This window comes from Nocardia heshunensis, from assembly GCF_054782115.1.
On record NZ_BAAGTC010000025.1, the window covers coordinates 111438 to 169108 of the forward strand.

Here is a 57671-nt window from a genome sequence, read left to right on the forward strand (position 1 = left end):
CTCGGGCGATTACGTGCGCCGCATCGGCGATGACGTGCAGCCCGGCGATCTGGCCGTGCGCGCGGGCACCATCATCGGCCCGGCCCAGGTGGGGCTGCTGGCCGCGGTCGGCAAGGACAAGGTGCTGGTGCATCCGCGCCCGCGGCTGTCGGTGCTGTCGGTGGGCGGCGAGTTGGTCGACATCGATCGCACGCCCGGTCCGGGCCAGGTCTACGACGTGAACTCCTACGCCCTGGCCGCCGCCGCGCGCGACGCGGGCGCGGACGTGAACCGGGTCGGCATCGTGAGCGCCGACCCCAAGCGGCTGCGAGATGTGGTGGAGGGCCAGCTGGTTCGCTCCGAGGTCGTGGTGATCGCGGGCGCGGTCGGCGGCTGGGCCTCGGAGCAGGTGCGCGAGGCCCTGGAGGGCCTGGGCGAGCTGGAGATCACCCGCGTCGCCATGCATCCCGGTTCGGTGCAGGGCTTCGGTCTGCTCGGCCGCGACGAGGTGCCGACCTTCCTGCTGCCCTCGAATCCGGTTGGCGCGCTGGTGGTTTTCGAGGTCATGGTGCGACCGCTCATCCGGATCGCGCTGGGCCGCCGCCATCCCATGCGCCGCGTGGTGCGGGCGCGCACCATCCTGCCGATCGCCTCGATTCCGGGTCGCCGCGGCTATCTGCGCGCGCAGCTCATGCGTGACGAGCAGACCGGTGACTATCTGGTGCAGCCGCTGGGGGGTCCGAACGGCGCGTCCTCGCATCTGCTGGCGACCATGGCCGAGGCCAACAGCCTCATCGTCATCGATCCGGATGTCACGGAGGTGCGTACGGGGGACGAGGTGCGGGTCGCGTTCCTGGCACAGCGAGGGTAGGGCGTGGACATGAACGTCTTCCGGACCGCCCAGCATCCGGGCTGGCCGGCGCATCTGGGTCCGGTGCGATGTGCGGCCGGTGTGGTCACGCTGCGTCCGATCCGCCTGCGCGACGCCTCGGTCTGGAGCCGAATCCGGGTGCGGGACCGGGATTATCTGGAGAAGTGGGAGCCCACCGGCCGTGGCCCGTGGGAGGCGCGCAACCATTCCAGCAATTGGCCCGCGCTGTGGTCGGCGCTCAAGGCGGAAGCCCGGCGCGGTGCCATGATTCCGCTGGTCATCGAGGTCGACGGTCAGTTCAGCGGGCAGCTCACGGTGGGCAATATCGTCCGTGGCGCACTGCGTTCCGCGTGGATCGGGTACTGGGTGTCGAGCGAGCTGGCCGGTCAAGGGGTGGCGACCGCGGCGCTCGCGCTGGGCCTCGACCACTGCTTCGGCGAGGTGGGCCTGCACCGGGTGGAGGCCACCGTACGGCCGGAAAACCTTGCCAGCCAGGCGGTTCTGCGCAATGTCGGCTTCCGCGAGGAAGGACTGCTGCAGCGCTACCTGGACGTCGACGGGGCTTGGCGCGACCATCTGCTGGTCGGCATGACCGTCGAGGAGGTCTCGGGCACGGTGGTGGACAGGCTGATTCGCGCCGGGCGCGCCACCAAAGCCTGATAAGTCGCTGTGCAGTGCGGCCGTGAGATTTTCGTACCCCACTCCTGTGACTAGTGTTGCGGGTGTGATCGGCGCGCCTGTGGGGAATTCCGGTTTGGTGGAATTAACCTACGGACGTCGGTGGTGCGTCCGCCTACCAACCGGTAGGTGCAGCGGGGCACGTCGAAGGGACAACGATCTGGGCGGGACGGAGGTGTGACGGCAATGCCGAATTCGATCTTGTGGATCGGTTTGGTGGTGCTCTGGGTCTTCGTTCTGTTTCCCATGCTGGCCAACCGTCATCCACGAATCCGTCAGCACACCGACGCCGCCCTGTCCACACGGGTGTTGCATCGTGGTGGGGCCGAGCGAAGCGCTAAGAAAGGTCCGGCGACCGGACATGACACCGACCCGGACTACGTGCCGGTTCGCAGGAAGCTTCAGCACCCGAGCGAGGATCCGGAGGATCGGATGACCAGATCGGACGACAGCGTGGCTGCATCGGACGAGAAGGAAGTCGACACCGAGGTTTTGGCGGGCGAGGCCCAGGCGACCACCGAAGCGGCCGCCCCCGAGGCGGAAGCGGTGGCCGTGGCCGCGGAGCCGGAGGCGAGCCCCGAATCCGATTCCGAGACAGCCGAATCCGAGCCGGAGGCGGCACAGCCCGCCGCCGCGGCGGCCGACCCCGAGCCCGCCGCACCACAGCGGGTCCGGATGCCCGCACTCCTCGAACCCGAACCGGAGCTCGCCCCGGAGCCCGAATCGGATTCCGACGACGAGGATTTCGTGCCCTCCCGGCGCGGTCGTGGCGGCTTCGACCCCGAGGCTGACGCCGCGGCCCGCGCGGCCCGCTACACCTTCCGCCAGCGCGCCGTCCTGGGCCTGGTGCTCTCCACCCTGATCCTGGCCGCCGCCGGTTTCGCCATCACCTCGCTGCTGTGGGTGCTGTGCGGCCTGTCCGCGGCGGGCCTGGTGGGCTATCTCGGCTACCTACGCAGACAGGTGCGCATCGAGGCGGACATCCGCCGCCGCCGCGCCGCCCGCACGGTCCGCAAGCGCCTCGACGCCGAGGACGAGGCCCCCGCCCGCGACCGCCCCCGCCCCGACCGCGAACAGACCCGCACCCAACTCCGCCGCGCGGTCCTGGTCGAACCGGACGACGAAGACCCCCTCTTCGAGCACCTCGAACTCTTCGACGCCGCCGAGGCCCGCGCCACCCGCCAGCGCGCCACCGGCGGCCGCGAACGTCGCGCAGTAGGCGAATAACAGCGTCGACCAGTGAGAGGGCTCCCGGGCAACCGGGAGCCCTCTCACTGTCTTTCCCCCTGTGTCGACTCGCCAAGTTGTGAATAGCCTTTTGCTATCGCAGGATTCGGGTTCTCGCCGAGTTCCGATCGAATCAATTCCGAAGCTGCGCATAAAGAAAGGGCCCGGCACGGTGCCGGGCCCCTTCTTGACGGTCCGATATCAGCCGACCGGAATCTGCCGTTCGATCAGTTCGGCGAGGGTCCGCAGTTTGGCGGCGAATTCACGAGCCGCGACCGGATGGTCGGTGGAGCCGCGCACCACCTTCTGGGTGAGGGCGGTGAGCCGTGATTCGACCGAACTGAATACATCGGGTGTCTGCGACTGCTCCTCGATCACTTCGCCGCGCATCCACGCCTGCAGCCGCTGCACGACTTCGCTCTCGTCGTAATCATCGGGCAGCACCGCGACGGCCTCGCGGAGCTTGCCCGCGGTGACCTTCACATCGGCGGCCAGCGTGGTGTAGACGGTGACCGCCGCCTCCTCGCCGTAGGCCGCGGCCACCGGCAGCAGCTCTCGGATCTGTCCCTCGTTGAGCGACGGCGCGACGGGATGCAGTCGCGCCGCCAGCGGCCAGGCCCGGATCAGCTTGTGCGCGTAGGACCGCTGCATGTCCCACCGCTTCTCCACGTACTCGTCGAAGGTGGCGTGATCGGCGCGGTAGAGCCGGGCGTCGCGGACGATCTGCAGCGCCCGCCCGGCGGTCCAGAAGGCGACCCGCAGGGCGTCGATGGAGGATTCGCAGACCTCGAGCTGGTCGCTCTCAGAGCGGCTCAGCGGTCCCGCGCCCGCCATGGTGGGCAGCGGCATCTCCAGCACCGTGCCCGAGGGATCGGACTCTGGCGGTGCGGGCGGTGCCGAGGGTCGCTCGGCCGGACCGGACTCTGCCGGAGCGGGCTTCGATGGAACCGGGGGAGCGGGAACGACTTTCGCGACAGTCGGCGACGGCGCTGCCGCCGGTTCGCTCTCGGCGACCGGCTGCACCGCCACCGCGGGTGTGGGCGGCGGCGACATCAGCACCGCCGTCGCCGCCTTCGACAGCTGTGGTGTGCGTGGCCATTTGGCGTCACGCAGCGGGGAGACCGGGGGAGTGTGTTCGGCTTCGTCGGCGAGCGGATTGCGGCCCAGCCCCCCGCCGCCGCCGATGGAGCCTTTACGGCGTTGCGGTGGCATCAGGCCGGCACCTCCAGGGGAATGCGGGTCGCGGCGACGGCATCCAGATAGGGCCGCACCAATTCGTCACCGACGGCGCGATATTCACCGAGATCCTCGATCGGATTCTCGGCGCCGTCACCGACTTCACCGTCGGCGGCTTCGCGATACCACTTCCACGCGCTGACATAGGAGTCGAAGACGTCATATCCGGCGTCCTCCAGATTGCCGCGCTGGGTGCGGTATTCGGTGGAGACATTGACGCCGTTCTTCATGGTGACCGGCACCTTGGTCATGAGCACCCGCACGCGAATGGCGCGATCGTGTTCGGCGGCGGCTTCCTCCGCGGCCCGATAGGTACTGGGCACGCGTTTCACCTCCGACGGGCTCACGCTGGTGACCAGCACCAGTTCGTCGCTCACCGGCACGGCGGCCTTGAAGATCTCGGCGGATTCGCCACCGGCGTCGACGATGATCACGTCGAAATTGCGGGAGTTGTCGGTGATGCAGTCGTGCACGTGCCGAGACGGGAAGGCGAGCAGTTCGAAGGGGACTTCGACCTCGGCCTTCTGTAATCGCCGATACCAGGAGTACCCGGTCTGGCTGAGCGGGTCGGCGTCGATGACGAGCACTCGAAGTTTGTGCACGCTCGTGAAATACGAGGCTAGGAAGAAGGCGGAGGTCGTTTTGCCCACGCCGCCTTTGAGATTCCCGAGGGTGACCACGAGTGGTTCGGGAAGATTCGGTAGCGCACCGGATTCGGTCATTGTTCATCCTCCTGGTGATGGGGAGGGCAGGTTTTCCGTGTGTCAGTCTCACACGGGCGCGTGTCCATATCGGTCACCGCGCGCGTGATGTCGCGGATTCCGACCGAAATCGGTGGTGTGCGGGCCGAAATCGGCTGTGTCCGAGGGGGAAATCGGCTGTGTCCAATTGGACACAGCCGTCAATGGTTACCTTTTCGTTATGAATAACACGCCTGTCATTCGTTGCGCCGCCTGATCTTCCGGCGAAATATGCAATTTCGGATCTGCTGGCAGTACCGAACATTCGCGAGTGTTGGACGGAAACCGGATAGCCCACGGCTTAGACGGAGGACGACCGCTCATGGAACAGATCGGTGATAGACAGAAGGTTCTGAAGCTTCCGCGGCTGAGCCTGCGGACTCTGGTCACAGGAGTCCTCGGTGCGGCGGCCGTCGGTGCGGCCCTGCTGTTCACGGCGGGCCAGGCGCATGCCGCGCCGGTCGATATCCCCGGCATCGGGGCGATCGACATCCCGAACGAGATCGCGGCCCAGCTGGGCATCGCCGCTCCCGGGATCGTCGTTCCGGCACAGGAATCCACGGGCGGGGAAGCCGGTGATTTCCGTCCCGTGACGAATCCCGATGCCGACGACCGGATCCCGGGTGTCGGTGCGGCGGACGGCTCCCGGATGGTCGGGATTCCCGGGCGGGTCGCCATCACTCCGGCCGACCCCGCGCAGGATCCCGTTCCGGTGCAGGCACTCTCGCCCGAACCCCTGCGCCCGGCCACCCCGGCCGCGCCGGAGGTCCGCTCGGTGGTGATCGCCGGACTCGGCACCTTCCAGCTCCCCAGCAGCCTGCCCCCGCTGACCGGCATCCCCGGCGTCACCGACGCCGCGGCCGCGCCCGCCCCGATGCCCGCGGCCATGCCACGGGTGACGGCCGGACAGCGCGCCATCGAAGCGGCCCGCAGCAAGCTCGGCGCGTATTACCGCTCGGGCGGCAACGGTCCCGACTCCTTCGACTGCTCGGGCTTCGTGCAGTGGTCCTATCGCGAGGCCGGAGTCGAATTGCCGCGCACCAGCTATTCGCAACTGGCCTCCGGTACCCCGGTGCCGCTGGACGAATTGCAACCCGGCGATCTGGTGTCGTATTACGGCGGCGGTCACTCCGCGCTGTATCTCGGTGACGGCAAGATCATCCATGCCAGTGACAACAGTTCCGGCGTGAAGATCTCGCCCCTGAACAATATGCCGATCACCGGCGCCCGCCGCTTCTGATCGAACCCGTCAAGTCCCGAAAACGTTTTACGATGCAGGGATTCATCGGCCGAATGGGCGAGGTACGAGATGGGCAAGAAGCTACGACTCGGTGGCAGGCGTTCGGCGGCAATCGCATTCGCCGCGCTCACCGCAGCCGGACTGTCGACCGTCACCGCCGCTCCGGCATCCGCCGCCCCGGTCTGCGCGGGGGCGGGGCAACCGACCTTCACGGTCGCCACGGTGCCGGGCGCCGCACTCGAGGGCATCACCGTCGATCAGGCGGGCCGGGCCTTCGTCACGGATCTGGTGAGCGGTCAGGTCTTCCGCATCGACGCACCCGGCGCGCCCGCGGTGCCGATCGCCCGGGTCCCCAGCGGTGGGGCGGGCGCACTGGCCTGGCTGCCGGACGGCCGCATGCTGGTCGGCTACGGCGCGGACGCGCGCGCGGCGATCGGCGACAGCATTCGTCATGCCGGGATCGTGACCGTCGATCCGGACACCGGGGCCATGGCCCCCTTCGCGGCCGGGCTCTCGGCGGCCGACGGCATGGATGTGGCGCACGACGGAACCGTCTATGCCACAAACGATTTCGGCTCTCTGGTGGGCCGGGTCTATCCGAACGGCGTGGTGCAGGCGGACTGGGCGAACTTCCCCAGCGCCAATGGCGCGGTACTCGACCCGGGCGACGGATTCCTCTATGTGTCGCGGACCTTCGTCAATCCCGGGGTGAGCCGGATCCCGACGAACGCGCCCTGGGCCCCGCAGTCACTGCTGGACCTGTCCGGCGGCGACTTCTTCGACGCTCCCGACGGACTGACCCTCGACGCCTTGCAGCGCCCGGTGGTGCCGTTCAACCCGTCGGGGCAGGTGGTCCGCATCGACGCCCCGGGGCAGTACTGCGTCCTCGGTTTCGGACCGCAGTTGACCAGCGAGGTGCAGTACGGGCGCGGTGATCGGGGCTTCTCGGCCGGGCGGCTGTTCGGCATCACCTTCACCGGTCAGGTCTACGAGATCCCGGGCGGCTTCGACCCCGAGGCGCGCACGGCCGCGCCCTGACGGTCGACGGGTTCGGTGAGCAGGCCGACGATCATGGCGATGATGTTGTCCTGCACGTCGTTTCGCTCGCCCGCGGTGGGCAGGTCCTGGCTCTCGTAGTCGGCGAGCAGGGCGAAGATGACGGTGCTCATGGCGCGCAATCGGTAGGTGCGTTGCGCGCGGCCCAGGTCGGGTAGCGCCCGGTAGAGCCGGGTCACGATCTCTCGCGTTGCGTGCCAGCGCTTTTCGCTGAGGTCGGGTCCGGTCAGCGCCGGGTGCGCACGGGCCTGTTCCAGGAATCGCGCGTAGTGGGTGGACCCCTCGGCCGGGGGTACGTCGAACATGGGCCGCACCAGGATGTCGACCAGCGCGGCCACACTGTCGGGTGCGTCCGCGGCCCGGTGGGCGGCCAGCAGTTCGGTGCGCCGCGCCTCCAGTGCGGGCTGGTGGCGTTCGATGATGGCGGTGATGAGTCCGTCGCGGGAGCCGAAGTGGTAGTGCACCGCGGAGTTGTTGCGCTGTCCAGCCGCCACCGCGATATCGCGCAGGGCCACATCGGGCCCCCGTTCGGCGATGGTGCGCTCACCGGCGAGCAGAATGAGCTCACGCGCGTCAGGACTGTTCACCGGGTCACTATATGACCGTGTCGCTCGGTCCGGTTTCGGTGTATCCGGCCCCGCCGGACGTGTCGCGGTGGCCGCGGCGGTTTCGGCCGGGGACGAGCCAGGCGGTTCGACCGGAGGCGAACGCTACGTTGCGTTCACAATGCGGGCAATGAACGAATGCCGGTGGGATCGGGATAACGCCTGCCGCACAGGCGAATTCGCGACCTCGCAGCGCCGGAGCCTAATGCAATCGCGCAGGTCGTGTGTTGCAATAGGTTGGAGCCCCGCCGCCTGTGCGGCACTCTGATGAAGGAGCCGCTCCGATGCCCGGAGGAAGACTCAGCCAGGAGGATCGTCGTCTCATCGCCGCGGGTCTGGCCGGCGGGCTCGGCTACGCCGATATCGCCCGGCAGTTGCATCGCCCCACCTCCACCGTGAGCCGCGAGGTGACCCGCAACGGCGGGCCCGGGCGTTATCGCGCCGACCTGGCCCAGGCCGCCACCGCGGTGCGCTCGCGGCGTCGCACACCCCGGCCCAAACGCACCGAAAATCCTTGTGGCGCAGACGAACACGGTCGCGGCGAGGCGCTGCTGGCCGAATTCAGCACCGAGTTCGCTGCGCTGTTCGCCCGGACCGGTATGCCCAAGATGGCCGCCGCGGTGCTGGCCCGGCTCTATGCCGCGGACTCCGGCAGCCTCACCGCCGCGGAACTGGTGGCGCATCTGCGGGTGAGTCCGGCGACGGTGTCGGCGGCCGTCGGTCAGCTCGAGCAGCAGGCGCTGATCCGCCGCGATCGCGACCCGGGCAGCCGCCGCGATCGCTACTTCATCGACGAATCCGCCTGGTATCGAGCGACTCTCGCGAACGCGCGGGCCAACGAGCTGCTGGCGGCCAAGGCGCGCGACGGCGCGGACGCGCTCGGGGCGGCGACCCCCGCCGGGCTGCGGCTGCTGGGCATGAGCGAGTACCTGGAGCGGGTGGGCCTGGACATGGTCCGCTCCGCGGAACGCTGGCGCGCGCAATTGGCCGACCGTTGATCGCGGTGCCGGTGCGGAAATCGCTGTGCCGGTGGGGAATCAGAGCGCGGGAGCACCCGGTGGTGAGCCGCGGAAAGGATTCGCGACGGCAATTCCCGGGAACCTGCGGTGAATTCGATCGACATAGCGGCGCACGGTGGAGAGTTCGGCACTGATCGATTGCCTGGCCTCGGCGGTGGGCGCGGTCTGTAATCGCCTGGTCAGTTTGACTACATGCTTTTCCAATTCATCCAGGAAGATGCGAGCCTGAGCTAACTCGGGATCCTCGCCGGTGTCGGGATTGTCGAATCCCCTGTACTGCATATCGCGGAAGTATTCCACGCAGGCCGCCTCCGTGCCGCGCAATTCGATTGCGTACGGGCAGAATTCGCCCTTCGCAAGCCTGCGTGCGCCGGATTGAAACCCGCGCCGGGGTCACCGGCCGCCGCCGGTGCCCGATGTGCGGAGATCGACCGGACCGGGCGGGGCGAGCGGCCCGCGCGCGGCCGACCGTGTGCACATACCGCGGCCCGATCAAGTAGCCTCGCCAAGCGAGCAGCCCCGGCGGTTTCGGGGTGTTCGGTTCCCGCACTCCCTCCGACAGGAATTCGAATGGCCATCAGTTACCTGGAATCGATCGTCGTCGGCGCACTGCAAGGGGTGAGTGAACTCTTCCCCGTCTCCAGCCTGGGTCACAGCATTCTGCTGCCCGCCCTGGTGGGTGGGAAGTGGGCCGACGATCTGAGCATGTCCGCCAAGGATTCCCCGTATCTGGCGCTGCTGGTGGCCATGCACGTCGCCACCGCGCTGGCCCTGGTGATCTTCTTCTGGCGCGATTGGGTGCGCATCTTCCGCGGCCTGTGGGATGTGGCGCTGACCCGTCAGATCCGCACGCCCGAGGCGAGGCTGGGCGTGCTGCTGGTGATCGCCACCATCCCGGTGGGACTCGCGGGTCTGCTCCTGGAGAAGGCGGTCCGCAACTATCTCGGCAATCCGATTCCGACGTCGATCTTCCTGGCGATCAACGGTTTCGTGCTGTTGTCGGCGGAGATCATGCGCAAGCGCGACCACGAGCCCGACTTCCAGTTCAGCAGCCCCACCGGCCGCACCACGGACCTCTCCATGGAGGACACCATCGTGCTGCCGATGACCGACCCGGACCGCGCCTCGGATGTTCGCCTGTCGCGCCTGAGCATTCGTGACGCCACCCTGATCGGCGCGGCCCAGATCGCCGCGCTCTTCCCCGGTATCAGCCGCTCGGGCAGCACCATCGTGGCGGGCCTGTTCAAGGGCATGCGCCACGAGGACGCCGCCCGCTTCGCCTTCCTGCTGGCCACCCCGGTCATCCTGGCGGCCGGTGTGCTCAAGATGCCGGAGCTGTTCAAGCACGAAAACCACGCCATTCTCGGCCCGGCCCTGGCGGGCAGCGTGGTGGCGGGCGTGCTGTCCTACATCTCCGTCAAGTTCCTCACCGCGTACTTCGAGACCAAGACGCTGACCCCGTTCGCCATCTACTGCCTGGTCGCCGGTCTGGGCAGCCTGGTCTGGTTCACCATTCGCTGAACCGAGTCACGGCAAACGAAAACCCCGTCGTTCCAGCGTGTTTTTGGCTGGAATCCAACACCCAAGGGTGTGGATCCCGGCCAAAAGCATGCCGGGATGACGGGGTTCTGCTGTCAGTGCGTGGGTGTCGTGGTGGGCGGCACGGTCGTGGTCGTCGGCGGCACCGTGGTGGTGGTCGGCGCGACGGTCGTGGTGGTGACCGGCGGGGTGGTGGTCGTGACCGGCGGGGTCGTGGTGCCCGCGTCCGGCGTGACCGTCGTGGTCGGCGGCACCGTGGTGGTGGTCGGCGGCACGGTGGTGCTACCCGGGGTGGTGGTGGCCGGAGTCGTGGAACCGCTTGTGGGCGTGCTGGTTCCGGAGGCGCTGGCCCGGGCCGCCGCGAGCGCGTTCGGCGTCGTGGTCGGCGTCGGCGAGGAGGTCAGCGTGTGCGGGTCGAGCTGCTTGGCCTGTGCCTCCTTGGCCAGCTCGGTCAGCCAGGCCGCGGCGTAGTCCGCGGAACTGACCTGCTTGCCGTTGTCCGGGTTCTGGTCGTGCCAGTAGTCGAAGTGGTGGCCGGTGCCGTTGGGGCCCAGGGTCAGGTTGTACGGGTCGTTCAGGATCACCGGAATGGTGTTCTGGTTGGTGGTGATCAGCCCGATGACCTCGTTGAACACCTTCTGCGGCAGGTAGGCCAGCGGCGACATGTTCTGGGCGTCGATATTGCTCGCTTCGACCGGCGTCGGGTTGTCCTGATTCGGCTTGTAGTCCGGCGCCGACACCTTCAGCAGCACATCGAGGAAGGTCTCCTTGCTGGTCCACCAGCCCGGGTCGTGCGCGATGTCGGCGAAGGCGTTGCCCGCGATCTTGCCCAGCACCACGGCCACGTTCATGCCGCTCTCCGGGGTGAGGGTGTTGTCGTTCTGGATCTGGTCGACATTGATCTGGCGGCCGACGTTCACCGCGAGCTGCAGCAACGAGATGTTCTTCGGTGCGGCACAGGTGAGGTCGCCGTCGGAGCAGAAGGAGGCGATGCGGCCGTTGAGCGACCCGAAGTCACCGGCATGGTCCTGCAGCGCGCCCTGCCCGCCCGCGACGTCCTTGTTGGTCTGATAGCTCTGATCGAAATTGTCGGGGTGGCTGGGATCCTTGGCCCCGATGAACGGACCGTCGCCCGCCGAACGCCCCGAGTCGGCGAGGATCACGACACCGGCCACATTGCCCGGGTCGACGATCCCGTACTTGCCGTCGGCCCCGGTATTCTGGTGCCCGATCTCCTGCGCCACCCGGCGCGTGACGTCCGCTCCCTCGCTGTAGCCGACGATTGCGAACTTGGTGTTCGGGCAGGCCGCGGAGATATCCCGCATGACCTGCTCGGTATTGGCGACACCGGTGTTCACGGCGTCCTCGTAGGTGCTCAGGTTGGCCGGGTAGGAGACGTACACGGCCCAGTACGAATTGGAGTCGACCTGCCCGCTGGGCGCATTGACGATCGGGTCTTCCCAGTGGCTCTGGTAATCGTCGCTCAGCGCGGCGGGCAGTTCGTTGCCATTGGCGTCGACCAGCATCTTCGTGGTGCCGGCCTGCGGTGAGTCATTACGCCCGGCCACCGAGATGGTCACCATGTCGTGGCATTCGGTCACCGACGCCTTCAGCGCCGGATCGGCCTGCTTCGAATCCGGTGACGACGTGTACGCGAACGTCACCGCGACCACCGCGGCCAATCCCAGTGTGGCGGGTGCCGCCACCGCCGACACAATGCGATGTCGTTTCAAGAAGCCGCGAATATCCATGCCCGAATCCCCATTTCACCCCGACAGTGAACCGTCAAGCCCTGTCTGTAGTCGGGCCATCTACCACCGGAGACGTCGTTGCGGGTGACGCAGGCGTTACTTTCGCGAATGAGTCGCTATCGCAGCGTGACTCGAGTACGCCAGTGACGCAGGCCCCCGATGAGACCTGCGTCACATCGGTTTACGCCCCGATCGGCTTGCCGAAGAACGACGCCAGCGTCTCGCCGATGGTGTCGCCCAGGGTCTGCAGTTCACCCGGGGTGCCGAGCATGGAGGGCATGTCCGTGGTCGAGCAACCCGGTTGCGCCGCAACACCATCGAGTCGATCGAAGAGCCACATCAGGGCGGCGGGTCCGCCGGTGACCTCGGCCAGGATGTGCTCGCTGGCCCAGTCGCGGGTGTAGGTCAGCTGGGCGGCCGGGTTCTGACAATAGGTGTTGACGAGCTGGTCGGTCGAGGCGAGCGGCAGGATCTCGTCCCACCTCGAATGCCACATGAACACCGGCATATCCGGCAGGCTCTTGCCGAGCCGGGTGTCCTCGAGCATGGCCTGCACGGCCGGCTCCTGCAGCGGATCGGGGGAGTTGATCATCCCGGTGATGTTCAGGAACGGCAGCAGCGCGGACTGATACTGCACGCAGAACGGCGCTTTCACGGTGCGCAGCAGTTGGCCGAGCGGGTTGAGCTTCTGGTCCAGCAGCGCATTGAAGTCCGGGTACTCGCGGGCCAGGCCGAGCACTGCGCCGAGCACCAGGCCGGCGGTCGCCTGATTGTTGGCCATGAGCAGCGTCGCACCCAGGTCGGCCCCGGTGCCGCCGGAGGCCGCACCGACGATATTCAGTTCCGGCGCATAGGTTTTGCGCAGTTCGGCGGCGTGCATGGTGGGCATCGATCCGCCCGAATAGCCGTACATGGCCACCGGTGCGCCCGCCCCGACGCCGAGCGGTGCGAAGGAGGTGGCGGCGCGAATGCCGTCGAGGGTGATCCGCCCACCCAGCGGGCCCGCCGCATAGGCCGAATTCGGGCCCTGGTGATCGGGGATCACCACCGCGTCACCCTTCTGCAGCGCCGACTGCGCGAACAGGAATTCGGCGGGCGCGACGATCTGCCCGAGGAAGGTCGCGGCCGAGAACTGTTGCAGCGCATAGGAGGGACTGCAATAGCCGGCGGTCGAGTCCTCGGCGATCTGCACCGAGAGCAGCTTGCGCGGCGTGGGGGAGACCCCGCGCGGCTTGAGCAGCGTGGCGACCGCCGGGATGGCCTCGTCGCGACTGTTGTTGGAGCGGTAGGAGACCTGCCAGGCGTCCACGTTCAGCGGGATCAGCCCGAAGTTGGCGACGTTCACCTGCCGGGCCGCGATGATCTCGCCGGGTGCGGCGGCCGCCACCACGTCGGCGGGCGGGTTGTAGAAGCCGGGGTCGAGTTCCGGCGGCAGCGGCAGGATCTGCGCGGGCGCGATCGACGGCAGCGCCGGGGCCTGTGCCGGATCGGCCTGGGCCGGTCCCGCGGTCAAGCCCGCCACCACCAGCGCACTGATGGATATGGTCCCGAGCCGCAGCGTCCGGCCGCTCAGTCGTCTGGTCCTCATCGACCCACTTCCTCACCCTGATCCCACTTGTGAGACTACGTAGTCTCAATATTGCGCCCCACTATGTCACGGATGTGATCGGGCTCGCAATATCCATCACTGGCGGAAACGGTCAATACCAGCGGAAACGGCAACAACTCTTGCTTGGAGTGCACTCCAGCTGATTACTGTCGATGCATGAGCAAAGTCTGGTTCATCACCGGTGTCTCAAGGGGTTTCGGGCGCGAATGGGCGCTCGCCGCACTGGAACGCGGCGACCGCGTCGCGGGCACCGCACGCGATCTGAGCACCGTCGACGACATCGTCGCCAAGTACTCCGATACCTTCCTCCCGCTGCAGCTCGACGTCACCGACCGTGCCGCCGACTTCGCCGCCGTCGAGCAGGCCGCCGCCCACTTCGGCCGCCTCGACATCGTCATCAACAACGCGGGCTACGGCCAGTTCGGCGCGGTCGAGGAACTTTCCGAGCAGGAATTCCGAGATCAGTTGGAAACCAACGTCTTCGGCGCGATGTGGGTCACCCAGGCCGCCCTCCCCATCCTGCGCGCCCAGGGCAGTGGCCACATCCTGCAGGTCTCCAGCATCGGCGGCATCTCCGCCTTCCCGAACCTCGGCGCCTACCACGCCTCCAAGTGGGCCCTGGAGGGCTTCTCCCAGGCCCTCGCCCAGGAGGTCGCCCCCTTCGGCATCCACGTAACCCTCATCGAGCCGGGCGGTTTCGGCACCGACTGGGCGGGCCCCTCGGCCCGCCACGCCACCCCCAACCCCGCCTACGAACCCATCCGCGCCGCCCGCGAGGCCGCCCGCAACTCCTTCCGCCGCGGCGAGCCCACAGCCACCCGCACCGCCATCCTCACCGTGGTCGATGCGGATCAGCCGCCGCTGCGCCTGTTCCTCGGCGAACTCCCCCTCACCATCGCCACCGCCGACTACGAATCCCGCCTCGCCGCCTGGCGTGAATGGCAGCCCGTTTCCCTTGCCGCCCAGGGCAACTGATCGATCGAACCGCGACAAGGCGCGAACCTGCTAGGTCCGCGCCCGCGCGTTCATTTTGGCGATCACGCGGTGGCCGAGGTCGTGGAAGGGCTTTTCGAGCGCGTAGTAGGTCGCGGTGGCGATGAGTAGGGTGCCGCCGACCCAGGTGCACCAGGTGAGCCAGGTTGCGGGGATACCGGCGAACGACCTGGTCCACCTGGGCAGCCCGCTCAGCACCAGCAGGTGAACGAGGTAGAGCGAGTAGCTGATTCGGCCCAAGAAGAGCAGTGGGCGGGGGAAGGAGCGGCGGCGCAGCAGCAACGCGGCCCCGACGAAGACGTAGGCGCCGACCATGGCATCGACATCCTTGAACCACCCGATGAAGTATCCGGTGTTCGGATCGGTGTGTTCGTCGGCAATGGCGAACCATACCGCGGTAATCAGCACCGCGGCGAGACCGAAGACTCCCCACCCGATGCGGGTTGTGGTCTCGCCCTTGGTCATCCGGTAGAGCACCGTGCCCACGAACATGGTGGCGAAAATCGCGGCCGAATAGCTGGAGGGCCCAGGCTGATTGAGCACCAAGGGAACAGCGATCACGGCCAGCGCGACCGCGGTGAGCTGGGCCCGCCGGTTCGCCGCCCGAAACGCGAATATCGCCGCGACCAGCGTTGTCAGTATCGCGACCGCCAGCCGGGTGATCCCGTTCGCGTGCGGTCCGTTGAGCATTCCGGTCGGAATCAAGACTCCGATGGGAGCGATCGCGCCGATTGCGAGCACCGCGACGGGCACCGAACGGCGGTTGAGTCGGCCGAGGAACAGCAGCGACACGAACATGTAGAACACTAGCTCATAGGCGAGCGTCCAGGCGATGACGATCACCAAATCTTCCCGTGGGCTGGAGAACAGGAAGAGATGCACCATCGTCGCGTTGGTGGCCAGGTGCCAAACCGGTGCGCTCAGAAAGTTCGGTGACAGCGTGTATCGGCCTGCGGCAGACAGGATCATCGCCACGATCAGGCAGGCCCAGAACGGCGGCAGCAACCGGAAGAACCGCCCCACCCAGAAGGCGCCCAGCGACCGCCCGCGCTCCAACGATGCGGGGATGATGAAACCGCTGACGAGAAAGAACGCGAAGACCCCGAACTGCCCGAGTTCGAAGTACTCCGCGGAGATTCGTGCGAACCCCGGCCACAGCTCGATCGAGCAGTGCTGGATCACCACCGCCAACGCCGCGACACCCCGAAGTGCGTCCAGGAACTCGTACCGCCCACCGGGGCCCCGCGCCGTTTCGTCGCTCACCGCCGTCGAGTTCTCGGTAACGACGCTGTTCGTCACAGCGCAATACCCAGGCAGCGAACGGTTTTTCTCACACGACTACGACGACAACTCCCCACACCCATGGTCGGCGAGCTTGCCAGGCCGACCGGGCCCCCTACAATCTGCGGCCGCAGCATTGTGAGCTACGTCATCAGTCGATCCGTGACATGGAGCGGAGTCGGTCCATGACCTCCGCGTCCGGGTGGAATTCGACGCGGTAGCGGTCCGGGTAGATGCCCTCCTCCGGTTTCAGGTCGAGGGCATCGGTCAGCACCTCCCACGGGACCGGGAAGACCGTCTCGGTCTCGATGTTGGTCATGCTGACATTGTGGGCGCGCGGGAGCAGGGTGGGGACGCCGTCGGTCCAGGTTGCCAGGGTGGATTCGATGCCGTCCTTCCGCCGGAAGTGCACGATCTCGGCGGCGAATTCCTCGATCAGTCCCGCGTCCGAATCGGCGCGCAGGTTTTCGCACTGCCCGCCGTACGCGTGGGCGGTGAGGGTCGCCTCTGCGGACCGGATCTCCTTCCACGCCAGGTGATCTCGCGGAACCCGATACGGCACCAGGCGGCCCGCGTCGTCCACGGTGTACGGCACCGGCGAGACCTCCCGGACCGCGTTGTCGAACAGCTCGCGGGCGGTGTTCACCAGGTGCAGCACATGCCGTTCGGAGATCTCTGCACCGGCGAGCACGCCCACGTTCTGGGCGATGAACACGATCGGCCGCGCCCCGGCCTTCTTGCCGATCCCGGCCAGCCACCCGTCGACCAGCGGCAGCGCACCCGCGTACAGATTGCCGTCCGTGTCGGGGATGTGCAGCATCCCACCCTTGGCGCGGGCGTTGTAGCGGGCGACGGTATCGAGCGCGAGACCGGTGAGATTGGCTCGGGCAGTGGCGAATACGGTCTCCGCGTCGACACCCCACTCCGCGAGCAGGGACGGATGAACCCGCTGCATCGAGGTCGGATGATCCAGCACCAGGGTTTCCATCAGGCAGGGCAGCACCGGCCGCCACAGGATGTGGTCGGCGACCTGCATGCCCTCCATCCGGGTGCTGAGTTCCCCGGCCTGCCTGATGAGCGGCCGCAGCGTCGGCGCGGCCTCCTCCCACGCGCTCGGAGTCTCGAGCCCACCCAGCCCCGGACTCACATTGACGAAGTCGAACAGCATGCGATTGCCCTCGCGTGACGTCACCGACCGGGTCCGCTTGAAGACGGTCTGCAGGTTGATCACCCCCCGCTCCCCGCTCTTGGCCGTGTACCGGATCGAGAAGTCCGCGAGGTCGAACTCCGCCTCCGTCACCCCGTGCGCCCGCACCATGGCCAGCGCCTGCTCCCCGAACTGCTGTTTCGTGCGTTTCGAACCGAAAACCCCACCCAGAAAACTCATGCGCGGCAATCTAACCCAGCCCGGTGACACTCGCGCGCCGACGCTGCGACCAGGGCCTGCCCGCATCCGCACTGGCGGAACATACAAAGGCTTCGATAGTTATGCGAGAGCTTTTCGTAGCTATTAACAAGAGCGCGCTTATTGTGCGATAAACCGATTCATTCACTTCTCGCCCGAGACCTGGTCAGAGGTTCCCTCAAACTGTTCCGGACCACCCCACATCAGCTTGACCTATCGGTCCGGCGGCACGTAGCGTCGGTCACACCGATACGTGAGCTGCTTGGAAGGAGGCGTTGTCGGATGTCCATCTCCATCTCCGATCTCCGCCACCTGGCTCACCGGACCGCCTGGGTTCCGGGTCGTGTAGCTCACGGCTTCTGACCAGCCCGTTCCCGGCGTGCCCCGTTTGCGGCCCCGGCATCTCGCTCTGTGTCATCGATTGCGGCATGTCATTTGCCCGCTGTTTCGCGCTCCGGGTACTCGGGCTGCGCCACCGTAAATAGAAAGCTCCTGAAATGGCGACTAGGATTATCGAGAAGACCGCGCACCGAAATGAGGTCGTGCCATGGTAGACGCGCGGATTACGGTCAACGGGAAAGTCACCCCGATTTCCCCTGCGGCACCGCACACCACGGTCCTGGATTTCCTGCGGGACCGCGGTTTCACCGGGAGCAAGGAAGGCTGCGCCGAAGGCGAATGCGGCGCTTGTTCGATCATGGTGGCGCGCCCCGGTGTGGAGTCGCCCACCGACTGGATCGCCATCAACGCCTGCCTGGTGCCGGTCGCCTCGCTCGACGGCCAGGAGATCGTGACCGCTGAGGGCCTGGGCGAACTCGATGGTTCCGGCACCCCCACCGAACTGCACCCCGTGCAGAAGGAGATGGCGGTTCGCGGTGGCTCGCAGTGTGGTTACTGCACCCCCGGCTTCATCTGCTCGATGGCTTCGGAGTACTACCGGCCCACCCGTTGCGCCTCCGCGCACGCGGCCGAGGACACCGTCACCGAGGCCGAGTCGCACGATCACGAGCACGGCCCCAATGGTTTCGACCTGCACTCGCTGAGTGGAAACCTGTGCCGCTGCACCGGTTACCGCCCGATCCGCGATGCCGCGTACGCGCTCGGCGAGCCCGAGGCCGACGACAAGTTCGCGCTGCGCCGTGAGCAGGACGCGCCGGAGCCGGTTGCCACCGAGTACTCGCAGGACGGCCGCACCTTCCGCCGCCCGGAGACCCTGGCCGAGGCCGTGCAGTTGCTGCGCGAGCGTCCGGACGCGGTGCTGGTTGCCGGTTCCACGGACTGGGGCGTCGAGGTCAATATTCGTTCGCGCCGTGCGGATTACGCCATCGCGATCGATCGTCTCCCCGAATTGCGCGGCCTGACGGTTGAATCCGATCACATCGAGATCGGCGCGGCCATGCCGTTGACCGAGATCGAGCGTCGCCTGGACGGCAGCGTGCCGCTGCTGGCGCAGCTGTTCCCGCAGTTCGCGTCGCGGCTGATCCGTAACAACGCCACCTTCGGCGGCAACCTCGGTACCGGTTCCCCGATCGGTGACTCCCCGCCGGCGCTGCTCGCGCTGGGTGCGTCGGTGGTGCTGGCCTCCGCCGACGGTGAGCGCACGGTCGAGCTGGCCGATTACTTCACCGGCTACCGGCAGAGCGTGCGTCGTGCGGACGAGCTGATCAAGTCCGTGCGTATCCCGCTGCCGCTGGCGCCGGTGACCGCGTTCCACAAGATCGCCAAGCGGCGTTTCGACGACATCTCCAGTGTCGCGGTCGCTTTCGCGCTCGAGCTGGAGGACGGCATCGTGAGCCGGATCCGCATCGGTCTGGGCGGTGTGGCCGCCACCCCGATCCGGGCCCGCGACACCGAGGCCGCGCTGATCGGCAAGCCCTGGTCCACCGACACGGTCGAGGCCGCCGCCGCGATCCTGCAGGGTGAGGGCACCCCGATGAACGATCACCGGGCAAGCTCCGAGTACCGCGCCGCGATGCTCGGCCAGAGCCTGAAGAAGCTGTACGCGCAGACCACCGAGGCGGTGCTGTCATGAGCCATCTGTCCGAGCGTCCCGAAAAGCCGGTAGTCGGCGTACCGATGCCGCACGAGAGCGCGTCGCTGCACGTCACCGGCACCGCGCTCTACACCGACGACCTGGTGTACCGCACCAAGGACTGCCTGCACGCCTACCCGGTGCAGGTGTTCAAGGCGCACGGCGCGATCAAGTCGCTGAACACCGACGCCGCGTACGCGGTGCCCGGTGTGGTGCGGGTACTCACCATCGCCGATGTGCCGGGCGTCAATGACGCCGGCATGAAGCACGATGAGCCGCTGTTCCCCGAAGAGGTCATGTTCAACGGCCACGCGGTCGCGTGGGTGCTGGGCGACACCCTGGAGGCGGCCCGGCTCGGTGCCGCGGCCGTCGTGGTGGAACTCGAGGAACTGCCGTCGCTGATCACGGTGCGCGAGGCCATCGCCGCCGAGAGCTTCCACGGCGCGCGTCCGACCATGATTCGTGGCGATATCGACGAGGGTTTCGCCAACTCGGTGCATGTGTTCGAGGGCGAGTTCGAGTTCAAGGGCCAGGAGCACTTCTACCTCGAAACCCATTGCGCCCTGGCGCAGGTCGACGAGGCCGGGCAGATCTTCATCCAGTCCAGCACGCAGCACCCGTCCGAGACGCAGGAGATCGTCGCGCACGTGCTCGGGCTGCACAGCCACGAGGTCACCGTGCAGTGCCTGCGCATGGGCGGCGGCTTCGGCGGCAAGGAGATGCAGCCGCACGGTTTCGCGGCCATCGCGGCGCTGGGCGCCAAGCTCACCGGTCGCCCGGTTCGCCTGCGGCTCAACCGGACCCAGGACCTGACCATGTCGGGCAAGCGGCACGGCTTCCACTCCTCGTGGAAGATCGGCTTCGACGCCGAGGGCCGCATCCAGGCCCTGGACGCGACGCTGACCGCCGACGGCGGCTGGAGCCTCGACCTGTCGGAGCCGGTGCTCGCTCGCGCGCTGTGCCACATCGACAACACCTACTGGATCCCGAACGCGCACGTCGCGGGCCGGATCGCGAAGTGCAATACGGTCTCCAACACCGCTTTCCGCGGTTTCGGCGGCCCGCAGGGCATGATCGTGATCGAGGACATCATGGGCCGTTGCGCGCCCCTGCTGGGCCTGGATCCGGCGGAGCTGCGGGAGCGTAACTTCTACGCGCCCAACCAGACCACGCCCTACGGCCAGCCGGTCGGGCAGACCGATCGCATCGGCAAGATCTGGCACGAGACCCAGGACAACGCGAACTGGGCCGAGCGTCAGCGCGATATCGCCGCGTTCAACGCCTCGCACCCGAACACCAAGCGCGCCTTGGCGATCACCAACATCAAGTTCGGTATCTCGTTCAACCTCACCGCCTTCAACCAGGGCGGGTCGCTGGTGCTGATCTACAAGGACGGTTCCGTCCTGATCAACCACGGCGGCACCGAGATGGGCCAGGGCCTGCACACCAAGATGATGCAGGTCGCCGCGACCACGCTGGGCATCCCGCTGCACAAGGTGCGGCTGGCTCCCACGCGAACCGACAAGGTGCCCAACACCTCCGCGACCGCAGCCTCCTCGGGCGCGGACCTCAACGGTGGCGCGATCAAGAACGCGTGCGAGCAGCTGCGCGGTCGACTGGTTCAGGTCGCCGCGACGCAGATGGGCGGCAACGCCTCCGACATCCGCATCATCGACGGTGTCGCGACCCTGCTGGGCAGCGACAAGACCCTCGACTGGGATGCGCTGGTGCACACCGCGTACTTCCAGCGGGTGCAGCTGTCGGCGTCGGGCTTCTACCGCACCGAGGGCCTGCACTGGGACGCCAAGATCTTCCAGGGCTCGCCGTTCAAGTACTTCGCCTACGGCGCGGCCGCGACCGAGGTCGAGGTCGACGGGTTCACCGGCGGCTACAAGATCCGCCGCGTCGACATCGTGCACGATGTGGGCGACAGCCTTTCGCCGCTGATCGACATCGGTCAGGTCGAGGGCGGCTTCGTGCAGGGCGCGGGCTGGCTGACCCTGGAGGACCTGCGCTGGGACACCAGCGACGGCCCCAACCGCGGTCGCTTCCTGACCCAGGCCGCGAGCACCTACAAGCTGCCGTCCTTCTCGGAGATGCCCGAGGAGTTCCATGTGACGCTGCTCGAGGACGCCACCGAAGAGGGCGCGGTCTACGGCTCCAAGGCCGTCGGCGAGCCGCCGCTCATGCTGGCCTTCGCGGTCCGTGAGGCGCTGCGGCAGGCCGCCGCCGCGTTCGGGCCGGAGGGCACCAGTGTCGATCTGGCGTCGCCCGCGACGCCGGAGGCGATGTTCTGGGCCATCCAGGGTGCGCGCCGGGGTGACGTGGCCGCCAAGGCGCTCACCAACGGGCACGCCGCCAACGGCCACGCCGTGAACGGCAACGGCCACAACGGCAATGGCAGCAACGGTCACACCAATGGCAACGGCAGCAACGGCAACGGTGTCGCCGTCGGTACCACCGCGTTGAGCGGAGTCTGACATGACCTGGGTGGCCGCGGTCGAACGGTTACGAGCCCGCCGGGAACCCGGCGTGCTGGTGACCGTCGCGACCGTGCGCGGTCACGCGCCCCGCAAGCCGGGCGCGAAACTGGTTGTCGGACAGACGGAGTCCTGGGGTTCGATCGGCGGCGGCAATATCGAGGCCGTCGCCATCGACCGGGCGCGCGAGCTGATCGCGGCGTCCGATCCGGAAACGGAGATCATGGACTTCGCCCTCAACGACAAGGTCACCAACCGGCACGGCGTGCAGTGCTGCGGCGGCGCGGTCAGCATTCTGCTGGAGCCGCTGCCGGTGGTGCCCGCGGTGGCATTGTTCGGGGTCGGGCACGTGGGCTACGAGCTGGCCCGCATCCTGGCCCGCCAGGACCTCGATCTGCATTTGATCGACACCCGGCCGGAACAGCTTGCCGAAGAACGCCTTACGGTCCTCGAGGACAGCGTGGCGCAGGTGCATGTGCATCGCCCGCTCATGCTGCCCGAGGAGATCATCGGGGAGTTGCCGCCCGGCACCCACGTGCTGATCATGACCCATGATCACGCCGAGGACGCCGCGCTGTGCGATACCGCTTTGCGCACACCGGAACTCGGCTCGGTCGGGCTGATCGGGTCGGCCGCCAAATGGGCGCGGTTCCAGAAGAAGCTGGCCACCGAGGGCGGTTTCGACGCCGCCACCATCGCGCGGATCAAGACCCCGATCGGACTGACCGAGATCACCGGCAAGGAACCCGCGATCATCGCGGTGAGCGTGGCGGCGGATCTGATCATGACGTTCGAGGCCGAACGGCACGCGAAAAACAGTGTGGCCCCGGTCCATTCGATCGCGGACAGCGCATAAGACATACAGAAAGGCCCCGGTTCTCGTGGAGAACCGGGGCCTTTCGCTGCAGCGGGTTCAGCGTAGATGCGCGGTGTCGTTGAGCGAGCGCACCGACGCGGTCCCGTCTTCGTAGTACGCCACCTCGGACAGGGAGGCAGCCGCCATCTCCATCCGGAACAGCGATGCGGGCGGCGCTCCCAATGCCAGGCGGACCAGCGTCCGCAGTGGCGCGACATGGGAGACCACCAGCACCGTCTGGCCGGGGAATCGGGCGAGGATCTTGTCCCGCGACCACTCGACGCGGCCGGTCACCGACTCCAATGATTCGCCCGTGCCGCCCGGCACGGCCGTTGGTGAGGCCAGCCACGCCGCCATTTCGTCCGGGTAGCGCTCCCGGACCTCGGCGAAGGTAAGTCCTTCCCACGCACCGAAATCCGCCTCGCGCAGCCCCGATGCGAGTCGGACGTCGAGGCCCAGTTTCCCGGCCGTCGCCGCGGCGGTCTCCTGGCATCGGCGCAGCGGTGAGGACACCACCGCGTGCACCGGGCCGAACTCCGCCAGCCGGCCGGCGACGGCATCGGCCTGCCGCCGCCCGTTCTCCGACAGCATCGGATCGTCGCCGCCGCTGCCGGAGAATCGCCCCTCCGGCGTCAGCGCCGTCTCACCGTGGCGCAGCAGTATCAGTGTGGTGGGTTCGCCCGGTGCGAAAGTCATGCGGACACTTCGGCTTTCGTGACGAGATGGTTGCCCAGCACCAGATAGTCGATCTCGGTGCCGAGGAAACAGTTCAGCGCATCGGCCGGGGTGCAGACGATCGGCTCACCGGCCACATTGAACGAGGTGTTGATCAGGCACGGCACATCGGTCAAGGCGGTGAACCGGCGCAGCAGCGCCGCCAGCCGCGGAGTGTCGCGATCGGTGAGGGTCTGCACCCGCGAGGTGCCGTCCACATGGGTCGCGCCGGGAATCGCGTCCCGGAACTCCGGCCGCACCGGGAACACGAAAGTCATGTACGGGGAACGGGTTTTGCGGCCCATCTCGAACACCTTCGGCGCATCCGCCTCGAGCACCAGCGGCGCGAACGGCCGGAACGGCTCGCGATGCTTGACCCGGGTATTGATGATGTCCTTGATATCGGTGAAGCTCGGATTGGCCAGGATGCTGCGATGTCCCAGTGCCCGCGGGCCGTGCTCGATGCGCCCCTCGTACCAGCCGATCACCACCTTCTCGGTGAGCAGTTTCGAGACCTGGTCGATGATTTCGTCATCGCTGAGCCAAGTCCAGCCCACCCGATCGTCGACATCCCGCAGTGCCGCCTCGATGGCGAGGTCGTCGTATTCCGGTCCCAGGTAAGGGGTTACGTGCCGCGACGACCTGTCCACCCCATCGTTGGCGGGATGGTTCAGCCACGCGTGTGCGGCCGCGCCGATGGTGATGCCGGTGTCGCTGGCACCGAAACTCACCTCCATCTCGTCGAACCGCGAACCCTCGAACAGCGGAGTGTTGTTGAGGCAGTTCAACGCGACGCCACCCTCGAACAACAGGTGATCCAGGTCCGACTTGGATTCCAGCGCCCGCAGTTGATGATTGGTGACAACGCCCAGCATCTCCTGGGCTGCCGCCGCCACCCGTGCTTGGTATTCGAGAGTGTCCTCGAAGGGGCCGAAGTACTGCTCGAACAGCGGGTCGAGTCCGCGCGGATTCTCGGCCGCGAGAGGAACGCGGAAGCTGTAGCGACCGTCGTCGTGCAGTTCGATCAGGTCCTCGACGAATGGATTCGGCACCGGCGGCTGCGCGTAGCCGGACAGGCCCATCACCTTGTATTCGTCATTGTTGGGCACGAATCCGAGGAAGCGGGTGATGGCGGCGAACAGCAGGCCGATCGAGTGTTCCGCGCCGATGGTGGATTCGTCGAAGATCCGCACGCGACCGCCGCGAATCTCGCCGAGCACCGCCGAATACCGTTCCGCCCGACCGTCACTGACCAGGAACGCGCTGTCCTTCATGCCCGCCAGGTAGTACCCGGTCATGGCGTGTGCGACGTGATGCGGAACGAACACCACCTTGGCCGGATCGGGTGTGCAGCCGGTGCGCGCGGCGAAGTCGGCGAGAATCGCTTCGGGACTGACGATTTCGGTCAGGATCTCGACCCCGGTCAAGGCATCGCCGGACCAATTCCACGGAATGGCAAGGACATCCACGTCGGCGAAGTCGATCCCGGCCTGATCCAGGCACCACCGCACCGCATTGACCGGGAAGTCGGTGGTCTTCTTCTCCCGGTTGAGCCGCTCCTCCTCCACGGCCGCGACGATCTCGCCGTCGATCAGCAGGGTGGCGGCCGCGTCGTGGCCCATCAGGTAGTGCTTGTCGATGCCGACCGCGCCGAAATTGGCGGCGAAGAACTCAGAGACTCGGCTGAAACCGTTGCACGCCAAGACGATCATCGTAATTTCCTTCCTTGCCGAGAACGAGATCGCGGATGACTTCCCCGGCCGCCGGGGCCTGGCACAGCCCCTGACCGGAGAATCCCGCCGCGTACAGGAAGGGGCGGGCGGGATCGCGGCCGATGACGGCCATGCCGTCCGGGCTCACATCGAGATCCCCGCTCCACCCGTGCTCGACGCGCTGCCCCGCGAACGCCGGGTAGGTGGAGCCGAGCTGCTGCGACACCCGCTGCCGCCAATCCTGCTGGGACTCATCGGGACCCGGGCGGCCCATGCCGACCAGGATGAGGTCGCCCCAGGAGCGAATGCGCAGGCTCGACGGATGCAGGGTCATGGGCAGGGCGTGCGGTGCGCTCGCGGGCGCGTCGGTCAGCAGCAGGTCGACCGGATAGGTGGTGACCGGCAGTTCCACCCCGGCCAGGGCGGCCACGGTGTCGGCCCACGGCCCGGCCGCGCACACGATGGTGTCGGCGAGGATGCTGCCCGTGGGCGTGTGCACCCGCCCGTCCGGATCGATGGCGGTGACCGGGGTGTGCGTGCGCAGCACCGCCCCGGCCCGCTCGGCCGCGGTGGCATAGGCGCGCACGATCGCGGCCGGATCGCAGGCGTAGGCGTCGGGCGACCAGGCGGCCCCGACGATCGTGGTTTCATCCAGCAGCGGATTGCGCAACGCCGCCTCGGCCGCGGTCACCAGTTCGACCTCGACGCCCGCCTCGCGCTGGGCCTCCAGCTCCTGCTGGAAATCCTCCACCTGCTGCTGTTCGGTGAAGAGCACCAGGAACCCGACCCGTTGCAGCAGCAGATCGGTGCCGCTGCGCTCGGCCAGCTCGTGATACGCGGCCAGACTGCGCACCGCGAGCGAACTGGTCAGGGCACTGCCGGGGAAGTAGGTACGGATGACACCCGCGGTGTTCCCCGAAGCGCCCGAACCGAGATCGCCGCGCTCGAGCAGGACGGTGCCGACCCCGGCCTCGGCCAGCTGACACGCGATCGACGTGCCGATGACGCCACCGCCGATGACCAGGACCTCGGTGCGTTCGACTACCTCGCCGCTCACGACTGCGAACCCACTTCCGCCGGGCGGTGCTGCCGCAGGTGGTCACCGCTGTCCCACGGGTACAGGTGCAGATTCCACGCGCCGAGCGTGTTGACGTAGAGCGCCAGCTGGCTCACCACGGCCAGGAAGTCGTCGCGGTCGAGCTGATCCAGGCAGGCCAGGAACCGCTGGGTGAAGGCCCACAGCGGTTCCAGACCGCAGTAGCCCAGGAACTCGGCGGGCACGCCGACCAGCAGCCGGGTCATGTGCCGCAGCGAATCCATCGGCATGTCCTGCACGGCCGCGCGGACCAGGCCGCCGTAGGAGGCGTAGCCCAGCGGCCGGGTCTCGCCGTTGACGAACAGCAGAGTCGGCAGCACCGTCTCGAAACTGCCTGCCCCCGAAGGAATCACGCCCCGGTGCAGCTCGGCCAGCTCGACCGGCTCGGTCAGCCAGATGCGCTCGGTCTCGGCGTGCACATCGTGGATGAGCCGGTTGGCGTCCGCGTCGGCGGCGGTCAGATGCGGAATGCGATGGCCGCTCTCGCTGCCCGCCTTGCGGACCTCGACCAGGATCGGCTGCTTGGTGGAATACACCGAATCCCACACCGCCCGACCGGCTTCCAGCAGCGCCGGAATGTCCTGCTCCCGAATCCGGCCCACCGGCGCGGCGGGCATCGGCTCGGTCAACGTGCCGTACTTGATGCCCAAATGCTGGAGCGCGGAAAGGAATACCGTCCCGTCGGGCGCGTCCCGGCGGTCCGGGATCTTGGTCTCCGCGGGCACGTGCAGCAGCGAGGGGATCGGCGCGACGTGGTAAAGGTGCTCGCCCGCGACCAGGGCGTGGCCTTGCAGGCTGCGGTAGGGGAGCGCCTCCCACAACGCGTCGGCGAGTTCTTCGTTGCGACCGTCGAGCTCGGCGGTCACGGTGATGCCGATTTCGGGCCAGACGATCTCGATATGTCGTCCGGTCGATGACTCTGACAAGGGATTCTCCTTATAAGGCGAGGTCGGCGCTACTGCTGTGCGAAGTAGTCGCGCACCGCGTCGACCTGCTTGGCCATCATGTCGATGATGGTTTCGACGACCTCGGTCTCGGCGTCCTCGGCGATGGTGAGCTCGCGGGTCCAATCGAAGAAGCTGCGATTGGGGTCATTGGTGATGGACCGGACGCGAATCGTCGCCACATAGCGCTCCACGCCCATGGTCGGTTCGATCGAGCGGTAGGTCTGCAGCCGCTTCAACTCGTCGCGCCCGGCGATCTCCTGCTGCACCAGCCCGTCGCTGAACACCAGCGTGAAGTTGTAGAGCGCCGGAACCCGCTCCGGCCCGGCGTCGCCGACCCAGTGCACGTCCTTGGCGGAAGGACCGGAGACAATCGACACCAACTTCAGGGCGTCCCGCACGACCGCCCAGACAGCCGCCGGATCAGCGTCGATGACGCTCGAGTGATACATCGTGTGCTTGCGTTGAACAGCCACGTAAAATCCTTGTCCGGCAAGGTAATTGCCTCGAGATTGCAAACTTCGTCATGAAGTACACAGGCGGCCGAGGCGGAACTGCCAGGGATGGAAGCCACGAACAGTGGCCCGGGTCACAGCGGGTATTTCGTAGAGTCACACCAACGCAATTCTTGCGAAAAGCGTTGTGCCGCAACGTGAATGATTATCAAGACGGTATTTTCAGGGTCGCGCCGCACGGAAATTCCGGAAATTGCCGATCCGTACCAGAATTGCAACCCTCTGACCAGGGCAAAAGCACCCGTTTCGTCCTTCTCTACGAAAGAGGGGTCCTAGGTAAGGACCCTTTTCATGGATTCCGCCCTAGCTGATAGGCCCCGCCGCGCTGTGTACTCCTAATCACACAGTTGCAGCAACGTAAGGGATCAGTGCCGTGGACTTCTTCCCCGGAGTCCCTGCCCTATCCATAGAGGAGTGACCATGACCGCGACCGAAGTGACGCTGCAGGAGCTCGAGCGCGCCTGGCTCGACGAGGCGATCAAGCTGGCCACCACGAGTGTTCACAAGGGCGGCGGCCCGTTCGGTGCCCTGATCGCCAAGGGCAGCGAGATCGTCGCGGTCGGCCACAACCAGGTCACCGCCACCCTCGACCCCACCGCGCACGGCGAGGTCAGCGCGATGCGCGCCGCCTGTAAGGAACTGGGCACCTTCTCCCTGCAGGGCTGCGTGCTCGTCACCTCGTGCGAGCCGTGCCCGATGTGCCTGTCCTCGGCCCTGTGGGCGCGAGTAGACCGGATCATCTTCGCCGCCGACCGGCACGATGCCGCCGTCGCCGGCTTCGACGATCGCAAGTTCTACGAGCTGTTCGAGACCAAGCCCGCGGGCGAGGACTGGCCGACCACCATCGAGCGCCTCGAGCTGCCGAACGCCAACGCCCCCTTCGAGGCGTGGCTGGCCAAGACCGACCGGATCGACTACTAACTCGATACGCGCAGCTCAGCGGCGGTACGACCTTCGGGTCGTGCCGCCGTTTGCGGTATCAGGGGGCATGTCAGGCCGGTGTCAGGTCCGTATCAGGGCGGCTGGCCAAAGTAAGCGGCATGAACAACACAGCAATCGCCGCCTCCGGGTTGCGGAAGTCCTACGGGGACAAGAAAGTTCTCGACGGCATCGACCTGAACATCGCGGCCGGATCCATTTTCGCCCTGCTCGGCCCGAACGGCGCGGGCAAGACCACCACCGTCAACGTGCTGACCACGCTGGCCCAGGCCGACGGCGGCACCGCCTCGGTCGCCGGATACGACCTGGCCACCCAGGCCCGCTCGGTGCGCGCCTCGATCGGCGTCACCGGCCAGTTCGCGGCGGTCGACGATCTGCTCACCGGCGAGGAGAACCTGCGCCTGATGGCCGATCTGCACCGGTTGAAGGGTGCCGACGCCAAGCGGGTCGTGGCCGGACTGCTCGAGCGTTTCGAGCTCACCGGCTCGGCCGGTAAGCAGGCTTCCACCTACTCCGGCGGTATGCGCCGCAAGCTGGATCTGGCCATGACGCTGGTGACCCGGCCGAACATCGTCTTCTTGGACGAACCCACCACCGGCCTGGATCCGCGCAGCCGCCGGACCATGTGGGACATCGTGCGGGAGTTGACCGCCGACGGCGTCACCATCTTCCTGACCACCCAGTACCTCGAAGAGGCCGATCAGCTGGCCGACCACATCGCGGTGCTCGATCAGGGCCGCATCGTCGCCGAGGGCACCGCCGAGGAGCTCAAGCGCCGGGTGCCCGGAACCCATGTCCGCCTGAGCTTCACCCAGCTCGCCGACCTGGACGCCGCGGCCGCCATCCTGCCGACCGCGACCCGCGACGAGGACGCCCTGGCCCTGCGGGTGCCGGGCAGCACCGGCTCGAAAGCCCTACGGGCCCTGCTGGATCGGCTCGCCGACCACAACCTGGAGGCGGACGACGTCTCCATCCACACCCCCGATCTCGACGATGTCTTTCTTGCCCTGACCGGGCACGCCACCACGGAGGCCGAAGCATAATGAGCACCCTCGCCACCCCCACCACCGTCGCCCCCGCCACCGTCTCCGGCGCACTGTCCGACTCGATCGTCATGCTGCGCCGCAACTTCAAGCACATCGCCCGCAATCCGGTCACCATCTTCAACGCGGCGCTGATGCCGGTCGTGATGATGCTGATCTTCGTCTACGTGTTCGGCAGCGCCTTCAGCGTCGGCGGCCACTACGTCGACTACGCCACCCCCGGCATGATCCTGCTGGCCATCAGCTACGGGCTCTCCGGCACCGCGGTGTCGGTCAGCTCCGACATGGCCAAGGGCGTCATCAACCGGTTCAAGGTCATGAGCGTCTCCCGGGGCGCGGTGCTGACCGGCCACGTGGCCGCCACCATCGTCACCAATGTGATCGCCATTGCCGCCGTCATCGGTGTGGCATTCGCCCTCGGGTTCCGTTCGCCCGCCTCGGCGGCGGAGTGGCTGGGCGCGATCGGCGTCATGCTGGCCACCTCGTTCGCGGCCTCCTGGCTGACCGTCGCGCTCGGCATGGCGGCCAAGACCCCGGAATCCGCGGGCATGGCCGTGGTGCCGCTGATCATGCTGCCCTTCCTGAGCAGCGCGGTCGTGCCCGCCGACAAGATGGGCCAGGGCGTGCGGCAGTTCGCCCAGTACCAGCCCTTCACGCCGATCATCGAATCCCTGCGCGGGTTTCTCACCGGACACCCGTCGGGCGGCTACACCGCCGCCGCGCTGGCCTGGTGCGTCGGGTTCACGGTCGTCGGCTACTTCTGGTCGCGTGCCACGTTCAACAAGCGGACGTAATCAGTCCGCGAAGGCGGCCTCCGCCAGCTCCTGCCAATTCGATTCCGCACCAACCTTGGTCGCCTCGGTGAAATCCACTTCACCGAGGCGACTTCGTGTTTCCCGCTCGATGCGCTCCACCTCCGGCTGGGAGCGGTCGGGCATGCCGCGCACCGCGGCACTGGCGGCCAGCAGCCGCGCCGCGAGTTCGTTCCGGTCGTCGCGCAGGGCCAGATCAGCAATGCCGACGAGGACCTTGGCCAGCAGGGGAGCGGCCGCCTGTTCGGAGACCGCGCCCAGCGCGGTCTTGCGGTGTTTCCGGGCCTCGGCCGGGCTCTCGGCGAGATACCCGAGCAGATCGTGGATGCCCGCGTTGAAGTACGCCTGCTCGACACCGGTGCCGACATGCGTTCTGGCGACAGCGATCTGGCGGTGCGCCTCGGCGGCATCACCGCCCCAGTAGGCGAGTTCGGCTCGCGCCAAGGCCAATTGGGCCAGGGAACTGGGCCAGGAGGTGCGGTCGACCCAGCGCTGCGCCTCGGCCAGTGCCGCCGCGCTGCCCGCCGAATCGCCCAGCAGCCAGAGCAGTTGGGCCTGCCGCGACCGCATCCGGGCGATGTCCTCGCTGGCGCCGATCTCGGTGACCACCTCGATGCCCTGGTCGAAATACTCGACCGCACGGGCGAATTCACCCCGCATGGCCAGCCGCTCCGCGAGTTCGGTGAGCGCGAACGAGATGCCCCAGCGTTCACCGATGGCCCGGAACTCGGCCAGCGATCGTTCCAGCTGCTCGTCCACCTCCGGGCCGTCCTGGCCCAGCACCACCCGCATCTTGCCCAGTTGCAGCCGCGCCAGCGCCCGCACCCAGGGATCCGCGTCGGTGAGCAGCGCCTCGAAGGCGGGCAGGATCTCCTCGGGGCCGTGCAGCGTGCGCTCGAGGGCGACGACGAAGGCCAGGGCCGGATGGCGGTCGCCGTCGTGGCTGCTCTGCCCGTGCCGACTGGCCTTGGTGATCCACTCCTCCACCGCGAACTGGTCGGTCAGACCGGTGGTGCCGAAATGCACGACCAGCCCGTAAACCGTTGCCAGCGTGTGGTCATCGACCTCGCCGGGCAGCTCGGCGGCGGCGGTGACCAGCTCCATCCCCTCGGACTTGTGCCCGCCCAGCCACCAGTACCACCCGGCCGCGGCGGCCAGGCGGGCCGCCCCGTCGGCGTCCTGCACGGCCAGCGCGCCGCGCATGGCGGCGGCGATATTGTCGTGATCGGCGTCGAGGGTGAGCAGCCACTCCAACTGGGCGCCCCGGCGCAGCAGCGGATCCGCGGTCGCGGCGAGGGCGGTGAAGTACGCGAGATGCGCCCGGCGCGCCGAATCCGCTTCGCCCGCTTCGTCGAGCCGCTCCCGGGCGTACTGATGGATGGTGCCGAGCATCCGGTAGCGGTCCTCGGTGGCGACCAGCAGCGATTTCTCGGTGAGGGCGGTCAGCAACTCCAGCACCTCCCACTGCTCGACCGTGTCCCCGGTCTCTACCAGGTCGGCGCAAACCTGTTCGGCCGCTTCCAGACTCGCGCCGCCCGCGAAGATCGACAGCCGGCGCAGCACCGTGCGCTCGGCCGCGCCGAGCAGCTCCCAACTCCAGTCGATCACCGCGCGCAGGGTGCGATGCTGCGGGATCGCGGTGCGGCTGCCGCCGGTGAGCAGGCGGAACCGGTCGTCGAGCCGGTGCGCGAGCTGTTCGAGGGACATGGTGCGCAGTCGCGCGGCCGCCAGCTCGATCGCGAGCGGAATCCCGTCCAGCGCACGGCAGATGCGGGCCATGGTGGCGAGGGTGGCGGCGTCGGAGCCGAGGTCCTTGCGCACCGCGCCAGCCCGGTCGCGCAGCAGTTCCACGGCGGGGGAGGAGGCGATCGCGGCCGGGTCGTCGGTGGCGGGCAGGCTCAGCGGTTCGACCTGCCACAGCGCCTCGCCGGTGATGCCGAGCGGTTCCCGGCTGGTGGCGATGATGCGCAGGCGACGGCATTCGCCGAGCAGCCGGTGCGCGAAGGCGGCCGCGGCCTCGATGATGTGCTCGCAATTGTCCAGCACCAGCAGGGTTTCGCGGTCCCGCAGGGCCGCGACGAGGCGGTCCATGGGTTCGGCGTTGGGGCCGCCGCCGAGCAGGGCATCGCGCAATCCCAGTGCGGTGAGCGCGGATTGGGCCACATCGTCGCCGATCCCGAGCGAGGCCAGTTCCACCAGCCACGCCCCGTCCGGCAGATCTTCGAGCAGGGTCTGCGCGGTTTCCAGCGCCAGCCGGGTCTTACCCGAGCCGCCCGGACCGGTGACCGTGGTGAGCCGATGGTGCGAGATGAGATCGCGCACGGCGGCGACATCGGCGTATTTGCCGACATAGCTGGTCAATTCGGCCCGCAGATTGGTGCGGCGGTCCTCCTCGGCCTGCGCGCCCACCTCGCCGCGCAGCAGCGCGACGTGCAGCGCGGACAGGTCCGCCGAGGGGTCGACGCCCAGCTCGTCGGCCAGCGTCTCGCGGGTCTGCTGGTACACCGCCAGCGCCTCGGTGACCCGGCCCGCGGCGGCCAGGGCCCGCATCAGGGCGGCGGCGAGCCGCTCCCGCAGCGGATTACGGGCCACCAGTTCGGTCAGTTCGGCAATCAGCCCGGGGCCGCGGCCGAGACCGATCTCCACCTCGTACAGGTCGTCCTGGGCGGCCGCACGCAGCCCCTCGAGGCGGGTGATGGCGGCCTCGAAGGCCTCGTTGTCGCGCATGTCGATGTCCTGCATCGGCGTGCCGCGCCACAATTCGAGGGCCTCGCGCAGGGCGTCGGCGCGGCGGGCGTCGTCACCGCCGCGGGCCTGATCCAGCAGCTGCTCGAACCGCACGGCATCGACGTCGGTGGGTTTCACTGTCAGCCGGTAGCCGCCCGCCTCCACCCCGATCGCGCCGTCCGGCAGCGCCCGGCGCAGCCGGGACACCAGCGCCTGCAAGGCATTCGCGGCGTCGGCGGGTGGCTGCTCACCCCAGATCCAGTCGACCAGCGTCGATTTCTGCACCGCGCGTCCGGGCTCCATGGCCAGCGCGACCAGCAGCGCGCGCAACCGGGCGCCCGGCACCTCGAGCAATCCGCCGTCGGTCTTCCGGATTTCGAGTGGTCCAAGCATCCCGATCTGCACCCGGACATTCTGCCGTGATGAGAGCGGGCGTGTCAGATCGGTGTCAGGTCGGTATCAGCGCCGGCGGCGACAGTGGTTCTCACAACGACCGCAACACCATCCCCGAGGAGCCAGTCATGCCCGCCTTCCAGACCTCCGCGCCGATCGCCGTCACCGTCGAGATCCTGTCCGGCCACGTCACCGTCGACGCCTCCGACCGCACCGAGACCGTGGTCGAGGTGCGCCCGGCCGACCCGGCCAAGAAGGGCGACGTGCGCGCCGCCGAGCTCACCCGGGTCGACTTCGCCGACGGCGTGCTGACGGTGAAGACGCCCAAGCAGTGGCGCACCTACACGCCCTTCGGCGGCAACCCCTCGATCGAGGTGACCATCGCGGTGCCCACCGGTTCGCGGCTGACCGGCAGCGCGGGCGTCGGCAGCATCCACGGCACCGGCGAACTCGGCGAGACCGCACTGGAAATCGCCGTCGGCGAGATCGTCGTCGACCGCCCGGGCGGTTCGGTGACCGCGAAGGCCGCCAAGGGCGACATCCGCATCGGCGCGGCCGTGCGCGGGGTCATGCGGCTGGAGACGTCCATGGGCGAACTCGAGGTCGGCATCGACCCGGGCAGCGCGGCGCGGCTGGAAACCAACGGGCAGGTCGTGCACAACCAGCTGTCCCCGGTCGTGGCGAGCGTCGACACGGTTCAGGTGATCGCACGAAACACCATGGGCAACATCATCATCCGGCATGCGGCGTGAGGCGCCGGGTGAGCCGGTCCCGGACCTCCGGCCATTCCTCCGCGATGATCGAGAACAGCACGCTGTCGCGCAGCGTGCCGTCCTCGCGCCGGAACTGACGGCGCAGCGTCCCTTCGTATTTCGCGCCCAGGCGCGCGATCGCCTGCTGCGAGCGCTGGTTTCGGACATCGGTCTTCAACTGGACCCGGCCCACCCCGAGCGTGTCGAAGGCGTACCCGAGCAGCAGCAGCTTGGCTTCCGGATTCACCGTGGTACCCCACACGGCCGGGGTGTACACGGTGAATCCGATCTCCAGCCCGGCATCACGCGCCCGGACATCCAGGTAGGCGGTGACGCCCACGATCGCCCCGGCGGGCACGCCGGCCACCTCTCGCCGGGTCCGCACCGTCCACAGCTGCCAGTCCGTCAGCGAATTCAGTTGCCGCAGCAGGTCTTCGAACTCTCGCTCGTCCGCGTACCGCTTCGGCACATGCGACCAGGCCGCGTCGTGGTCGAGCGCCCGGAACAGTTCCGCCGCGTCCGCCGCCGGATCGACGGGGGTCAGCTCCACCGTCTCCCCGCGCAGCTCCGTTCCTTCCGGCACCGGCCACGTCATCTCCGGCCACACCTCGTCCTCGGGCCGGGGATCGGGAACCGGCTGAAAACGCGGCGGTTCCAAGGTCTCTCGCAGGTCTGACGACGTATCGGGCGACATGCGGTCAGACTAGTGACCGTTCGGGTGCCAGGCCGCGGGCGACAGGTCGTACGGGGTCGCCATCCAGCGGTTGGACGGTGGCGAGAACAGCAATCCGAGCACGATCAGGGCAAGCAATCCCAGGGGGTACCCGAGTGCGGGGTGACCTCTCATGATGGTCAGCCAGGCCAGACCGAGCAGCAGAATCTGCGTGATCGTGGCGACCGTGCGCGGCCACCAGCGTCCCCTGATCAATTCGATCCCGGAGAACAGCACCGCGGCGGCCAATCCGATGAGCAGGGCCGCGCCGGTGAGATTCCCGGCGTGCGGGGAGCCGGACCGGGTCACCAGCTGCCAGGCCACCCGAATCGTCGCCGCCACCCCGACCGCGCCCTCGGCGGCGACCAGTGCCCCGGCCGTCCGTACCACCGCTGGAGTCCCGCCCCGAGGGACGGGCATCTGCTGGCCCATCGCCCCAGCCTAGGTCAGGCGGGTCATCACAAGGTCACCGTTGACCGACGAAACGCTGTCGGCCCGGCGCAGTCACGGCAGCTCGGGATGGTGCCGCCAGGACGGGGTCCAGTGCTCGGTGCCGGGGGAGTCCGACCGCCGGGCCGCCAGGTAGGCGCGGAGTGCGGGCAGGGCGGGATGCGGATTGCCGGTGCGCCAGATGATCGACAGCGGGTAGATCAGCGCCGGGCGGTGGATCGGTATGCGCCGCAGGTCGTAGCTGTCCGGCCACAGGAAGCGGGTGTCCGCGCCGACCAGGGTGGCCAGCTCGGGTGATTCCGAGATCTCCTGCAGCAGTGCTTCTTTGGAGAAGAGTGGGCGCAGCACGTCGATGGTCAGCCCGAAGGCGGCGGCGAGTTCGGCGAAGTAGTCGGCTACCTCGCCGCCGGTGGGCAGCCCGGGCATCCATACCCGGTGTCCGGCGAGTTGGGCCGGTGTCACGGCCGCCGCGTCGGCGAGCGGGTGGCGGGGGCCGACCAGCAGTTCGTGGGGTTCCTGGATCACCGGTGTGGACTCGATCGCCGAGGGCAGCCGCCGCTGCGGGGTGACGGCGTGGAAGGTGGCATCGATCGTGCCGTTCTCGACGGCGGCGATCGCCGCGTCGGCATCCCCGTCGAGGGTCACCACCTCCAACCCGATGTCCGGATGGGCGCGGTGAAAGTCCTGCAGCAAAACGGAAGTGACGATGCGCCGGTTGACGACGTCCACGCGCAGCGCCCGCCGCCCCGGCCGCACCGCCGCCGCCGCGCGCTCGGCGACCCGCAGCAATTCCCGCGCGTGCGGCAGCAGCGCCCGCCCGTCGGCGGTGAGGTCGGCGCCGCGCGCAGTCCGCGCGAACAACCGCACACCCAGGTCCCGCTCCAGGGCCGCAATGCGCTTGGACACGGCCTGCTGGGTGATCGACAGCGTGAACGCGGCCTCCTGGAACTGTCCGGCCTCCACCACCGCGACGAAGGTGCGCACGCCGTTGATTTCCACCCGGTAACCCTATCGACGGAAGATGATCTTTCCGTGCGAGAACCGGTTACAGTCACGCCCGTGAAATATCTACTGGGCTGCGCCCTGGCCCTGTCGTTCGCCGTGACGGGTTCACCGGCGGCGCAAGCGGATTCCGCACCTACCTGTACCGATACGCCGAACGCCTACACGCCCGGCTGGCAAACCGGGTGGGCTTCCTATCAGGCGGCGCAGAAGAGCCCGTCCTCCGGACAGTCGTCGCGGACCGTCGATCTGCCGGTCACCATCAATGCGCCGCTGGCCAAGGTGTGGTCGGTGTACTCGAATCTGCGCAACGACATCGGGCGGCATCCGTTCCTGCAGGACATCATCATGCACAAGACCTGCACCGACGGTGTCACCACGACCAACGACTTCACGGCGTTGGAGAACGTGCCGATGGGGTCGGTCGACTATCCCGCGAAGACGCAGGGTGAGCAGACGCTGCATCCGGCCGACCGCTACTACACCACCAACAGCTACGACGATCCCGGCGTCATCACGCAGCAGAAGATCTCGTTCACCGACAACGGCAACGGGAGCACGACGGTGGTCGAGCACATCACCTTCACCGCGAACGCGCTGCTGCTGTCCTACACCGCGGACAACGGCATCTCGTCGCATCAGGCGTACCAGGCGGCGCTGAAGCGCGACATCGAGAACGGCACGCTCTGACGCTCGCGTCGGGGTCGATGTCGACGCTCGCGGTGGAATAGGCGCAGGTGGGCCGGGGTGATGAGCTCCGGCCCCTGGGGGTGGCGAGGGGAACCGGGCGTTCGCTTGCCTTCAAAGTGAAATAAGGATATTTTCCTTTACCTGTCTGGTGCTGTGTCCCGCGTCACGATCGCTGCCGGATGTGACCTGGCCGTCGCACGATGAGGATTGTTTCAGCAATGACGCTCACCTTTACCTCGGAACCCGAATCACACACCGCACCAGTGGTTTTCGCGTGGCGTGGCGTCCTGCTGATCTCCGGCCTGATCACGCTGGTCTGGTCGGTCTCCGCGGCCCGGTTCCAACTCGCCGGTGACGAGCTGTACTACCTCGCGTGCGGTCGGCGGCTGGCGGTCGACTACGTCGACAACGGTCCCGCGATCCCGCTGATCGCCCGGCTGTGCGACCTGATCGCCCCCGGGTCGGTGCTCGCGCTGCGGATTCCCGGATTGCTGCTGCTGATCGCGGTATCGGTGCTGGCGGCCGCCGTGGCCTTCGAATGCGGGGCCCGGCCGCGCTACCAATTCCTCGCCGCGGCCGGCTATGCCGCCTCACCGTTCGTGGTGGCCTTCACCGTCCTGGACAGCGTCGCCCTCGACGTCGCCCTGCAGGCCACCATCGTCTGGCTGTTCGTGCGCTGGGTGCGCACCCGCCGCGATCGGCTGCTGATCGGCGTCGGCGTGGTCGCGGCCATCGATGTCCAGGACAAATGGCTGGTGCTCATGCTGGCCGCCTGTCTCGGCTTTGGCATGCTCGTGGCCGGACCCCGCGAGATCTTGCGTAGGCCCGCACTCTGGCTGGGGCTGCTGATCTTCGGGCTGGCCATGACCCCCTCCCTGCTCTGGCAGGCCCACCACCATTGGCCGCAGTTGGCGACCAATGCCGCCATCGCCAAGGAGACGGCGGGCAGCGACGGCGGGCAGTGGGGGACCGTGGCCGCGATCATGATCACCACCGGATTCCTGGGCGGCGGACTGGGTGTGCTGGGCCTCTACGGCCTGGCCCGGTCGCCGAAGCTGCGGCCGTACCGGTTCGTGCTGGTCGCGGGTCTGCTGATGATCGTGCTGGTGGTCGCCGAGCACGGCCGGTCCTACTATGTCGCCGGAATCGTTCCGGCGATCTTCGGTGCGGGCGCGGCGACCCTGTCCGGCCTCCTCGAAACCGACGGCGCCCGAGCGGGATTGCGGCGACTGTTCACCGGCCTCATCGTCGCCTCCGCCGTGCTGACCGCGGCGCTGGCGACGCTGCCCTACCCGCGCAGCTGGATCACCGTGCCGAACAACGGCTATGGGGGTTTCCTGCAGCACTACGGCAATGACGACTGGGCCGATCTGGCCGACGCGGTGCACGGGGTGGCGATCGGTCTGCCGCCCGCCGACCAGGCCGACGCCGTGGTCGTCACGGAGGCCTACAACGAGGCCGGGGCGCTCGACCATTACCGGCGGTCCCAATGGATTCCGCCCGTCTACAGCCCCAATCGCGGCTTCGGCGAATTCGGTCCGCCGCCGGACTCGGCCCGCACCTTCCTGTACGTCGGCTACAACGACGCCCCGGAACAGCGGGCCTTCCTGGCCGCATTCGCCCATGCCACACCGGTTCTGCAGATGGACAATCCGCTCGGCATCGCCGGGCAGAACCACCACGTGACCGTGTGGATCTGCCGTGATCCGCTGGTTCCGATGTCCATCGCCTGGCCGAAACTGACCTACATGATCGTCCCGCCGGCTTCGTGAGCGAGGGTGTGATCCGCACGCTATTTTCTGTCGTGGAGGAATTGCCTTGATCAAGAACAAATTCGGAGCGGTGCTGCCGCTTCGGCTGGCGGCCATCGTCGCCGTACTCGCGGCGGCCGGTGCGCCCGGCGTCGCCGCGGCCGACGAACCGACTCCGGCCGCGGGTCGCACGCTCGTGGTCATGGGCGACTCGTTCGCCGCGAACCCGCCCTGCGACGGCGTGCTGGTGAAATGCGACGGCAACGGTGACGCCGCCGCCCACGAATGCCTGCACCGCGACACCTCCTGGCCCGTGCAGCTGAGCACCCTGATGGGTGTCGAGGCCGCGGACTTCGAGAACGCCACCTGCACCAACGCTTCCATCGACAGCGGGCCGGTGACCGCTAGCGGCCAGCAGGTGCCGGGCCGCGACGGCTACACCCTGGCCCAATTGGCCATCAAGGCCGCCAAGGACGGGGCATTCGGGCCGCGCACCAAGGTGGTGGCGATCCAGCTGGGCGCCAACGACGAATGGCCGCACGACTCGGCCACCACCGCCGACGCGCCCGCCCAGTTGACCTGCGCGTTCAATCTCGCCCAGGGCTGTGACGCCGACGCGGTGACGCAGGGCCGGTGGCCCGACCTCAACGCGGTCAACGGCGCGGCCTACGCCGACCGGGTCCGCAAGGTCGTCGACTACGTGAAGTACTACGCGCCGAACGCGAAGATCGAGCTGGTCGGCTATCCCGAACTGGCGCCGGCCGGTTCGAGCGACTGGTGCCTCGACGTGCTGGGCGTGTTCCGCTACGTGCAGGCGCGCGGCAGCGCCATCAACGAATTCTGGAACAAGGTCGACGACGCCGAACGCGATGCGGCCCAGCTGCTTTCGATCGACTTCGTCGATGCCCGGACGACCACGGCCGGACACGGGCTGTGCTCGGCGGATCCGTGGGTGCTCGGCGCGCTGGATCCGAAGGTGAACCTGGTCGGCCTGCCGTTCCATCCCTCACCGCGGGGCGATGCCGCCGTGGCGGGTGCGGTGTACAGCCGTATCGGCTAATAGCACGACCCGCTGGCCAAGCGCCTGAATACCTCGTCCCAATCATCCGGGGTCAGGTAGAACGGCCGTGCGATGTGATCTCGCATGCCCTGGATGCCGCCCGGGAACGTATCGACCTGCTGCAGAAAACCCTTGCAGCTTCCTCGAATGGCGGCTTCGTGGACATCCGTCGTCGGAACTTCCTCCGAAGGACTCGGCTGCGTGGGCGCAACCGGCTGCGTCGGGGCCGGAACGGTCCGTGTGGTCGTGGTCGTGGGCGGCGGCTCGGTGGTGGTGGACGCAGGGGTCGGCGGTGTGGATGACGCTGCCGGATCAGGGGTTCCGGCGGTGGAGGTGAGAAGCGGGGCGGCGGTCGGTGACGTGGTGGCCGGGCGCGTTGCCGTAGATCGGGTTGTGGTGGTGTCGGTCGCGGCGGTGGTGTGGTCATCGTGGTCCGTCAGGATGACGGCCGTTGCTCCGCCGATCATGACGACAATCGTGGTTATGGCGGCTGCCCAGATCCAGGCCGTTCGGGATGCGGGCGGACGTGGGCGCGCCGGTGCGGAATTCCACTGTGGAATCGCTTGTTGTGGAGCCTGATACGAGGGAGCCGGGCCGACTACCGCGAGCAGCGCGCCGCGGGCAGCCGGATCGGCAGCACCTGTCCCGCAGCGATTTCCAGCCCCGCCGCGGCGGTCGCCGTCGTCCCGAACGCGAGGCCCAGCAGCCAATCGCCCCCCACCACATACCTCCTGGACGGTCGTCAAACCGCCGATCAGTATATGCAGCAGTTCATCCCATCCCCTGGGACGAATGTGTCAAACATTTGTTATAAACATTCGTATGAACGCGAATCTCGACGCGATCGCCGCTGAGCTGATCGCTGAAACCGTTGCACTCTAGCTGATTTCAATCATCAGCAAGGGGAACACTCGTGCGTGTGGGCGGGTTGCCCAAGGCATGACTCTCGGAATTGCGCTTGCCGCAACGAATGCGGAGAACTATGTCGACGCGGTGGTGGCCCAGGCTCGGGCGGTGCACGAATCCGGTGTCGGCTCGGTGTGGTTCGGGCAGCGGATGGACTACGACTCGCCCGCGTTGGCCGCCATCGTCGGGCGTGAGGTGCCCGGATTGCAGGTCGGCACGTCGGCCATTCCGGTGGTCGGACGACATCCGCTGATCGTCGCCGCGCAGGCGCAGACCGCGCAGGCTGCGACGCACGGGCGCTATCACCTGGGCTTGGCCGTCGGCTCGGCCTTCGTCGCCGGTGCGTTCGGTACCCCGTTCGATCGACCGATCGCCCGCCTGCGCGAATTCCTCACCGCGATAACGCAATTGCTCGAGACCGGCACCGCCGACTTCCACGGCGAACTGTTGACCGCCACCCCGCCCTGGCCGACCGCGCTGCCGGGAGCGCAGCCGCGCCCACCGGTCCTGGTGGCGGCGATGGGACCGCAGGCATTGCGGGTCACCGGCGAACTCGCGGACGGCATTCTGCCGTTCCTGGCGGGTCCGAAGGGCCTGTCCGGGCACATCGTCCCGGCGCTCACCCGGGCGTCGACTCGTCCCCAGCGTGTGGTCGCCTTCGTCCCCGCCGTGGTCACCGCGGATGTCGAGGCCGCCCGCGCGCAAGCGCTCGAGCGGCTCTCGTTCTACGAGCAGGTGCCGTCCTACCGCCGGACCATCGAACTGGAGGGCGCGTCCCGGGCAGGGGAACTCGCGCTCATCGGTGACGAGGAAACCGTCGCCGACGGGATCCGCCGCTACTACGCGGCCGGAGCCACCGAAGTCGTCCTGACCAGCACCGACCTCGGCAGCCCCGCCGACGAGCGCCGAACCTGGGCCCTGGCAGGCGAACTCGGCGGCCTGGGTTAGACGCGGTCGAGAACGCTGCCGAGCGGGTCGATCACCAGGCGTGAATCGGTGGCTTCGACCTTCACCTCGTAAATCTGCTGACCGTTGAGGGTGGAGTCGATGAACTGGCCGAGTTCGGCGTTGTCGGGGTTGCGGGGGTCGGCGGGGCGCAGGTCGAGTGCGCCTTCGAGGCCGCGCGGGTTCTGGTCGAGTCCTTCGCCGCGGGGGAGCAGGCGCAGTTGATCGGTGGTGTAGAGGGCGATCGGGTAGGCGTGGCCGGTGGGGGAGGTGAGGGTGACGGCGTGTTTGGTTTGGGCCCAATCGAAATGGTCGACGGCCAGGGTCCAGCCTGCCGGGAGCGCGCCACGGAAGGACAGCTCGCTCTCCGGTGCCAGCGTGAGCGAGGACTGATCGACGGCCGGGTTCGCGGCCAGAATGGACTGCCGCAGTGGCTGATTCGTCGCCGTGAACTGCCAGTCCGGGGCGGCGAGATCCTTGAACCAGTAGCCGGTGACGCCGTCGCGGCGGCCCTCGACGCGCAATTCCCGGTTCTCCACGGCGGGTCCGCTGTCGTGCACGGAGATGCGGCCGGTGATCTCGCCGGGGATCTTCGGTTGCGCGATCCAGTCCTGGGCGGGCAGGGCGATGGCGGCGTACTGCGGGTCGAACCGTTCCACCAGCTGGTTGGGCGCGGACGGCTTGTTGCCCTGCTCCTGCCAGGTGTAGCGGCCCGGAATGTGGTTGGCCCCGGCCATATCCAGGTCGTACTTGCGGGTGTACATGTCGCCGTAGCGGTTCATGACGAAGGTGACCGAGCCCGAGACCGACAGCGACTGCGAGATGAAGCGCCCGCCCAGCGGTCCGCCGATCTCGTAGCTGCGGTCCGGGGGTAGCCACGGGTCCTGATAGACGATGCGTGATCCGTCGCCGGTGAGGCTGACCAATTCGACCAGCCCGGCGGTCGTCGGATGCCGATTCCCTTCCGCGTCATCGAAACTCGTCGACATGCGATGGCTGATCGCCCAGGTTTGCGAGGGCAGGTCCGCTGCCGCGACCCGGTCGCCCGGCCACAGCCAGATGGGTGCGCCGTAGGAGTAAGTCCAGTTCCACAGCAGCGGACCCGACAGCAGATTGTCGAGCGAGTAGATCCACCCGTTCGCGTCCGCGGCCACAAGCATGTTGTTGTTCAACGACATTGCGACGATCTGCCCGCTCAGGCAGCCCGGCGTGGCAACCGCCCGCCACGGACCGCCCTGACCCCGTGGACGCGCATACAGCGCACCCCCACGGAGCGCTACCTCGACGACGTTGTTGAAACCCTGTGTGGTGTCCCGCAATTCCACTGCCGGAGGGAAATCCAGCCCCGCCGGTGCGAGCGGCAGATCATCGAACTCCGACGGGCCCTTGATACTCGGCAGCGGCAGGAACAGCCCCGGCAGCGGCGGAATGATCTGCAGCGTCCCGATCTCGGGCACACAGCCCAGCGGCCGCGACTGCGCATCGGGATCGGCGCCCGCCGTCGGCATCCCGGCCACCGCCAGCACGCAGCCGACCACGAACACGACCCGCACTCCGCCCGCCCAGCGTCCCATCCGCACACCGCTCCTCTACCCGGGAATCTCCATCCCTACGGCGCGTACCGTAGCCCGCCGCACGCCCCGAACGGTGAACCCCACGCGGAACGAAAACGCCCGTGACCTCTACCGAGGTCACGGGCGCTGGCGACCCGCAGGGTCAGTTGTCGTCGTTGTGGAACAGCAGTCGACCGATCATGTCCCCGAGCGCATGCCCGGACCCGGCGGCACTACCCGACCCATACCCGCTGATGTCCGCGTTCTGCTGGCTCACATTGTCGCCCGCCTGCACCGGCACCTCGGCACCCGCAACACCCGCGGTGGTCACGACCGCCGCCCCGATGATCGCGGTACCCAGCGCCGCCCGAACGAACGCACTCTTGACGTTCACAGTGTCCCTCCCCAAACCGCCCGCAGGCGGCGAAAACAATCTTGACGCAGGGATTGTGCACTGCCACAACGATTCTACGCAAGAGCCATTCGAGTCGGCCGAGAGGGATCTCGGCCGCGATGGCCGAAAGCTGTTCGTTCTCAGTGTGTGCCGAGCGCGTCGAGGATCATCGGACGGGCGGTGCGCAGGGCCTCCTGCCAGTAGGGCCAGGTGTGGGTGCCCGGGCCGATGTCGATGCGGGCGGGGATTCCCAAGGCTGCGAGGCGGTTTCGGAGGATTTGGGTGGCGGTCTGGGTCATTGCCTCCAGGGCCATGGCGTTGATGGTGTTGCCCAGGCCGTTGGGGAGGTCGGCGCCCGTGGGGACGCCGTTGCCGCTCCAGATGTACAGGGGCAGCCCGCGCAGCTGCTCGGCCTGTACGGTGGCGTCATTGCGGTTCCAGGCCGGATCGGTGATCGGGCCCCACATGTCGTCGAGGTTGAAGTTGCCCTCGTCGCGCATGGCGGCGCGCATGCCCTCGTTCCACATCGGGAACGTGGGATTCACGTAGCCGGAAAAGGATCCGGCGAACCGGAACTGATCACGGTGGTGGGCGGCCAGCGTCAGCGCGGCATTGCCGCCCATGGACGGCCCGACGATCGCATCGTTGGTGCGCGAAACACCGTAGCCAGCAAGGAAGTTGGGCAGCTCCTCGGTGAGGAAGGTCTCCCAACGGTAGGTGTAGGTCTGCCCGTTGGTGCTGCTCGGCCGCTTCCAGTCGGTATAGAAGCTGGAGTGCCCGCCGACCGGGAACACCAAAGTGACGTCGTCGCCGACGAATTGGCGCAACGCGTCGGTGTCGGACGTCCACTGGTTGTGGTCACCGGGGGCGCGCAACCCGTCCAACAGGTACAGGGCCGAACTGCCGCCGTGCGCGGCCCACTGCACCTGCACCTTGATCGGCCCCATGCTGGAGGGCACCCACAGTTCCTGATACCCACCCGCCGGGGCAGCCGCGGCCCGCCCGCTGCCGACCGTGGCCTGCGCCGCCCCCAGCCCCGATACCAGCACGGCCGCGGCGGCAACGGTGGCGAACCGCTTCAGTACACCGCGAAACGTCCGGTGTCCCTCGGATCGCACTACGCCCAGCATCAGCACCCCTCCCGGTTGATCTCCGAGGAATCACTGTATCCCAGCGGGAATCGGCTGTGCCTCAATCGAATCAGCTATCGATGCAAGCCCCGGCGGGTCAACAGCGGCTCGATCTCCGGTGCGCGGCCACGGAAGGCGGCGAAGGCTTCCATCGGGTCGACCGAGCCGCCACGCGAGAGCAATTCGCCGCGGAACCGCTCGCCCTTCGCACGGATCGAGTCCTCGCCCTCGTCGAACCACTGCACGGTGTCGGCGTCGAGCACCTCGCTCCAGATGTAGGAGTAGTACCCGGCCCCGTAACCGCCCGCGAAGAGGTGTGCGAAATATCCGGTCCGGTAACGCGGCGGGATCGCGGCGAGCGCGACACCGGCCTTGCGCAGGGCTTCGTCCTCGAACGCCGCGGCATCGGTGTGTGCCTGCGCCTCGGCGGCGGTGCGACGATGCCACGCCCAGTCCAGCAGCGCCGCGGCCAGATATTCGACCGTACGGAAACCCTCACCGAAGCGTTCCGCCTCGATCATGCGCTCGACCAGGTCGGTGGGCATCGGCTCGCCGGTCTCGATGTGGCGGGCGTAGTTGGCCAGGACTTCCGGGCGCGCCATCCACATCTCGTTCACCTGCGACGGGAATTCCACGAAGTCGCGCGGCACCGCGGTGCCGGAGAAGAACGGGTACACCACATCCGAGAACAATCCGTGCAGGGCGTGCCCGAACTCGTGGAAGAGGGTGCGGACGTTGTCCCAGGTCAGCAGGGCCGGCTCGCCCTCGGCCGGTTTCACGATATTGAGGTTGTTGACCACGACGGGCCGCTGCCCCAGCAGTGTCGACTGGCGGACCAGCGAATTCATCCACGCGCCACCGCGTTTGGACGGGCGTTTGAAGAAGTCGCCGAGGAACAGGCCCAGGGCGCTGCCGTCGGCGTCGAACACCTCGAACACCCGCACCTCCGGGTGATAGCCGATCAGGTCTGCGCGCTCCCGGAAGGTGAGCCCGTACACCAGTCCGGCCGCGTGGAATACGCCGTCCCACAGCACCCGCTCCAGCTCGAGGTAGGGGCGCAGCACCTCGCCGTCCACCGAGAACTGTTCGGCGCGAAGCTTTTCCGACCAGTACTGCCAATCCCAGGAGCGCAGTTCGGCATCCGGGTCGGCGGCTCGCAGGGCCGTGGTGAGCTCGCCCGCCTCCCGTTCGGCATTGGCGACCGCGGGCGGCACCAAGCGACCGAGCATGTCCTCCACTGCCGCAGCAGTTTTCGCGGTCTGATCGGCCACCGCATAGGAGGCGTGATCCGAATAGCCCAGCAGCTCTGCCCGTTCGGCGCGCAAGGCCGTCATGTGGGCTCCAAGAGCGGCATTGTCGCCGTTCGCGCCGAAGCCGCGACCCAGTGACGCCGCCATCATCCGTTCCCGCACCGACCGGTCTGCCAGTTCGGCCAATACCGGCTGATTGGAGACGTTCTGCAAGCTCAGCGCCCATTTACCGGGGTGCCCCAGGGTGTTGGCGTTCTCGGCCGCGGCGGCCACCGCCGCCGGGGTGAGCCCGGCGAGTTCGTCTGCACTGTCGAGGATCAGGGTTGCAGCGTTCGTGGCCGCCAGGTTGTTCTGCCCGAATTCCGTTGAGGCCGTTGCGAGTTCCGCATTGAGCTCGCGCAGACGGGTCTGCTGCGCCGCATCCAGCCGCGCCCCGGCGCGCACGAAGCGCAGATGGTAGCGCTCCAGCAGCCGCGTCTGCTCGGCATCCAACCCGAGATCGGCGCGGCGTTCGTACAGCGCGTCGATGCGACCGAACAGCACAGGGTCGAGATGAATGGCGTCCGCGTGCGCGGCCAACCGCGGCGAGACCTCCGCCTCGATCGCCTCGATGCGCTCGTTCGTGTCCGAGGACACGAGGTTGAAGAAGACGAGCGACACCCGAGTCAGGACTGCGCCCGAAGTCTCCAGCGCCGCAATGGTATTAACGAAGCCCGGGTCCTCATCCAGCGCGGTGATCGCGGCGATCTCGGCCAGTTGCTCCGCCATCCCCTGTTCGAAGGCGGGCAGATAGTGCTCTTCGCTGATCTCCGCGAACGGCGGCAGCTCGTAGGGCAGTGTGCTGCGCTCGATGAACGGGTTGCTCGTCATACCCGCCACCTTATTCCGGCAGCTGGCACGATCATGGAATGAGTACGGACTACTTCGATCTGGGCTCGTATTCGAGGCCCGTCACGACCTCTTCGCCCGCTGCCCGGCTGTGGTTCGACCGGGGCTTGATCTGGACCTATGCCTTCAATCATGAGGAGGCCGTGCAGTGTTTCCGGCGGGCGCTGGAGGCGGATCCGGTCTGCGCGCTGGCGCAGTGGGGTCTGGCGTTCGCGCTGGGTCCCAACTACAACAAGCCCTGGGAGTTCTTCGACGCGGACGAGCTCGCCACCACGGTGGTCACCGCGCACGAGGCGGCACGACGGGCACTCGCCCTGGCCGACACCGCGACACCGGTCGAGCGGGCGCTGGCCGAAGCCCTCTGCGCCCGATACCCGCAATCCGAGGCCGAGGGTGATCAGGCAGCCTGGAACCAGGACTACGCCGACGCGATGCGCACCGTCTACCAGCGCTTCCCGGACGATCTCGAGGTCGCCGCGCTGTACGCCGACGCGCTGATGAACCTGACCCCCTGGGCGCTGTGGGACCAACGTACCGGCGAATCCGCGGCCGGGGCCTCGACACGGGAGGCCAAGGGCGTGTTGGATCGGGCGCTGCGTAGCGAAGCGGGACGCACGCATCCAGGCATTCTGCACCTCTACATCCACCTGATGGAGATGTCGTCGACCCCGGAATCGGCTCTGGTGGTGGCGGATCGGCTGCGCGGCCTGGTCCCCGACGCCGGACACCTGCAACACATGCCTTCGCATCTGGATGTGCTGTGCGGTGATTACCGCAGTGTGGTGGCCGCCAATTCCGCCGCCATCACCGCGGACGAGAAGTTCGCCCGCCACGCAGGCGCGCTCAACTTCTACACGCTCTACCGAGCCCACAACTATCACTTCAAGATCTACGGTGCGATGTTCCTCGGCCAGTCCGCGACAGCCCTGGAAACCGCAGCACAGCTGGAGAATTCCATCCCGGAGGAACTGCTGCGCGTGCCATCCCCGCCCATGGCCGATTGGCTGGAGAGCTTCGTGGCCATGCGCGTCCATGTCCTCATCCGCTTCGGTCGGTGGCAGGACCTCATTGCCCTGGAACTCCCGAAAGACCCTGAGCTGTACTGTGTTACGACCGCCATGCTGCACTACGGCAAGGGCGTCGCCTATTCCGCCACCGGCCGCATCGACGAGGCGCAGCGCGAACAAGAACTCTTCCGGGCCGCCGCCGAGCGAGTATCGGAATCCAGAACTCTGTTCAACAACACCTGCCGCGACATCCTCGCCATCGCCGAGGCAATGCTGGACGGCGAACTTCTGTACCGAAAAGGTCACTACGACAAGGCATTCGAAGCCCTCCGCCACTCCATCGAGCTCAGCGACACCCTGCCCTACGACGAGCCCTGGGGCTGGATGCAACCACCCCGCCACGCCCTGGGCGCCCTCCTGCTGGAACAGGGCCGCATCACCGAAGCCGAGTCCGTCTACCGCGCCGACCTGGGCCTGGACCACACCCTTCCCCGCGCCTGCCAGCATCCAGGGAACGTCTGGGCTCTGCACGGCTACCACGAATGCCTGCTGCGCCTGGACAAAACAGACGCGGCTGCCATCATCGCCCAACAACTGAAATTGGCTACCGCTCTGGCGGACGTTCCGATCCAAGCCTCATGCTTCTGCCGACTTCCAGCCGACCAACCCGACACCCACTGCTGCCACTGAGCCGACCCTAGGCGTGCGGGAGCGAAAAACCGAGCGCCCGTGCGGCTTCCGCAGGGCTCGGCTGCGCCCACCGCTCCCGCAGATTGTCGTTGGTGCTGATCGACCGGGTCTGCGCCTTGTCGAGGTAGACGATCCCGGCGAGGTGGTCGGTCTCGTGCTGGAAGATACGGGCGGGCCAGCCCGTCAGCCGATCGGTGTGGAGGACGCCATGCAGGTCCTGGTAGGTCGCGACCACGGATTCCGGGCGGGGTACGACCGCCTGGTATCCGGGCATGCTCAAACAGCCTTCGTAGAAACCGATCTCGTCGGCATCGGCGGTGTATCGCGGATTGACGACGACGAGCTCGGGGAGGGGCCGTCGCCCCCGCGCCAGTGCCACCTCCTCGCTCACGTCGGCGGGATCCCCGAGCACCGCGACGCGCAACGGAATCCCGATCTGTGGTGCGGCGACTCCCACCCCGGGAGCCGCTGCCATCGTGGCGAACAAGATCTCCACCAATTCCCCCAGCAGTTCCGCCCCCACCTGCCCATCCACCGGCTCCGCTACCCGCCGCAACACGGGATCGCCCACCTGCACCAGCGGTGCCGGACCACCCCGATACGTCTCGACCAGCTCCGCGACCAACTCGGCAGTCTCCATACCCGCCACCCTATTTCAGCTTGCGGAACGTCGGCGATGCTCGGCCACGTGTACCCGGGTCGAGCATTGGGTGGTGCAGAAGCGGCGCTTGCCGTTTCGTGAGGTATCGACGAAAACGATGTCGCATCCGGCACGGGCGCAGCGGCCGATTCGGGTCGGGGCCTCGCAGAACAGTGTCGCGAGACCGAATGCGGTGTACGCCTTCACCCGTTCGTCCACCGGCGCTGTTTCTTCGGCGTAGTGCAGGTGCGGGTCCCGGCCGTCGTGCACGGAGATATAGGGGCGCCCGGCCGTGCTGGCCAGCAGCGCATTGAGCCTCTCGACCGACGGATCCGTGAACGCCGCCGCGAGTACGCCTGCCCACCTGCGCAATTCGGCATCCTGCCGCGCATCGATCACGCCGATCGGCTTGTACCCGGCCTCGGCGAGCAGCCGCCCGAGATCATCGTCCGCGGCCGCGTTCACCAGTCGAACAGCCAATTCGGCGGCCACACCGCCGTAAGGGTTGAAGTGCACTGAACCATTACATCAAGCTGAATTCATGTGCGCCACCTGCCCTGACTGCTTCTGGCCGAACCCCGCCGTCATCTCCACCCACGGCACCACCCGCTATCTCCGCTGCATCTGCGGCAAATGGTTGATCGAGTCCCACGGAATCACCGCGGCAGCGGTGGGCACCAGTGTCTTCGCAGATCGGAGCGCCCAGCCATAGTGCCGACCGCGGACGGCACAGTCGGGTGATTTGTCCGTTTCGTGGTTGGTGTGGTATTCGCTATCTGGTAGCTCGCTCACGGTGGTGGGCGTGAATTCTGCTGCCGCAGTGGTGCCCTTGTTGATTGTGAGCTCTCTCCCGTGCAGGTCGGGGCATAGGAGAGAGTGAGGCTGACGTGTGAGGAACATAGTGTCCAGAGTTTCCGTCAAGGCTGTCGTGCTGGCCTTGAGCATCCTGACCGCGGGGCTGATCGCCGCCCCGGTATCGGCGCAACCCCTGTATCCCACAGCGGATCCCGACCCGTTCTACGGTGCGCCCGCCAATCTGGCCGACCTGGCCCCCGGTGACGTGGTGCGCACCCGCCGCATCGACACCGGCCTGTACGTGGGCACCGAGGGCTGGCAGATCGCCTTCCGCAGCACCAACTCCACCGGGCAGCCGATTCTCGGCATGACCACCGTGCTGCTACCCGCCGGAGTGAAGAACCCGCCCCTGGTGTCCTACCAGGCCTTGATCAATTCCCTGGGCGCGCAATGCAACCCGTCGCGCTCGCTGTTCAACGGTGAACTCCAGGACGGCGTAGGCGCGATGCTGCCGATCGGCCGCGGCTGGGCCATCTCGCTGCCCGACTACCTCGGCCCGAACGTGGCCTACGGCGCGGCCAAGCTCAGCGGCATGGTCACCCTCGACAGCGTGAAAGCCGTCCGCAAGGTGTCCGAACTTGGCCTGGGAACCTCACCGGTGGCGCTGGCCGGCTACTCCGGCGGCGGCATGGCAACCGCCTGGGCAGGCGCCCTGCAACCCACCTACGCCCCGGACCTGAAGCTGGATGCCGTAGTGGCAGGCGGGATTCCCGCCGACGAAGAACAAATGGCCCTCTCCCTCGGCTTCGAACCCCACCCCGGATTCGGCCTCGCCTTCGCCGCGGCCATGGGCCTCGAACGCGAATACCCGGCCCGCCTGCCCGTTTCGGACCAACTCAACGAAAACGGCCTCTGGTTCCGAGAATTCACCCACGACGCCTGCCGCCGCTTCCTCCTGTTCCACGGCGCCTTCCGCAGCGCCGAACAAATGGCAGCCTCCAAGAGCCTCCTCGACAGCCCGGAGGCCCACGCGGTTCTGCGCGAGAACAGCCTCCGCTACGACACCGGCGTACCGACCGCGCCCACCTATTTCTGGCAGGCCCGCTACGACACCCTCACCGCCTTCGAGCCGGTCGCTGATGTCGCGGCTCGCTACTGCAAAGCCGGTGTCCCCCTCCAATTCCACCCCGTAGACGTAGCCGAACACATGACCGGCGCAGTAGCCGGCTTCGCCGACGCCTGGACCTACGTCGAATCCCGCTTCCGAGGCGACCCGGTGACCTCCACCTGCTGACAACGCGGGGCCGGTCCCGCTCCCGCGGCACCGGCCCTCAGCAGACCCCGCTCCACCTCAACCTGGTGGACGGGCGCCAAGCGCCCGGCTTTCAGGATTCGCGGGCTGCGATGGCGGCTTGGATTCGTCGTAGCGTGCGGAGGCCTTTCTTCGCGGCGACGCTCACCATCCCGTCGAAGACGGTTGAGCCTCGGTCGTGGGCCATCAGCCGTTCCAGCGTCGGCACGGCACGATCGTCGCCGGTCGAACCGAGCGCAACGGCCGCCCAATAGCGCTGGTCCGGGTCGTCGCTGCCAGCGGCCTCGCACAACCTCGGGATAACGTCCGGGGTGAATGTGGACAGAGCGCTGGCAATGTAGCCGATGCGGTAGTACCGCCGGTTGTCGAACTCATCCCACAGTGCGGCCAGAGCCACCTCGCCGCCGATCATGCCGAGGGTTTCGGCGACACGTTCGCGCATTCCGGCGATCGGGTCCCGCAGCAGCGGAGTCAGTGCCGGAACGGCCGATTCGTCGCCGAGTGTGCCCAGCGCGATCACCGCCTGCACCCGGGCGAACTCCTGCGGGTGGTCCAGCATCGCGACCAAACCGGGTACCGCGTCACGGAACCCCAGCGCCGCGCAACCCATTGCCGCCCACGCCTGGCAGTTGTATCGGCTGTCGGCGAGTGAGGCGAGCAGCGGTCCCTCGAGACTGTCATCGCCGAAGACCGCCGCATGGTTCAACGCCTGGCTATAAAGCGACCGGTGATAGTCGGGATAGTCCCGCACGAGCGCACGCAGTGCTTCCCCAGCGGATGTGTCGCCGTCGTCGGCCCGTTCGAGCAAGACCCGCAGATTATCCTTCCGGGTCTCGAGGTCACCGTCTTTGAGGCATCGCGCATCAGCTGGTTTCACCGCCCAACGGTACCTGCCGGTTCGCTTTGCCGATTGTGTCAGCGCAGGTAGTCGGGTCCAGTCAGGCGTGGAGCCGGGTGTCGACGGCGGCGAGCAACTTCAGTAGTTCGGGGTCGTCGGTACGGGTGAGCGCCAGCGCAGCGGCCTCGGCCGCCGGGCCATCGTTGAGCCGCGTGATATTCGATCGCAGCGTTGGTTGTCCGAGAAGGAGATTGATGAGGCGGTCGCCTGGTATCGGGGAGGAGAGTCGCTGGCTCGTGTGGGTGCCCGGTTCGGTGTCAGAGGCCTGATCTACTGTGCGAGGACATGGGGACCTTCGTCGAGCTCTTTGATTTGTTGGACACCCGGGCTGCAGTGCGGGGCAAGCAGTTCGAGCATCTCTGCAAGTGGTTCTTGACCAACGACCCAACGTATAGGGCCACGCTGCGACGCGTGTGGTTGTGGGATGACTGGCCAGGCCGTTGGGCTGCTGACGCTGGTATCGACCTGGTTGCCGAGGACCATGACAGAAAACTTTGGGCCATCCAGGCCAAGGCTTACGCGCCGGATTATGTGGTTACCAAGAACGATGTGAACAAGTTCCTCGCCGAGTCGTCGCGTGCGATCTTCTCGTTCCGGCTCCTGATCGCCACCACCGACAAGCTGCATCACATCGCTCGTCGAACGATCAACGACCAAGAAAAGCATGTCAGCTTTGTGGGTTTGAGCGACCTTCTTACATCGGCGGTGGACTGGCCGAGCGATCCTGCGGACCTGCGGCCCTCGCCGCTTCCGAACCCAACCACGCCGCGCGACTACCAACAAGAAGCGATACACAACGTCGTAGGGGGGTTCGAGACCGCCGACCGGGGGCAGCTCATCATGGCGTGCGGCACCGGCAAGACCCTCACGTCCCTGTTTATCAAAGAGAAGCTGGATGCTGAGCGGACTCTCGTCCTGCTGCCATCGCTGTCACTGCTCAAGCAGACGATGCAGGTCTGGCGGGCCCATGGAATGAAGGCGTTCGAGTCTTTGCCGGTCTGTTCTGACGAGACCGTTGCTCAGAACACCGACGAAGCAGTTGCCCACACGAGCGAGCTGGGCTTGCCCGTGACAACGGAGCCCGCGGAGATAGCCGCATTCCTGAGTCGGCAGTCGGGGCCGCGCGTGGTCTTCTCGACATATCAGTCATCACCGCGGATCGCCGCCGCCTTTGCGTTAGAGCAACTGCCCGCGTTCGATCTGGTCGTCGCTGACGAGGCACACAGGATCGCCGGTGACGAATCCACTGTTTTTGCAACAGTTCTAGAGGCTGATGCCATCAAGGCTCGTCGTCGCCTGTTCATGACCGCCACCCCGCGCTACTACACCGGTCGCATCCGGAAGGCCGCGAGGGACGTGGAGATGGAAGTCGCATCAATGGACGATGCGTCCAGGTTCGGCGAGGTGTTCCACCGATTGAGTTTCGGTGAGGCTATTAGCCGGAAGCTCCTGACCGACTATCAGGTCGCCATCGTAGGCGTGGACGACGCGACGTACCGGGAGTGGGCTGAGAGGGGCACCCTGGTCGTGCGCGGGCGCAAGGCTACCGATGCCCGCACCTTGGCGAGTCAGATCGGTCTGGCCAAAGCGATGCGTAAGTATGACTTACATCGGATCATCAGCTTTCACTCCCGCGTCGCCCGGGCCCGCGAGTTCGCCTCCGAGATGCCCGACGTTATCGACTGGATGCCAGCTCACCAGCGCCCGAATGGCACATTGTGGACCGGATACGTCTCTGGGGAGATGACCGCTGGTGAGCGCCACGTCCAGCTTCGGCAACTACGTGAGTGTGAAGACGGCGACCGCGGTTTGTTGGCTAACGCCCGGTGCCTCTCCGAGGGGGTCGATGTTCCGACACTCGATGGTGTCGCGTTCATCGACCCCCGCCGCAGCGAAGTAGACATCGTGCAGGCGGTCGGCAGGGCGATCCGGCTGGCAGAGGACAAGACCGTTGGAACGATCGTCCTGCCGGTGTTCATCGACACCGAGACGGATCCCGAATCGGCGCTTGACGATTCCTCCTTCAAGCCGGTGTGGGATGTCGTCAATGCGCTCCGGGCCCACGATGAGGATCTAGCCGAACAGATCGACACTATCCGCCGGGAACTCGGCAGGAAGGGTGGTCGGGCAAGGGTTCCCGACAAGATTCACTTCGACGTATCACCCAGGGTAAGTGCGAGTTTCGCTCGCGCCTTTGACGTTAGGCTGGTCGAGAAGACTAGCGCTCGATGGGAGTTCTGGTGTGGACTGTTAGGCAGGCACGCCGCCGAGAATGGCACGGCACGGATTCCAGTTGAACTCGTTGTAGAAGGGTTTCCACTCGGCCAGTGGGCTAGTGTCCAGAGGGGTCAGTACTCGAAGGGAAAGCTGAGCGACGACCGGCGCAGCAAATTGGAAGAGCTGCCCGGCTGGTCATGGGATGTCCTCTCGGACCAGTGGGATGTCTGGATCGGGTTGATGAACAAGTTCATTGCCGAACATGGTCATGCCAATGTGCCGTTTCCTTACATGATCGGCGAGTACAATCTCCGGAGTTGGGTTGCTACCCAACGTGGGCTGTTTCGTCGAGGACGACTGTCTGAAGAACGTATCTGGGAACTCGAAGCTCTGCCGGGCTGGTTGTGGGACGTGCTAGATGACGTCTGGCAGCAGAATTACAACGCACTCGAGCAGTTCGCCGAACGCATCGGCCACTCTCGAACCCCGCAGAGGCACATGGAGAATGGGCTCAAACTCGGGACGTGGGTGGCGGTTCAGCGAAGGACCCGCGAGGAGATGTCCCCAGAGCGTCGGGCACTCCTCGATGCCCTCCCCGGATGGTCGTGGGACCCTTTTGCCGACCGCTGGGAGACTTCATACGCGGAATTGGTGCAGTTCACGAGACGTGAGGGGCACGCCCGCGTCCCAAATTCACACTGTGAGAACGATGTTCCGTTGGGGAAATGGGTTACGCACCAACGCAGCAGGCGGGACAAACTAACCGTCGAACAGCGAACTCGGCTGGAAACACTTCCGGGCTGGAACTGGGATGCACGGTCGGATATGTGGCACCGCAAATTTGCTCTGCTGCAACAGTTCCAGCGACGAGAAGGACAGGCGCTGGTTCCGCAGGGGCATGTTGAAGACCACATCAAGCTAGGCTCATGGGTTAACGAGCAACGAAACAGAAGAGAAGAGATCAGTACCGAGCGGCGCGCATTGCTGGAGTCCACACCCGGTTGGGCGTGGGATCCGCACACCGCGGCGTGGGAGCGCGGATACTGCGCCTTAGTTGAATTTGTCGATCGAAAGGGGCACGCACGTGTCCCCGCCGAATATGTTGAGGGCAAGGTGAAGCTCGGCGGGTGGGTGGGGGAGCAGCGGGTAAGCCAGCGCACGATGAGTCAGGACCGCAAGATGAGGCTCGAAGGCATCCCTGGCTGGAGTTGGAACTCCGTCGAGGATTCCTGGATGGAAAACCTCGAGAAGTTGCGGGCCTTCGCCATCAGGGAAGGGCACGCCAACGTCCCCGTCGACCACACTGAGAACGGCTTGAAGCTGGGACAGTGGACACGGCTTCGACGGAGTGAGCATCTCGAGCTCGCGCCAGAGCGGAAGGCCTTGCTGGAAGCCATTCCAGGCTGGTTCTGGGGTAAGAAGTCTGACTATGTCTGGAATCAGAAGTATCGAGTTCTGGAGCAGTTCGTTATCCGCGAAGGCCATGCGTGCGTTAAGGATGGCCATATCGAAGATAAGGTAAAGCTCGGCGTTTGGGTGCGAGAGCAGCGCCGCAACTATGCGACCGGGAAGCTAAGCGCGGAGCGCCAACACCGGCTGGAGAAGGTCGTGGGCTGGGACTGGAGAATTTCGTAGCCAAGGCGTAGAAGGCCCCGATCTTGGCCGAGGTATCTCGATCGGCACCCATGAATCCGTTTGGATGTTGCATCGCCATCAGCAGAGCCTCGTAGCAGCGCCTCGACCCTTCGGGACTTGTTCTCGCTCACCAGGATAAACAGATCGGTTTGCGGATCGGCTAGGAGCGCGTACTGCCTCTCGCGCCGTAGATCTCGATGTTCGAGATACAGGTCCATGCCTTGTCGACGACCTGCTGGGCGGAGACGACGTATTCCACGTAGGCCTGGCGGCGGGCCTCAGAAAGATCCTTCTTGTGACTGAAAGCCTGTTGCAGCAGCGTGTTTCGGTATTGCCATCGGTTGGAGAGGTACGCGGAGACCAAACCATCAAACGTCAGTATGTCGTTGGTTGGGTAGCGCTCGGCGAGCACGATAGTGACCGCATCGGCCCGGTCTGGGCGGAGGACGTACTGCTCCGCCGGGCGGTGATGCACTATGAACGCCGACGAGATCATCACCGGGTTGGTCCCGTTGCAGGCCCATGGCTTGGCCTGTGGCAACGCAGATCGCCGCATTCATGACTTGCCACGCCTGGGGAGGCAACCGACCGGTCCGCTGCCCCCATTGCGTCAGGATGACCTCCGTGGCAGGTCCAGAAAATGCAGGCGACTCGAGCGACGGTCCCGTCCGCCGACTCGCCGAACTCCTGGCGCAACACGGCCCGGTGGGCTGGCGACAGGTGGACGCGGTCTTCGCCGTAACCGTCGCCGCCGAGGTCGGCAAACTGGTGTACTCGATCGGGGACCACACCGTCGCCCTCGATCCACCGGAATCGGTGCGTACCCTCGTGCGCACCACCCGCGCCGCCGCCGCCCGCTCGCCCGAAGGTCCGTGGTTGCGCCTACTGGTCACCGCCGACCACACCGGTGCCATCGAAATCGACTACGACTACGGCGAATTGCCCATGCCGCCGGGCCAGCTGTTTCCTCCCGAAGCGTATCGCGCCGACCTCAGAACCTATCCGCGCGACCGCATCCCGGTCTGGCTGGCCGCCTATGTCGGACACGGCGATCGTCAGCGCCGTCCACCCCGGTCAGCGGCTGTCCACGCACGCACCGATCGAGCCGCCGGAGTGTGGGCGACATTGGTGGAGACAGAATTGCCGCCCTTCCCGCTGCTATGGGCCCGCTGGGTAACGCTCGCCGCGGTCTTCGTCGCAGCCGGATCCGGGTGGGGTCCACGGATTCTGCCTTGGTCCGGGGTTTTCGAGGGTGCGACGCACGGCGGTTCGACACTGCACGTGCTACCCGGCGGACGCGCCGTGCTCTCGGGCGGTGTCTGGAACGCCCCGGCCCTGGCGGCCGCTTATCTCGAATCCGCGCCACTGCCGAACCTCTATGCGGGAGCACCGGATTGGGTGGCGGATCCGGTACTGGATCCGCGCGCCGCCTCGGGTCTGCTGTCGTTCTGCTACTGGTGGGAGTCGGGTCGCTGGTATCGTGCGCAAACTCGCTCGGATTG

Annotated in this window: 50 protein-coding genes (2 of these 50 cut by a window edge); 23 read left to right on the top strand and 27 right to left on the bottom strand. The window is 67.1% G+C overall.

Annotated features, from left to right (window positions below; translation table 11 throughout):
* The 3 genes from glp to sepX form a co-directional block, all read left to right on the top strand.
* On the top strand, window positions 1-850 hold the 3' portion of the coding sequence (gene glp, locus ACYVN4_RS39980) for a molybdotransferase-like divisome protein Glp (protein WP_379359900.1). 410 nt of this gene lie to the left of the window's left edge; only the last 850 of its 1260 coding nucleotides appear in the window; its start codon lies beyond the left edge, outside the window; it ends in the stop codon at window positions 848-850.
* A 9-nt stretch (window positions 851-859) separates the two neighbouring features.
* A complete protein-coding gene (locus ACYVN4_RS39985; RefSeq protein ID WP_460728580.1) occupies window positions 860-1510 on the top strand; it encodes a GNAT family N-acetyltransferase in 651 nt (216 codons plus the stop codon).
* A 204-nt stretch (window positions 1511-1714) separates the two neighbouring features.
* The gene (gene sepX, locus ACYVN4_RS39990) at window positions 1715-2755 is read left to right on the top strand and encodes a divisome protein SepX/GlpR (protein WP_460728581.1); all 1041 of its coding nucleotides are present in this window, start codon (window positions 1715-1717) and stop codon (window positions 2753-2755) included.
* Window positions 2756-2956: 201 nt separating this feature from the next.
* On the opposite strand, the gene ACYVN4_RS39995 is transcribed toward sepX, so the two are convergent.
* Both ACYVN4_RS39995 and ACYVN4_RS40000 read right to left on the bottom strand, forming a co-directional pair.
* A complete protein-coding gene (locus tag ACYVN4_RS39995; protein WP_460728583.1) occupies window positions 2957-3967 on the bottom strand; it encodes a hypothetical protein in 1011 nt (336 codons plus the stop codon).
* The gene (locus ACYVN4_RS40000) at window positions 3967-4713 is read right to left on the bottom strand and encodes a ParA family protein (RefSeq protein ID WP_460728585.1); all 747 of its coding nucleotides are present in this window, start codon (window positions 4711-4713) and stop codon (window positions 3967-3969) included. The genes ACYVN4_RS39995 and ACYVN4_RS40000 overlap by 1 nt, the downstream gene beginning before the upstream one ends.
* Window positions 4714-5053: 340 nt before the next feature.
* On the opposite strand from ACYVN4_RS40000, the gene ACYVN4_RS40005 reads away from it, so the two are divergent.
* A complete protein-coding gene (locus tag ACYVN4_RS40005) occupies window positions 5054-5971 on the top strand; it encodes a C40 family peptidase (RefSeq protein WP_460728587.1) in 918 nt (305 codons plus the stop codon).
* Between the two features lie 69 nt (window positions 5972-6040).
* Window positions 6041-7009, top strand: a complete 969-nt coding sequence (locus ACYVN4_RS40010; RefSeq protein WP_460728589.1) for an SMP-30/gluconolactonase/LRE family protein — start codon at window positions 6041-6043, stop codon at window positions 7007-7009.
* Here the strand turns inward: ACYVN4_RS40010 and ACYVN4_RS40015 are convergent.
* Entirely contained in the window at window positions 6958-7614 is a 657-nt protein-coding gene (locus ACYVN4_RS40015) for a TetR family transcriptional regulator (protein ID WP_460728591.1), read from the bottom strand. The two genes, ACYVN4_RS40010 and ACYVN4_RS40015, sit on opposite strands and share 52 nt — an antisense overlap.
* Window positions 7615-7916: 302 nt before the next feature.
* On the opposite strand from ACYVN4_RS40015, the gene ACYVN4_RS40020 reads away from it, so the two are divergent.
* A complete protein-coding gene (locus ACYVN4_RS40020; protein WP_460728592.1) occupies window positions 7917-8630 on the top strand; it encodes a GbsR/MarR family transcriptional regulator in 714 nt (237 codons plus the stop codon).
* Between the two features lie 39 nt (window positions 8631-8669).
* On the opposite strand, the gene ACYVN4_RS40025 is transcribed toward ACYVN4_RS40020, so the two are convergent.
* Window positions 8670-8951, bottom strand: coding sequence for a hypothetical protein (locus tag ACYVN4_RS40025; RefSeq protein WP_460728594.1), 282 nt, complete (start codon window positions 8949-8951; stop codon window positions 8670-8672).
* A 264-nt stretch (window positions 8952-9215) separates the two neighbouring features.
* On the opposite strand from ACYVN4_RS40025, the gene ACYVN4_RS40030 reads away from it, so the two are divergent.
* Window positions 9216-10172 carry an undecaprenyl-diphosphate phosphatase gene (locus tag ACYVN4_RS40030; RefSeq protein ID WP_460728690.1) on the top strand — a complete coding sequence of 319 codons (957 nt, stop codon included), beginning with the start codon at window positions 9216-9218 and terminating at the stop codon, window positions 10170-10172.
* A 113-nt stretch (window positions 10173-10285) separates the two neighbouring features.
* Here the strand turns inward: ACYVN4_RS40030 and ACYVN4_RS40035 are convergent, their stop codons facing one another.
* Window positions 10286-11941 carry a cutinase family protein gene (locus ACYVN4_RS40035; RefSeq protein WP_460728596.1) on the bottom strand — a complete coding sequence of 552 codons (1656 nt, stop codon included), beginning with the start codon at window positions 11939-11941 and terminating at the stop codon, window positions 10286-10288.
* Between the two features lie 181 nt (window positions 11942-12122).
* On the bottom strand, window positions 12123-13529 hold the full coding sequence (locus ACYVN4_RS40040; RefSeq protein WP_460728598.1) for a lipase family protein: 1407 nt from the start codon (window positions 13527-13529) through the stop codon (window positions 12123-12125).
* Window positions 13530-13706: 177 nt separating this feature from the next.
* Between ACYVN4_RS40040 and ACYVN4_RS40045 the strand changes: the two genes are divergently transcribed.
* On the top strand, window positions 13707-14525 hold the full coding sequence (locus ACYVN4_RS40045) for an SDR family oxidoreductase (RefSeq protein WP_460728600.1): 819 nt from the start codon (window positions 13707-13709) through the stop codon (window positions 14523-14525).
* A 30-nt stretch (window positions 14526-14555) separates the two neighbouring features.
* Here the strand turns inward: ACYVN4_RS40045 and ACYVN4_RS40050 are convergent, their stop codons facing one another.
* Window positions 14556-15842, bottom strand: a complete 1287-nt coding sequence (locus ACYVN4_RS40050) for an acyltransferase family protein (RefSeq protein WP_460728602.1) — start codon at window positions 15840-15842, stop codon at window positions 14556-14558.
* 133 nt (window positions 15843-15975) lie between these two features.
* Window positions 15976-17211 (bottom strand): DUF1444 domain-containing protein, encoded by a 1236-nt coding sequence (locus ACYVN4_RS40055; RefSeq protein ID WP_460728603.1) that lies wholly within the window; start codon window positions 17209-17211, stop codon window positions 15976-15978.
* Between the two features lie 565 nt (window positions 17212-17776).
* Between ACYVN4_RS40055 and ACYVN4_RS40060 the strand changes: the two genes are divergently transcribed.
* The 3 genes from ACYVN4_RS40060 to xdhC are packed head-to-tail and all read left to right on the top strand — an operon-like array spanning window position 17777 to window position 22597.
* Entirely contained in the window at window positions 17777-19261 is a 1485-nt protein-coding gene (locus tag ACYVN4_RS40060; RefSeq protein ID WP_460728605.1) for a xanthine dehydrogenase small subunit, read from the top strand.
* Window positions 19258-21741, top strand: coding sequence for a xanthine dehydrogenase molybdopterin binding subunit (xdhB, locus tag ACYVN4_RS40065; RefSeq protein WP_460728607.1), 2484 nt, complete (start codon window positions 19258-19260; stop codon window positions 21739-21741). The genes ACYVN4_RS40060 and xdhB overlap by 4 nt, the downstream gene beginning before the upstream one ends.
* A gap of 1 nt (window position 21742) precedes the next feature.
* Window positions 21743-22597, top strand: a complete 855-nt coding sequence (xdhC, locus tag ACYVN4_RS40070; RefSeq protein WP_460728609.1) for a xanthine dehydrogenase accessory protein XdhC — start codon at window positions 21743-21745, stop codon at window positions 22595-22597.
* Window positions 22598-22654: 57 nt separating this feature from the next.
* Here xdhC and ACYVN4_RS40075 read toward each other — a convergent pair whose 3' ends face one another.
* The 5 genes from ACYVN4_RS40075 to ACYVN4_RS40095 are packed head-to-tail and all read right to left on the bottom strand — an operon-like array spanning window position 22655 to window position 27539.
* Window positions 22655-23293: a histidine phosphatase family protein gene (locus ACYVN4_RS40075; protein WP_460728611.1), complete on the bottom strand. Its 639-nt coding sequence runs from the start codon at window positions 23291-23293 to the stop codon at window positions 22655-22657.
* Entirely contained in the window at window positions 23290-25023 is a 1734-nt protein-coding gene (locus tag ACYVN4_RS40080; RefSeq protein ID WP_460728613.1) for a carbamoyltransferase family protein, read from the bottom strand. Before ACYVN4_RS40080 ends, ACYVN4_RS40075 begins: the two co-directional genes overlap by 4 nt.
* Window positions 24983-26080 carry an NAD(P)/FAD-dependent oxidoreductase gene (locus ACYVN4_RS40085; RefSeq protein WP_460728615.1) on the bottom strand — a complete coding sequence of 366 codons (1098 nt, stop codon included), beginning with the start codon at window positions 26078-26080 and terminating at the stop codon, window positions 24983-24985. The genes ACYVN4_RS40080 and ACYVN4_RS40085 overlap by 41 nt, the downstream gene beginning before the upstream one ends.
* The gene (locus tag ACYVN4_RS40090) at window positions 26077-27045 is read right to left on the bottom strand and encodes a cucumopine synthase-related protein (protein WP_460728617.1); all 969 of its coding nucleotides are present in this window, start codon (window positions 27043-27045) and stop codon (window positions 26077-26079) included. Before ACYVN4_RS40090 ends, ACYVN4_RS40085 begins: the two co-directional genes overlap by 4 nt.
* A gap of 29 nt (window positions 27046-27074) precedes the next feature.
* Window positions 27075-27539 carry an SRPBCC family protein gene (locus ACYVN4_RS40095; protein ID WP_460728619.1) on the bottom strand — a complete coding sequence of 155 codons (465 nt, stop codon included), beginning with the start codon at window positions 27537-27539 and terminating at the stop codon, window positions 27075-27077.
* 459 nt (window positions 27540-27998) lie between these two features.
* On the opposite strand from ACYVN4_RS40095, the gene ACYVN4_RS40100 reads away from it, so the two are divergent.
* The 3 genes from ACYVN4_RS40100 to ACYVN4_RS40110 all read left to right on the top strand — a co-directional run bounded on the left by ACYVN4_RS40100 (window position 27999) and on the right by ACYVN4_RS40110 (window position 30354).
* A complete protein-coding gene (locus ACYVN4_RS40100) occupies window positions 27999-28499 on the top strand; it encodes a nucleoside deaminase (protein ID WP_379359856.1) in 501 nt (166 codons plus the stop codon).
* 119 nt (window positions 28500-28618) lie between these two features.
* Entirely contained in the window at window positions 28619-29560 is a 942-nt protein-coding gene (locus ACYVN4_RS40105) for an ATP-binding cassette domain-containing protein (protein WP_460728621.1), read from the top strand.
* Complete coding sequence (locus ACYVN4_RS40110) at window positions 29560-30354, top strand: ABC transporter permease (RefSeq protein ID WP_460728623.1); 795 nt, start codon at window positions 29560-29562, stop codon at window positions 30352-30354. Before ACYVN4_RS40105 ends, ACYVN4_RS40110 begins: the two co-directional genes overlap by 1 nt.
* On the opposite strand, the gene ACYVN4_RS40115 is transcribed toward ACYVN4_RS40110, so the two are convergent.
* On the bottom strand, window positions 30355-33492 hold the full coding sequence (locus ACYVN4_RS40115; RefSeq protein WP_460728625.1) for a BTAD domain-containing putative transcriptional regulator: 3138 nt from the start codon (window positions 33490-33492) through the stop codon (window positions 30355-30357). It lies immediately after the preceding gene.
* 128 nt (window positions 33493-33620) lie between these two features.
* Here ACYVN4_RS40115 and ACYVN4_RS40120 point away from each other — a divergent pair, with 128 nt between their 5' ends.
* Complete coding sequence (locus tag ACYVN4_RS40120; protein ID WP_460728627.1) at window positions 33621-34244, top strand: DUF4097 family beta strand repeat-containing protein; 624 nt, start codon at window positions 33621-33623, stop codon at window positions 34242-34244.
* Here ACYVN4_RS40120 and ACYVN4_RS40125 read toward each other — a convergent pair.
* From ACYVN4_RS40125 to ACYVN4_RS40135, 3 genes are all read right to left on the bottom strand, one after another.
* Entirely contained in the window at window positions 34225-34938 is a 714-nt protein-coding gene (locus ACYVN4_RS40125; protein ID WP_460728629.1) for a GNAT family N-acetyltransferase, read from the bottom strand. The two genes, ACYVN4_RS40120 and ACYVN4_RS40125, sit on opposite strands and share 20 nt — an antisense overlap.
* A gap of 9 nt (window positions 34939-34947) precedes the next feature.
* Window positions 34948-35388, bottom strand: a complete 441-nt coding sequence (locus ACYVN4_RS40130; protein WP_460728631.1) for a hypothetical protein — start codon at window positions 35386-35388, stop codon at window positions 34948-34950.
* 72 nt (window positions 35389-35460) lie between these two features.
* The gene (locus tag ACYVN4_RS40135) at window positions 35461-36405 is read right to left on the bottom strand and encodes a LysR family transcriptional regulator (protein ID WP_460728633.1); all 945 of its coding nucleotides are present in this window, start codon (window positions 36403-36405) and stop codon (window positions 35461-35463) included.
* 60 nt (window positions 36406-36465) lie between these two features.
* Here ACYVN4_RS40135 and ACYVN4_RS40140 point away from each other — a divergent pair, with 60 nt between their 5' ends.
* From ACYVN4_RS40140 to ACYVN4_RS40150, 3 genes are all read left to right on the top strand, one after another.
* Window positions 36466-37098 carry a hypothetical protein gene (locus ACYVN4_RS40140; RefSeq protein WP_460728635.1) on the top strand — a complete coding sequence of 211 codons (633 nt, stop codon included), beginning with the start codon at window positions 36466-36468 and terminating at the stop codon, window positions 37096-37098.
* A 218-nt stretch (window positions 37099-37316) separates the two neighbouring features.
* Window positions 37317-38870, top strand: coding sequence for an ArnT family glycosyltransferase (locus ACYVN4_RS40145; protein WP_460728637.1), 1554 nt, complete (start codon window positions 37317-37319; stop codon window positions 38868-38870).
* Window positions 38871-38916: 46 nt separating this feature from the next.
* Window positions 38917-39909, top strand: a complete 993-nt coding sequence (locus ACYVN4_RS40150) for an SGNH/GDSL hydrolase family protein (RefSeq protein ID WP_460728639.1) — start codon at window positions 38917-38919, stop codon at window positions 39907-39909.
* On the opposite strand, the gene ACYVN4_RS40155 is transcribed toward ACYVN4_RS40150, so the two are convergent.
* Entirely contained in the window at window positions 39906-40376 is a 471-nt protein-coding gene (locus ACYVN4_RS40155; RefSeq protein ID WP_460728641.1) for a hypothetical protein, read from the bottom strand. The two genes, ACYVN4_RS40150 and ACYVN4_RS40155, sit on opposite strands and share 4 nt — an antisense overlap.
* Window positions 40377-40507: 131 nt before the next feature.
* Window positions 40508-40630, bottom strand: coding sequence for a hypothetical protein (locus tag ACYVN4_RS40160; RefSeq protein WP_460728643.1), 123 nt, complete (start codon window positions 40628-40630; stop codon window positions 40508-40510).
* A gap of 218 nt (window positions 40631-40848) precedes the next feature.
* Between ACYVN4_RS40160 and ACYVN4_RS40165 the strand changes: the two genes are divergently transcribed.
* Window positions 40849-41763, top strand: a complete 915-nt coding sequence (locus tag ACYVN4_RS40165) for a TIGR03564 family F420-dependent LLM class oxidoreductase (RefSeq protein WP_460728645.1) — start codon at window positions 40849-40851, stop codon at window positions 41761-41763.
* Here ACYVN4_RS40165 and ACYVN4_RS40170 read toward each other — a convergent pair.
* The 4 genes from ACYVN4_RS40170 to ACYVN4_RS40185 all read right to left on the bottom strand — a co-directional run bounded on the left by ACYVN4_RS40170 (window position 41760) and on the right by ACYVN4_RS40185 (window position 46957).
* Window positions 41760-43334: a hypothetical protein gene (locus ACYVN4_RS40170; RefSeq protein WP_460728647.1), complete on the bottom strand. Its 1575-nt coding sequence runs from the start codon at window positions 43332-43334 to the stop codon at window positions 41760-41762. The genes ACYVN4_RS40165 and ACYVN4_RS40170 overlap by 4 nt on opposite strands.
* A 142-nt stretch (window positions 43335-43476) precedes the next feature.
* Entirely contained in the window at window positions 43477-43707 is a 231-nt protein-coding gene (locus ACYVN4_RS40175) for a hypothetical protein (RefSeq protein WP_460728648.1), read from the bottom strand.
* 140 nt (window positions 43708-43847) lie between these two features.
* Complete coding sequence (locus tag ACYVN4_RS40180; protein ID WP_460728650.1) at window positions 43848-44837, bottom strand: alpha/beta hydrolase; 990 nt, start codon at window positions 44835-44837, stop codon at window positions 43848-43850.
* Window positions 44838-44911: 74 nt separating this feature from the next.
* Window positions 44912-46957, bottom strand: a complete 2046-nt coding sequence (locus tag ACYVN4_RS40185) for a M3 family metallopeptidase (protein WP_460728652.1) — start codon at window positions 46955-46957, stop codon at window positions 44912-44914.
* A 38-nt stretch (window positions 46958-46995) separates the two neighbouring features.
* Here ACYVN4_RS40185 and ACYVN4_RS40190 point away from each other — a divergent pair, with 38 nt between their 5' ends.
* Window positions 46996-48672 (top strand): tetratricopeptide repeat protein, encoded by a 1677-nt coding sequence (locus ACYVN4_RS40190; RefSeq protein ID WP_460728654.1) that lies wholly within the window; start codon window positions 46996-46998, stop codon window positions 48670-48672.
* A 7-nt stretch (window positions 48673-48679) separates the two neighbouring features.
* Here the strand turns inward: ACYVN4_RS40190 and ACYVN4_RS40195 are convergent, their stop codons facing one another.
* Both ACYVN4_RS40195 and ACYVN4_RS40200 read right to left on the bottom strand, forming a co-directional pair.
* Complete coding sequence (locus tag ACYVN4_RS40195; RefSeq protein WP_460728656.1) at window positions 48680-49312, bottom strand: peptide deformylase; 633 nt, start codon at window positions 49310-49312, stop codon at window positions 48680-48682.
* A gap of 15 nt (window positions 49313-49327) precedes the next feature.
* On the bottom strand, window positions 49328-49828 hold the full coding sequence (locus ACYVN4_RS40200) for a CGNR zinc finger domain-containing protein (protein WP_460728658.1): 501 nt from the start codon (window positions 49826-49828) through the stop codon (window positions 49328-49330).
* A gap of 385 nt (window positions 49829-50213) precedes the next feature.
* Between ACYVN4_RS40200 and ACYVN4_RS40205 the strand changes: the two genes are divergently transcribed.
* Window positions 50214-51401: a lipase family protein gene (locus ACYVN4_RS40205; protein WP_460728660.1), complete on the top strand. Its 1188-nt coding sequence runs from the start codon at window positions 50214-50216 to the stop codon at window positions 51399-51401.
* A 91-nt stretch (window positions 51402-51492) separates the two neighbouring features.
* Here the strand turns inward: ACYVN4_RS40205 and ACYVN4_RS40210 are convergent, their stop codons facing one another.
* Window positions 51493-52227, bottom strand: a complete 735-nt coding sequence (locus tag ACYVN4_RS40210; RefSeq protein WP_460728662.1) for a HEAT repeat domain-containing protein — start codon at window positions 52225-52227, stop codon at window positions 51493-51495.
* Window positions 52228-52602: 375 nt separating this feature from the next.
* Here ACYVN4_RS40210 and ACYVN4_RS40215 point away from each other — a divergent pair, with 375 nt between their 5' ends.
* The gene (locus ACYVN4_RS40215; RefSeq protein ID WP_460728664.1) at window positions 52603-56169 is read left to right on the top strand and encodes a DEAD/DEAH box helicase; all 3567 of its coding nucleotides are present in this window, start codon (window positions 52603-52605) and stop codon (window positions 56167-56169) included.
* A 160-nt stretch (window positions 56170-56329) separates the two neighbouring features.
* On the opposite strand, the gene ACYVN4_RS40220 is transcribed toward ACYVN4_RS40215, so the two are convergent.
* Window positions 56330-56668, bottom strand: coding sequence for a hypothetical protein (locus tag ACYVN4_RS40220; protein ID WP_460728666.1), 339 nt, complete (start codon window positions 56666-56668; stop codon window positions 56330-56332).
* Window positions 56669-56793: 125 nt separating this feature from the next.
* Between ACYVN4_RS40220 and ACYVN4_RS40225 the strand changes: the two genes are divergently transcribed.
* Window positions 56794-57671: the 5' portion of a hypothetical protein gene (locus ACYVN4_RS40225; protein WP_460728668.1), read on the top strand. It continues 484 nt past the right edge of the window; only the first 878 of its 1362 coding nucleotides appear in the window; it begins with the start codon at window positions 56794-56796; the stop codon falls past the right edge of the window.

Excerpts from the sequence above, each read along its gene's own strand:
- ACYVN4_RS40165 (WP_460728645.1), top strand. The coding sequence starts at position 40,849 with ATGACTCTCGGAATTGCGCTTGCCGCAACGAATGCGGAGAACTATGTC.
- ACYVN4_RS40055 (WP_460728603.1), bottom strand. The coding sequence starts at position 17,211 with ATGAGTTTTCTGGGTGGGGTTTTCGGTTCGAAACGCACGAAACAGCAG.
- ACYVN4_RS40020 (WP_460728592.1), top strand. The coding sequence starts at position 7,917 with ATGCCCGGAGGAAGACTCAGCCAGGAGGATCGTCGTCTCATCGCCGCG.
- ACYVN4_RS40115 (WP_460728625.1), bottom strand. The coding sequence starts at position 33,492 with ATGCTTGGACCACTCGAAATCCGGAAGACCGACGGCGGATTGCTCGAG.
- ACYVN4_RS40145 (WP_460728637.1), top strand. The coding sequence starts at position 37,317 with ATGACGCTCACCTTTACCTCGGAACCCGAATCACACACCGCACCAGTG.
- ACYVN4_RS40105 (WP_460728621.1), top strand. The coding sequence starts at position 28,619 with ATGAACAACACAGCAATCGCCGCCTCCGGGTTGCGGAAGTCCTACGGG.
- ACYVN4_RS40100 (WP_379359856.1), top strand. The coding sequence starts at position 27,999 with ATGACCGCGACCGAAGTGACGCTGCAGGAGCTCGAGCGCGCCTGGCTC.
- ACYVN4_RS40005 (WP_460728587.1), top strand. The coding sequence starts at position 5,054 with ATGGAACAGATCGGTGATAGACAGAAGGTTCTGAAGCTTCCGCGGCTG.
- ACYVN4_RS40120 (WP_460728627.1), top strand. The coding sequence starts at position 33,621 with ATGCCCGCCTTCCAGACCTCCGCGCCGATCGCCGTCACCGTCGAGATC.
- ACYVN4_RS40125 (WP_460728629.1), bottom strand. The coding sequence starts at position 34,938 with ATGTCGCCCGATACGTCGTCAGACCTGCGAGAGACCTTGGAACCGCCG.
- ACYVN4_RS40045 (WP_460728600.1), top strand. The coding sequence starts at position 13,707 with ATGAGCAAAGTCTGGTTCATCACCGGTGTCTCAAGGGGTTTCGGGCGC.
- ACYVN4_RS40185 (WP_460728652.1), bottom strand. The coding sequence starts at position 46,957 with ATGACGAGCAACCCGTTCATCGAGCGCAGCACACTGCCCTACGAGCTG.
- ACYVN4_RS40000 (WP_460728585.1), bottom strand. The coding sequence starts at position 4,713 with ATGACCGAATCCGGTGCGCTACCGAATCTTCCCGAACCACTCGTGGTC.
- ACYVN4_RS40010 (WP_460728589.1), top strand. The coding sequence starts at position 6,041 with ATGGGCAAGAAGCTACGACTCGGTGGCAGGCGTTCGGCGGCAATCGCA.
- ACYVN4_RS40170 (WP_460728647.1), bottom strand. The coding sequence starts at position 43,334 with ATGGGACGCTGGGCGGGCGGAGTGCGGGTCGTGTTCGTGGTCGGCTGC.
- ACYVN4_RS40075 (WP_460728611.1), bottom strand. The coding sequence starts at position 23,293 with ATGACTTTCGCACCGGGCGAACCCACCACACTGATACTGCTGCGCCAC.
- ACYVN4_RS40130 (WP_460728631.1), bottom strand. The coding sequence starts at position 35,388 with ATGGGCCAGCAGATGCCCGTCCCTCGGGGCGGGACTCCAGCGGTGGTA.
- xdhC (WP_460728609.1), top strand. The coding sequence starts at position 21,743 with ATGACCTGGGTGGCCGCGGTCGAACGGTTACGAGCCCGCCGGGAACCC.
- ACYVN4_RS40180 (WP_460728650.1), bottom strand. The coding sequence starts at position 44,837 with ATGCTGGGCGTAGTGCGATCCGAGGGACACCGGACGTTTCGCGGTGTA.
- ACYVN4_RS40155 (WP_460728641.1), bottom strand. The coding sequence starts at position 40,376 with ATGATCGGCGGAGCAACGGCCGTCATCCTGACGGACCACGATGACCAC.
- ACYVN4_RS40110 (WP_460728623.1), top strand. The coding sequence starts at position 29,560 with ATGAGCACCCTCGCCACCCCCACCACCGTCGCCCCCGCCACCGTCTCC.
- ACYVN4_RS40035 (WP_460728596.1), bottom strand. The coding sequence starts at position 11,941 with ATGGATATTCGCGGCTTCTTGAAACGACATCGCATTGTGTCGGCGGTG.
- ACYVN4_RS40190 (WP_460728654.1), top strand. The coding sequence starts at position 46,996 with ATGAGTACGGACTACTTCGATCTGGGCTCGTATTCGAGGCCCGTCACG.
- ACYVN4_RS40215 (WP_460728664.1), top strand. The coding sequence starts at position 52,603 with ATGGGGACCTTCGTCGAGCTCTTTGATTTGTTGGACACCCGGGCTGCA.
- xdhB (WP_460728607.1), top strand. The coding sequence starts at position 19,258 with ATGAGCCATCTGTCCGAGCGTCCCGAAAAGCCGGTAGTCGGCGTACCG.
- ACYVN4_RS40080 (WP_460728613.1), bottom strand. The coding sequence starts at position 25,023 with ATGATCGTCTTGGCGTGCAACGGTTTCAGCCGAGTCTCTGAGTTCTTC.
- ACYVN4_RS39995 (WP_460728583.1), bottom strand. The coding sequence starts at position 3,967 with ATGCCACCGCAACGCCGTAAAGGCTCCATCGGCGGCGGCGGGGGGCTG.
- ACYVN4_RS39985 (WP_460728580.1), top strand. The coding sequence starts at position 860 with ATGAACGTCTTCCGGACCGCCCAGCATCCGGGCTGGCCGGCGCATCTG.
- sepX (WP_460728581.1), top strand. The coding sequence starts at position 1,715 with ATGCCGAATTCGATCTTGTGGATCGGTTTGGTGGTGCTCTGGGTCTTC.
- ACYVN4_RS40060 (WP_460728605.1), top strand. The coding sequence starts at position 17,777 with ATGGTAGACGCGCGGATTACGGTCAACGGGAAAGTCACCCCGATTTCC.
- ACYVN4_RS40195 (WP_460728656.1), bottom strand. The coding sequence starts at position 49,312 with ATGGAGACTGCCGAGTTGGTCGCGGAGCTGGTCGAGACGTATCGGGGT.
- ACYVN4_RS40040 (WP_460728598.1), bottom strand. The coding sequence starts at position 13,529 with ATGAGGACCAGACGACTGAGCGGCCGGACGCTGCGGCTCGGGACCATA.